Source organism: Kosakonia sp. SOY2 (assembly GCF_027109175.1).
In the GTDB taxonomy this organism is placed as follows: Bacteria; Pseudomonadota; Gammaproteobacteria; order Enterobacterales; family Enterobacteriaceae; genus Kosakonia.
In genome coordinates, this window is the sequence record NZ_JAPVXH010000004.1 from 230541 (window position 1) to 286636 (window position 56096).

58 protein-coding genes and 3 tRNA genes (2 of these 61 cut by a window edge) are annotated in these 56096 nt (G+C 53.9%); 38 read left to right on the forward strand and 23 right to left on the reverse strand.

Annotated elements, in window-relative coordinates:
• The 4 genes from rsmC to O3S68_RS19750 form a co-directional block, all read left to right on the forward strand.
• A protein-coding gene (gene rsmC, locus O3S68_RS19735) for a 16S rRNA (guanine(1207)-N(2))-methyltransferase RsmC (RefSeq protein ID WP_097406935.1) crosses the window boundary here: on the forward strand, positions 1-29 show its 3' portion. Its footprint begins 1000 nt before the window's first position; only the last 29 of its 1029 coding nucleotides appear in the window; its start codon lies beyond the left edge, outside the window; it ends in the stop codon at positions 27-29.
• Between the two features lie 168 nt (positions 30-197).
• A tRNA-Leu gene (locus O3S68_RS19740) sits at positions 198-284 on the forward strand.
• 28 nt (positions 285-312) lie between these two features.
• Positions 313-399 (forward strand) — tRNA-Leu (locus O3S68_RS19745).
• A 31-nt stretch (positions 400-430) separates the two neighbouring features.
• A tRNA-Leu gene (locus O3S68_RS19750) sits at positions 431-517 on the forward strand.
• A 33-nt stretch (positions 518-550) separates the two neighbouring features.
• Here the strand turns inward: O3S68_RS19750 and O3S68_RS19755 are convergent.
• On the reverse strand, positions 551-826 hold the full coding sequence (locus tag O3S68_RS19755) for a DUF1435 domain-containing protein (protein ID WP_269232273.1): 276 nt from the start codon (positions 824-826) through the stop codon (positions 551-553).
• Positions 827-1043: 217 nt separating this feature from the next.
• On the opposite strand from O3S68_RS19755, the gene O3S68_RS19760 reads away from it, so the two are divergent.
• The gene (locus O3S68_RS19760) at positions 1044-2108 is read left to right on the forward strand and encodes a GGDEF domain-containing protein (protein WP_269232274.1); all 1065 of its coding nucleotides are present in this window, start codon (positions 1044-1046) and stop codon (positions 2106-2108) included.
• A 102-nt stretch (positions 2109-2210) separates the two neighbouring features.
• Positions 2211-2999 carry a siderophore-iron reductase FhuF gene (fhuF, locus tag O3S68_RS19765; protein ID WP_269232275.1) on the forward strand — a complete coding sequence of 263 codons (789 nt, stop codon included), beginning with the start codon at positions 2211-2213 and terminating at the stop codon, positions 2997-2999.
• 43 nt (positions 3000-3042) lie between these two features.
• Here fhuF and O3S68_RS19770 read toward each other — a convergent pair whose 3' ends face one another.
• A complete protein-coding gene (locus O3S68_RS19770) occupies positions 3043-4383 on the reverse strand; it encodes a PTS sugar transporter subunit IIC (RefSeq protein WP_269232276.1) in 1341 nt (446 codons plus the stop codon).
• Between the two features lie 339 nt (positions 4384-4722).
• Here O3S68_RS19770 and O3S68_RS19775 point away from each other — a divergent pair, with 339 nt between their 5' ends.
• Positions 4723-5181: a YbaK/EbsC family protein gene (locus tag O3S68_RS19775; protein WP_020456452.1), complete on the forward strand. Its 459-nt coding sequence runs from the start codon at positions 4723-4725 to the stop codon at positions 5179-5181.
• A gap of 50 nt (positions 5182-5231) precedes the next feature.
• Here O3S68_RS19775 and bglJ read toward each other — a convergent pair whose 3' ends face one another.
• Positions 5232-5852 carry a DNA-binding transcriptional activator BglJ gene (gene bglJ, locus O3S68_RS19780; protein WP_097407451.1) on the reverse strand — a complete coding sequence of 207 codons (621 nt, stop codon included), beginning with the start codon at positions 5850-5852 and terminating at the stop codon, positions 5232-5234.
• An 11-nt stretch (positions 5853-5863) separates the two neighbouring features.
• Positions 5864-6586 carry a response regulator transcription factor gene (locus O3S68_RS19785; protein WP_269232277.1) on the reverse strand — a complete coding sequence of 241 codons (723 nt, stop codon included), beginning with the start codon at positions 6584-6586 and terminating at the stop codon, positions 5864-5866.
• Positions 6587-7119: 533 nt separating this feature from the next.
• On the opposite strand from O3S68_RS19785, the gene O3S68_RS19790 reads away from it, so the two are divergent.
• The 8 genes from O3S68_RS19790 to opgB all read left to right on the forward strand — a co-directional run bounded on the left by O3S68_RS19790 (position 7120) and on the right by opgB (position 14170).
• The gene (locus tag O3S68_RS19790; RefSeq protein ID WP_020456448.1) at positions 7120-7896 is read left to right on the forward strand and encodes a threonine/serine ThrE exporter family protein; all 777 of its coding nucleotides are present in this window, start codon (positions 7120-7122) and stop codon (positions 7894-7896) included.
• Entirely contained in the window at positions 7887-8360 is a 474-nt protein-coding gene (locus O3S68_RS19795; protein WP_017457822.1) for a threonine/serine exporter, read from the forward strand. Before O3S68_RS19790 ends, O3S68_RS19795 begins: the two co-directional genes overlap by 10 nt.
• Positions 8361-8678: 318 nt before the next feature.
• Complete coding sequence (locus O3S68_RS19800) at positions 8679-9134, forward strand: MarR family winged helix-turn-helix transcriptional regulator (protein ID WP_097407450.1); 456 nt, start codon at positions 8679-8681, stop codon at positions 9132-9134.
• Between the two features lie 82 nt (positions 9135-9216).
• Positions 9217-9645 carry an organic hydroperoxide resistance protein gene (locus tag O3S68_RS19805; RefSeq protein WP_020456446.1) on the forward strand — a complete coding sequence of 143 codons (429 nt, stop codon included), beginning with the start codon at positions 9217-9219 and terminating at the stop codon, positions 9643-9645.
• Between the two features lie 160 nt (positions 9646-9805).
• Positions 9806-10345 carry a primosomal protein DnaT gene (gene dnaT, locus O3S68_RS19810; protein ID WP_097407449.1) on the forward strand — a complete coding sequence of 180 codons (540 nt, stop codon included), beginning with the start codon at positions 9806-9808 and terminating at the stop codon, positions 10343-10345.
• A gap of 2 nt (positions 10346-10347) precedes the next feature.
• Entirely contained in the window at positions 10348-11085 is a 738-nt protein-coding gene (gene dnaC / locus O3S68_RS19815; protein WP_020456444.1) for a DNA replication protein DnaC, read from the forward strand.
• Positions 11086-11160: 75 nt separating this feature from the next.
• A complete protein-coding gene (locus O3S68_RS19820) occupies positions 11161-11658 on the forward strand; it encodes a DUF2501 domain-containing protein (protein WP_269232278.1) in 498 nt (165 codons plus the stop codon).
• A 223-nt stretch (positions 11659-11881) separates the two neighbouring features.
• Entirely contained in the window at positions 11882-14170 is a 2289-nt protein-coding gene (gene opgB / locus O3S68_RS19825; RefSeq protein ID WP_160271218.1) for a phosphatidylglycerol--membrane-oligosaccharide glycerophosphotransferase, read from the forward strand.
• A gap of 3 nt (positions 14171-14173) precedes the next feature.
• On the opposite strand, the gene O3S68_RS19830 is transcribed toward opgB, so the two are convergent.
• Positions 14174-14986, reverse strand: coding sequence for a GNAT family N-acetyltransferase (locus tag O3S68_RS19830; RefSeq protein WP_269232279.1), 813 nt, complete (start codon positions 14984-14986; stop codon positions 14174-14176).
• A gap of 85 nt (positions 14987-15071) precedes the next feature.
• Positions 15072-16742: a methyl-accepting chemotaxis protein gene (gene tsr, locus O3S68_RS19835; RefSeq protein WP_269232280.1), complete on the reverse strand. Its 1671-nt coding sequence runs from the start codon at positions 16740-16742 to the stop codon at positions 15072-15074.
• A gap of 349 nt (positions 16743-17091) precedes the next feature.
• Between tsr and btsT the strand changes: the two genes are divergently transcribed.
• The 3 genes from btsT (at position 17092) to yjiA (ending at position 20595) form a co-directional block, all read left to right on the forward strand.
• Positions 17092-19245 carry a pyruvate/proton symporter BtsT gene (gene btsT / locus O3S68_RS19840; RefSeq protein ID WP_020456439.1) on the forward strand — a complete coding sequence of 718 codons (2154 nt, stop codon included), beginning with the start codon at positions 17092-17094 and terminating at the stop codon, positions 19243-19245.
• Positions 19246-19424: 179 nt separating this feature from the next.
• Complete coding sequence (locus O3S68_RS19845; RefSeq protein WP_020456438.1) at positions 19425-19628, forward strand: YbdD/YjiX family protein; 204 nt, start codon at positions 19425-19427, stop codon at positions 19626-19628.
• Positions 19629-19638: 10 nt separating this feature from the next.
• Complete coding sequence (gene yjiA, locus O3S68_RS19850) at positions 19639-20595, forward strand: GTPase (protein WP_269232281.1); 957 nt, start codon at positions 19639-19641, stop codon at positions 20593-20595.
• 45 nt (positions 20596-20640) lie between these two features.
• Here the strand turns inward: yjiA and O3S68_RS19855 are convergent, their stop codons facing one another.
• Entirely contained in the window at positions 20641-22011 is a 1371-nt protein-coding gene (locus O3S68_RS19855; protein WP_269232282.1) for an NAD-dependent succinate-semialdehyde dehydrogenase, read from the reverse strand.
• Positions 22012-22463: 452 nt separating this feature from the next.
• Here O3S68_RS19855 and O3S68_RS24320 point away from each other — a divergent pair, with 452 nt between their 5' ends.
• Together O3S68_RS24320 and O3S68_RS19860 are read left to right on the forward strand one after the other, a co-directional pair.
• Positions 22464-22565, forward strand: a complete 102-nt coding sequence (locus O3S68_RS24320) for a SymE family type I addiction module toxin (protein WP_160271541.1) — start codon at positions 22464-22466, stop codon at positions 22563-22565.
• 221 nt (positions 22566-22786) lie between these two features.
• Entirely contained in the window at positions 22787-23302 is a 516-nt protein-coding gene (locus O3S68_RS19860) for a VOC family protein (protein ID WP_269232283.1), read from the forward strand.
• 2 nt (positions 23303-23304) lie between these two features.
• Here O3S68_RS19860 and O3S68_RS19865 read toward each other — a convergent pair whose 3' ends face one another.
• Genes O3S68_RS19865 through O3S68_RS19875 form a run of 3 tightly spaced genes read right to left on the reverse strand, consistent with a single transcriptional unit; the run spans position 23305 to position 25569 of the window.
• Entirely contained in the window at positions 23305-24408 is a 1104-nt protein-coding gene (locus tag O3S68_RS19865; protein WP_269232284.1) for a M20 peptidase aminoacylase family protein, read from the reverse strand.
• Positions 24409-24425: 17 nt separating this feature from the next.
• Positions 24426-24893, reverse strand: coding sequence for a YjiG family protein (locus tag O3S68_RS19870; protein ID WP_020456432.1), 468 nt, complete (start codon positions 24891-24893; stop codon positions 24426-24428).
• Positions 24886-25569, reverse strand: a complete 684-nt coding sequence (locus tag O3S68_RS19875; RefSeq protein WP_269232285.1) for a nucleoside recognition domain-containing protein — start codon at positions 25567-25569, stop codon at positions 24886-24888. Before O3S68_RS19875 ends, O3S68_RS19870 begins: the two co-directional genes overlap by 8 nt.
• Positions 25570-25946: 377 nt before the next feature.
• Here O3S68_RS19875 and O3S68_RS19880 point away from each other — a divergent pair, with 377 nt between their 5' ends.
• From O3S68_RS19880 to O3S68_RS19915, 8 genes are all read left to right on the forward strand, one after another.
• Positions 25947-26843, forward strand: a complete 897-nt coding sequence (locus O3S68_RS19880; RefSeq protein ID WP_020456430.1) for a LysR family transcriptional regulator — start codon at positions 25947-25949, stop codon at positions 26841-26843.
• A gap of 42 nt (positions 26844-26885) precedes the next feature.
• The gene (locus O3S68_RS19885; RefSeq protein ID WP_269232286.1) at positions 26886-27656 is read left to right on the forward strand and encodes a helix-turn-helix transcriptional regulator; all 771 of its coding nucleotides are present in this window, start codon (positions 26886-26888) and stop codon (positions 27654-27656) included.
• Between the two features lie 47 nt (positions 27657-27703).
• Positions 27704-28345, forward strand: coding sequence for a LysE family translocator (locus tag O3S68_RS19890; RefSeq protein WP_269232287.1), 642 nt, complete (start codon positions 27704-27706; stop codon positions 28343-28345).
• Between the two features lie 40 nt (positions 28346-28385).
• Positions 28386-29666: a DUF445 domain-containing protein gene (locus O3S68_RS19895; RefSeq protein WP_269232288.1), complete on the forward strand. Its 1281-nt coding sequence runs from the start codon at positions 28386-28388 to the stop codon at positions 29664-29666.
• A 16-nt stretch (positions 29667-29682) separates the two neighbouring features.
• Positions 29683-29922 carry a DUF2164 domain-containing protein gene (locus tag O3S68_RS19900; protein WP_020456426.1) on the forward strand — a complete coding sequence of 80 codons (240 nt, stop codon included), beginning with the start codon at positions 29683-29685 and terminating at the stop codon, positions 29920-29922.
• Positions 29923-30040: 118 nt separating this feature from the next.
• On the forward strand, positions 30041-31192 hold the full coding sequence (locus tag O3S68_RS19905) for a double-cubane-cluster-containing anaerobic reductase (RefSeq protein WP_269232289.1): 1152 nt from the start codon (positions 30041-30043) through the stop codon (positions 31190-31192).
• Positions 31193-31201: 9 nt separating this feature from the next.
• Positions 31202-31966, forward strand: a complete 765-nt coding sequence (gene yjiL / locus O3S68_RS19910; RefSeq protein WP_269232290.1) for a putative 2-hydroxyacyl-CoA dehydratase activator YjiL — start codon at positions 31202-31204, stop codon at positions 31964-31966.
• Positions 31966-32202, forward strand: a complete 237-nt coding sequence (locus tag O3S68_RS19915) for a DUF3343 domain-containing protein (RefSeq protein ID WP_045510128.1) — start codon at positions 31966-31968, stop codon at positions 32200-32202. Before yjiL ends, O3S68_RS19915 begins: the two co-directional genes overlap by 1 nt.
• An 87-nt stretch (positions 32203-32289) precedes the next feature.
• On the opposite strand, the gene O3S68_RS19920 is transcribed toward O3S68_RS19915, so the two are convergent.
• The 7 genes from O3S68_RS19920 to O3S68_RS19950 form a co-directional block, all read right to left on the reverse strand.
• Positions 32290-33357, reverse strand: a complete 1068-nt coding sequence (locus O3S68_RS19920) for a DUF2955 domain-containing protein (RefSeq protein WP_269232291.1) — start codon at positions 33355-33357, stop codon at positions 32290-32292.
• Positions 33347-34414 (reverse strand): HlyD family secretion protein, encoded by a 1068-nt coding sequence (locus O3S68_RS19925; RefSeq protein ID WP_269232333.1) that lies wholly within the window; start codon positions 34412-34414, stop codon positions 33347-33349. The genes O3S68_RS19920 and O3S68_RS19925 overlap by 11 nt, the downstream gene beginning before the upstream one ends.
• A 4-nt stretch (positions 34415-34418) precedes the next feature.
• A complete protein-coding gene (locus O3S68_RS19930) occupies positions 34419-34886 on the reverse strand; it encodes a MarR family transcriptional regulator (RefSeq protein ID WP_269232292.1) in 468 nt (155 codons plus the stop codon).
• A gap of 93 nt (positions 34887-34979) precedes the next feature.
• A complete protein-coding gene (locus O3S68_RS19935; RefSeq protein ID WP_269232293.1) occupies positions 34980-35396 on the reverse strand; it encodes a FosA family fosfomycin resistance glutathione transferase in 417 nt (138 codons plus the stop codon).
• Positions 35397-35473: 77 nt separating this feature from the next.
• Positions 35474-36523, reverse strand: coding sequence for a DUF1176 domain-containing protein (locus O3S68_RS19940; protein WP_045510137.1), 1050 nt, complete (start codon positions 36521-36523; stop codon positions 35474-35476).
• A gap of 126 nt (positions 36524-36649) precedes the next feature.
• Positions 36650-37243, reverse strand: a complete 594-nt coding sequence (locus tag O3S68_RS19945) for an ATP-dependent Clp protease proteolytic subunit (RefSeq protein ID WP_370447804.1) — start codon at positions 37241-37243, stop codon at positions 36650-36652.
• Between the two features lie 103 nt (positions 37244-37346).
• Positions 37347-37508 carry a DUF1127 domain-containing protein gene (locus O3S68_RS19950; RefSeq protein WP_020456415.1) on the reverse strand — a complete coding sequence of 54 codons (162 nt, stop codon included), beginning with the start codon at positions 37506-37508 and terminating at the stop codon, positions 37347-37349.
• 175 nt (positions 37509-37683) lie between these two features.
• On the opposite strand from O3S68_RS19950, the gene O3S68_RS19955 reads away from it, so the two are divergent.
• Positions 37684-39099, forward strand: coding sequence for an aminotransferase-like domain-containing protein (locus O3S68_RS19955; protein WP_269232294.1), 1416 nt, complete (start codon positions 37684-37686; stop codon positions 39097-39099).
• Positions 39100-39101: 2 nt separating this feature from the next.
• Here the strand turns inward: O3S68_RS19955 and O3S68_RS19960 are convergent, their stop codons facing one another.
• Entirely contained in the window at positions 39102-39560 is a 459-nt protein-coding gene (locus tag O3S68_RS19960; protein ID WP_020456413.1) for a C40 family peptidase, read from the reverse strand.
• Between the two features lie 223 nt (positions 39561-39783).
• The gene (locus tag O3S68_RS19965; RefSeq protein ID WP_020456412.1) at positions 39784-40467 is read right to left on the reverse strand and encodes a FliA/WhiG family RNA polymerase sigma factor; all 684 of its coding nucleotides are present in this window, start codon (positions 40465-40467) and stop codon (positions 39784-39786) included.
• Positions 40468-40869: 402 nt separating this feature from the next.
• On the opposite strand from O3S68_RS19965, the gene O3S68_RS19970 reads away from it, so the two are divergent.
• Positions 40870-41754, forward strand: coding sequence for a winged helix-turn-helix domain-containing protein (locus O3S68_RS19970; protein ID WP_269232295.1), 885 nt, complete (start codon positions 40870-40872; stop codon positions 41752-41754).
• Positions 41726-42196 carry a hypothetical protein gene (locus O3S68_RS19975; protein ID WP_269232296.1) on the forward strand — a complete coding sequence of 157 codons (471 nt, stop codon included), beginning with the start codon at positions 41726-41728 and terminating at the stop codon, positions 42194-42196. The genes O3S68_RS19970 and O3S68_RS19975 overlap by 29 nt, the downstream gene beginning before the upstream one ends.
• On the opposite strand, the gene O3S68_RS19980 is transcribed toward O3S68_RS19975, so the two are convergent.
• Complete coding sequence (locus O3S68_RS19980) at positions 42150-42839, reverse strand: hypothetical protein (RefSeq protein ID WP_269232297.1); 690 nt, start codon at positions 42837-42839, stop codon at positions 42150-42152. The two genes, O3S68_RS19975 and O3S68_RS19980, sit on opposite strands and share 47 nt — an antisense overlap.
• Positions 42840-43165: 326 nt before the next feature.
• Between O3S68_RS19980 and murQ the strand changes: the two genes are divergently transcribed.
• Both murQ and murP read left to right on the forward strand, forming a co-directional pair.
• Positions 43166-44077: an N-acetylmuramic acid 6-phosphate etherase gene (gene murQ / locus O3S68_RS19985; RefSeq protein ID WP_269232334.1), complete on the forward strand. Its 912-nt coding sequence runs from the start codon at positions 43166-43168 to the stop codon at positions 44075-44077.
• Positions 44077-45516 (forward strand): PTS N-acetylmuramic acid transporter subunit IIBC, encoded by a 1440-nt coding sequence (gene murP / locus O3S68_RS19990; protein WP_269232298.1) that lies wholly within the window; start codon positions 44077-44079, stop codon positions 45514-45516. Before murQ ends, murP begins: the two co-directional genes overlap by 1 nt.
• A gap of 42 nt (positions 45517-45558) precedes the next feature.
• Here the strand turns inward: murP and foxA are convergent, their stop codons facing one another.
• From foxA to O3S68_RS20005, 3 genes are all read right to left on the reverse strand, one after another.
• Positions 45559-47652 (reverse strand): ferrioxamine B receptor FoxA, encoded by a 2094-nt coding sequence (foxA, locus tag O3S68_RS19995; RefSeq protein ID WP_269232299.1) that lies wholly within the window; start codon positions 47650-47652, stop codon positions 45559-45561.
• Between the two features lie 143 nt (positions 47653-47795).
• Entirely contained in the window at positions 47796-48746 is a 951-nt protein-coding gene (locus tag O3S68_RS20000) for an AraC family transcriptional regulator (protein ID WP_269232300.1), read from the reverse strand.
• 117 nt (positions 48747-48863) lie between these two features.
• Entirely contained in the window at positions 48864-49784 is a 921-nt protein-coding gene (locus tag O3S68_RS20005; protein ID WP_269232301.1) for a LysR family transcriptional regulator, read from the reverse strand.
• 87 nt (positions 49785-49871) lie between these two features.
• Here O3S68_RS20005 and O3S68_RS20010 point away from each other — a divergent pair, with 87 nt between their 5' ends.
• From O3S68_RS20010 to O3S68_RS20030, 5 genes are all read left to right on the forward strand, one after another.
• On the forward strand, positions 49872-50657 hold the full coding sequence (locus O3S68_RS20010; protein WP_269232302.1) for an NAD(P)H-dependent oxidoreductase: 786 nt from the start codon (positions 49872-49874) through the stop codon (positions 50655-50657).
• 266 nt (positions 50658-50923) lie between these two features.
• Complete coding sequence (locus O3S68_RS20015; protein WP_269232303.1) at positions 50924-51502, forward strand: TetR/AcrR family transcriptional regulator; 579 nt, start codon at positions 50924-50926, stop codon at positions 51500-51502.
• A 115-nt stretch (positions 51503-51617) separates the two neighbouring features.
• The gene (locus O3S68_RS20020; RefSeq protein ID WP_269232304.1) at positions 51618-52739 is read left to right on the forward strand and encodes an efflux RND transporter periplasmic adaptor subunit; all 1122 of its coding nucleotides are present in this window, start codon (positions 51618-51620) and stop codon (positions 52737-52739) included.
• Positions 52739-55846 (forward strand): efflux RND transporter permease subunit, encoded by a 3108-nt coding sequence (locus O3S68_RS20025; RefSeq protein WP_269232305.1) that lies wholly within the window; start codon positions 52739-52741, stop codon positions 55844-55846. Before O3S68_RS20020 ends, O3S68_RS20025 begins: the two co-directional genes overlap by 1 nt.
• A 2-nt stretch (positions 55847-55848) precedes the next feature.
• Positions 55849-56096: the 5' portion of an efflux transporter outer membrane subunit gene (locus O3S68_RS20030; RefSeq protein ID WP_269232306.1), read on the forward strand. The gene runs 1117 nt beyond the window's last position; only the first 248 of its 1365 coding nucleotides appear in the window; its start codon is at positions 55849-55851; its stop codon lies off the right edge, out of view.

Consider the following 56096-nt stretch of genomic DNA (forward strand, 5'->3'; position numbering starts at 1 on the left):
CGGTAATGACGCGCCAGGCGTTAAAATAACCCGCAGGCCCGGTGGAATCCTTCATCGGGCAAATTTCACCACCTCGTCACGACGCGCCCATTTTTACAGCGATCAGCCTCAGTCTGTGCAATTAACTATTGACGAAAAGTTGAAAACATCTAGAATGCGCCTCCGTGGTAACGATACTTCAAGAGTATCGATGGTATGCGAAGGTGGCGGAATTGGTAGACGCGCTAGCTTCAGGTGTTAGTGTCCTTACGGACGTGGGGGTTCAAGTCCCCCCCCTCGCACCATAAACCACGTTGATATCGCTCGCACTGTGCGAAGGTGGCGGAATTGGTAGACGCGCTAGCTTCAGGTGTTAGTGTTCTTACGGACGTGGGGGTTCAAGTCCCCCCCCTCGCACCAACGAGGCGATATCAAAAAGTAAGATGACTGTGCGAAGGTGGCGGAATTGGTAGACGCGCTAGCTTCAGGTGTTAGTGTCCTTACGGACGTGGGGGTTCAAGTCCCCCCCCTCGCACCAGATATCTTATTCTCTCCCTGTATTACTCCCCTGTTACATCATCTTTAGATTCAACAGCATCAGCATCATTGCGCCAACCAGAGCAACGCCTGAAGGCAATAAAATAAAATGGCGTAAACGCTTATGGTAAAGCATGGCGGGTGTCAGTAGTAAGCCCAGAACAATCACCATTCGCCACGCATTGGCTGATAAATCCGCCAGCATCAGCACCGCAACAATCACTCCAGGCACCACAATTCCCCAGCCACTTCCCAGCGCTCGCTGCAACATGGTTTCATCTCTCAAACCGATAATGATAACCAATATCATATGATATCTTTTCTCAATTGTCAGCCTGCGGTCATACGGTCGTATGAAGATTACTCATCATCTAATGACAGTCATTCAGGAAGGTGATAAATTAAGCGCTGCTTAAATCTAAATCCAAATCACTAATTTTTCGCAATGACAGTTTCATTGCGTTACTTCTTTTTTCCTTTGACTCATAGCGCAGTAGTATATTGCGGATAAATAACGATTTTTAGGTATGACATTACAAACCTGGCAATCTCTATGTAATAAGAGATATCGATTGTCCCTACGACTCTTTTTACTGCTCAACGCAATCTCAGCTTTGTTCTCTATTGCTCTGCCGCTCTATAATCAGCGCGCGTTCACGTTTCCCGTGTGCGCTATCTTTGCGGCGAGCATTGTGCTGCCCGTCTGGCAAAAGTGTTATCCAAAAACAAAAATCACTATCACATTCATCTCACTTATATTTGGCTGCCTGTGGGCATGGCATGTGATAACCAAAGTCAGGTTACTTAATGACAACGCCTCTACCTACCTGCTTATAGCCTTGCTAAGCGTGCTTTTTATCGGCTCGATCGCTTTTTCAAATAACATTGTCGCCTTTTTGCTGCACTCTTTGCCGGTCTTCGTGACATGTCTGTGGTTTAGCGAAGGGGAAAGCGCAATCAGGCTTATTTACACCTTTGCGCTGCCAGTGTTGGGGATCTCTATCCAGCATGCGATCCAAAAACGTAACGATAGTTTTGCCCTTGCGCTGATGAACCGCCTGATGCAGGAGCGTAAAACGCTAAACGATCTGAGCATGCTTGACCCACTAACCGGCCTGTACAACCGTCGTGGTTTGCAACACAAACTTGATAACTTGCTGGCCGTTGATGAGAGTTCGCGTTTCGTACTGCTGCTCGATATTGACCACTTCAAAGCCTACAACGACCACTACGGACACATGATGGGCGATCAGGCGCTTATCCGTGTTTCCGCTGCTTTACGCGACGCCGTGCGCTCCCGTGATATCGTCGCGCGCTTTGGCGGTGAAGAGTTTATGATCCTGCTGAATAACGTTGATGTTGAGCAGGCTCGCCTTACCGGAGAGCGCATCCGCCAGAAAGTGTACGATTTAAAAATCCCGCATATGTTTAACGAAAGCGTCGCCACAAACGTCACGATCAGTATCGGGATCGCGCCACTTGTCGATCACGATATTGATGCGGCGCTTTCGCTCGCCGATAAAGCGTTATATGAAGCCAAACATTTAGGTCGTAATAACATTCTGGTGAGTGGCGAGCTGCGGGTCGCCTGAGGCGCGCTCAGCGCTAACTTTTCGATAAAAATGTTGCTATCGATTTTACCTCTAGCTAGGATTAGCAATCATTATCATTTAGATTTGCTATCGGCTGGCGCTATGACCTATCGCACCGCATCGATCACCGAAAACATTATCTGGCGAAGCCGACTCACCGATGAGCGTGATTCGCTGGCAAATGCCATGCGGGAAACCATCGCCAGCACCCGTGAGTATTTGCTCGATTTTATTCGTCTGAATGAACCCGCGCCGTACCAAGCAATGACACTGGCTGAGTGGGCGCAGCCTGCCGCATTACAGTCACTTATCGCCACCTACTCCGATCATATTTACCGCAACCAGTTGACGCAGCAACGTGAAAATAAACCGTTGCTGTCGTTATGGGCACAGTGGTATCTCGGGCTGCTGGTACCGCCACTATTATTGACGTTGCTGACGCAAAAAAGCGCCCCTAGTCTCTCCCCGGAACATTTTCATGCCGAGTTCCATGAAACCGGCCGCGCCGCGTGTTTCTGGATTGATGTGCAACGGGATAATAAGTTGTCGTCATGCAACGACGCGCAGCGTATATGCGCATTAACGACGCAGGCGATCCTCCCGGTAGTTCAGGCGCTGGAAGCCACCGGCGATATCAACGGTAAACTTATCTGGAGCAATACCGGCTATCTGATTAACTGGAGCCTGGGGGAACTCATCCCAAAACTAGGTGAAACGCGTGTTGCCGCACTTCGCCAGCTTTGCTTTTTCGAAAAGCAGCTCGCTGACGGCAGTGATAACCCTTTGTGGCGCACAGTTGTTCTGCGCGACGGCGCTCTGGTGCGTCGCACTTGCTGCCAGCGCTATCGCCTGCCCGATGTTCAGCAGTGCGGTGACTGTACGCTGAAATAAGCAGAGGGCGATAAATCGCCCTCTTCGTTTTTATTCGACACCATCACGCAACCTGCTTATCTTCCTCTGCGCGTTGTGCCTCTTCAGCTTCCTGTTCCAGCAACTGTTTCTCATACACTTTGAAGAACGGGTAGTAAATTATCGCAGACACACAGGCCAGCAGAACGACAAGGATCGCCGCGCGGAAATCCCAACCTAACGCCCATGCACCGCCAATCGGCGCTGGCGCTGTCCAGGGTACGACCGAGATGACGCGGCCAATCAGATCCAGTTTCATTGCCGCCCAGGCAATAATTGCATTAAGAGTCGGAGCCAGCAGGAATGGGATAAAGAACACAGGGTTCATGACGATGGGGGTACCGAAAATAACCGGCTCGTTGATGTTGAACAAACTCGGTACCACGCTCAAACGCCCGATCGAACGCAAATGCACCGAGCGGCTACGCAAGTAGCAGAACACCAGCCCCATGGTCGCCCCGGATCCGCCAATCACAATAAAGAATGTCCAGAACGCTTCCATAAAGATATGCGGTAACGGTGCACCTTGCGCCAGCGCACTCTGGTTAAGCCCGAGGTTCGTTAACCAGAACATCTGCAGCATCCCGGAAACAATCGCCGCACCATGAATACCCGCAAACCACAATAAATGGCCGATGATCACCGCCAGCAAAATCGCAGGTAGCGAGTCCGCCGCCGCCACCAGTGGTTTGAATAGCGCCATAATGGCTTGCGGAATTAACATGTTGAACTGCGTCTGGATAAGCAGGCTCAGCGGATAAAGGGTAAGCACCACGACCAAAACCGGGATCAGCAAATCAAAAGAGTTTTTGATCATTGGCGGCACCTGGTCTGGCAAACGGATGCCTATATTGTGCGCTTTCAGAAAACGCATCATTTCAACGCAGTAAACAGCCACCAGGATCGCGGTAAAAATACCGGTACCGCCCAGACTATCAACTGGCAATGTGCCGTTGGTTTTCGGTGCTGCGACCAGTAAAAAAGCCATCAGGGACAACATCGCGCACATAAACGGATCCAGCTGATGCGACTTCACATAATGTTTACCGAGATTGTAAGCAATCGCCGCACAGATATAGATAGACATAATGCCCATCGTCATATCAAAAGGCGTAAGGATCCGCCCTTCATAATGCTTCGCCAGGTCCAGCCATGTCCGGGCAAAACCCCAGGTCGTATCTGGCGAAAATGGAGGGTATGCAAATACCAGCAAGAATGAGCCCACTATCATAAACGGCATCGCGGAGATAAAACCGTCGCGAATCGCCATAACATGACGCTGGGAAGAGATGCGTCCGGCTACCGGACTGACATAATTTTCTATAAACCGGAAAATAAGATTAAACGCAGCATGGTTGGCAGACATAATAGATCTCCTATCAGGCTAACAAAGTAAGCGCATCAGCAACCGTTCTGCCGTGCAGCGATCCATGTTTTTGACGTGAAACCATGCAGGTTTTCGAACCAGCATTACAGCAAAGTTGAGTAGGTTTCATAGACGGCTCTTTTTTAATTTTATGAACAGAGGGAAATGACAAAATGAGTATTAACCCGGCTTGTTAACACTGCAACCGGTTACTGTAACCGGTTTCCGCGATTGTGAAGAGGATCGAGAATCTGGCAGTAAGATGTTTGTTATGCCCGGTTATTTACACGCATAACAGGCTTGTGACAGATTAATGGCGGTCATTTGCTGGAGAACATCATGAGTTTGCAGTCCGTACGGCAGTTCTTTGCCGATAACGCCCCCGACATCGATATTATTGAACTTAACCAAAGTACAGCGACCGTGGCACTCGCCGCCGCCGCGCATAATGTCGAACCAGGGCAAATCGCAAAGACACTGTCGTTAAAAGTGAAAAACGAAGTGATATTGGTCGTCGCGAAAGGTGATGCACGCCTTGATAATAAAAAACTAAAAAATACCTTTGGCGCGAAAGCCCGAATGCTAAGCAGTGATGAGGTCGTCACCATTACCGGACATCCAGTCGGTGGTGTCTGCCCGTTTGGGCTGGAAAACCCGTTGCAGGTATATTGTGACGTGTCGTTAAAACGCTATCAGGAAGTGTTACCGGCCGCGGGAGCAATTCACAGCGCGATTCGTATTTCTCCCGACAGAATGGCGCAATTAACACACGCGAAATGGATTGATGTGTGTCTGTAGTTGCCTAACAAAGCGCCAGGGATAGCCTGGCGCAGTTCCCAAAAAAACGTTTACATTAACTCCGATGCGGCCCGCGCGCAGGGCGGCTTCCATGTCAGAATATCCGCCGCATCAAGCAAACCGACATCTGATGTGACCCCCAGCTTTGCCATTGCGTTGAATTTATGCGCCCGAATAGTTTTCACATTACGATCCAGCTGCGATGCAATTTCGGCAACAGAAAACCCCCGCGTCATGTAGTCCAGAATTTCCCTTTCTGTCGGGCTGAGCATACGACACTGGCTCACATACCAATGGTTAATCATGTTTTCGTTAATGCGCCGCGTCTCCCCAAACAACGTGACCAACTCCTCCAGTAGCACAGCAAGGGGGGATGATTTACTTAATATCCCGTGTAACCGTGAGGGTGAGAGATGCCCAACCAGCCGCGCTTCACGGTTATCTCCCGCTAATACAATGCGTTGCATTCCTGGATGAGAAAGGGAGAGTAAATGCAGACACATCAGGCATTCCAGCCGTTCTTTCCGTTGACCAAAAAGGGAATAGATGACGGAAAAAAACGAAGTCTGTTTCAGCGCCTGCCGAAACGCCGAATGATCTTTAAAAAAATAAAATTGATAGTGATTAATAGCAGATTCATCAAATAAATGTCGTAGGCCCTCCCCGCTCATTATGCATTTTTCTATGATGGCAACATTTCCCTTCTTCCTGGTATTTTCCATTCATTATGCTCTCCGTCCGCCGTACCAAAATCCAGCTGTTTCATTCCCTGACTGCTATTAATCCATGTATACAAATCTGCATTACTACGTAGTGATAACCGCCGCATTGCGCTATTTTTCTGCGCACTGACTGTTTTATTACTTTTTTTAAGCAGCGTGGCAATTTGATTAATCCCCCATCCTTTTCCAAGGAGGCGTAACACTTTGCGCTCAGACAACGTTAACATTGCGTTCGAAAAAGAATTGTCGGTGTGTTTATGCCATCCTGAAGTCAATAAGGTTTTGCTTATATTCTCAACATTCTTATGCCCATTACGAATGGCGTCAATTACGCCCTCTATCGGTTCGACATCTGCCAGCAAGGTCGTTTGGGGCTGCATAAGAAGCTCAGCGGCCACCGGGTAGAGGCTGCGCGAAACGAAGAATAGCCAGCGTGCGTTATCGCATTGAGGAAACAGTGAATAATATTGCTGACAGCTTTTTCTTGCATAACGCTGCTCCCCTGATAAGTCAGTGATTATCAATCTGGCGCATTTTAATTTAAGCAGTGCAACCTCTTCCACTGATGAATAATAATTGAGTGCATATTCCGGGAAATGTCGCTCAAGAATGCCGCCAATCCCGACCCTAAGTATCGGCGTTTTGCTGATGATAATCCCCTGATTGCCGTCTCTCGATAGCATAAAGCCTCCGCTTCCATTTGCGCGTTCTATCAACCTTATTTATAAGTATTTACTCAGTTAATACTCATATTGCGTAAAGTAGCAGCACCGTTTTGATGGAGCCGCCATAAAATTGGCACAGTTTATGAATGGAAATAAATATAATGTACTGAATTATAATATCCACAAGTAGCGTGTCAACATTACACAATGCGCATTAAAACATCCGATACATTATTAATAATAAAATAAGAAATTTAAAACAGTCGGCACATATTGAGATAAGATAAAAGCAATCATCTTAAATAATATATAAGATCTTATTAACGCTAACTTCATCATTATTCTCAGCTAAACAGAAAAAAATCTGCTGTTTCTTTTCTGTTATTACTTCATTCTTAACATGCGATAAGCTCTCCTTTTGAACATGAACAAGCGTGATTTAATGCACAATTCTTGATCTTTCTTAGCGCCATCCAGCCGGTGTCCTGTGCTAAAAATAGGCTTTCCGCTCCACCCTTCGTGAGCGCCAGTGCAACAATACCAGGGTAATCATGCAAACAGACCAGTCATCACAGCGTGCCATTACGCGGCTGTGCATTCAGTGTGGCCTTTTTTTGTTACAGCACGGCGCAGAGAGCGCGCTGGTTGAGGAGCTTTCAACGCGTCTGGGACTGGCGCTGGGTATGGACAGTGTTGAAAGCTCGATTTCTTCCAATGCCATTGTTCTTACCACGATTAAAGACGGAATGTGCCTGACATCAACCCGTAAAAATAGCGATCGCGGCATTAATATGCACGTGGTGACGGAAGTTCAGCATATTGTCATTCTCACTGAACATAAGTTATTGGATTGCAAAGACGTCGAGAAGCGCTTCGCTCAGGTCAAACCCTTACGCTACCCGCGCTGGCTGGTCACTCTGATGGTGGGTCTCTCTTGTGCCTGCTTTTGCAAGCTCAATAACGGCGGCTGGGATGGTGCTTTTATCACTTTCTGCGCCAGTAGTGTCGCGATGTATGTCCGCCTTGTGCTGGCAGGCCGCCACTTACACCCGCAAATCAACTTTTGTATCACCGCTTTTGTTGCCACTACGGTTTCCGGCTTGATGCTGACGCTGCCCGTTTTTCTGCAATCATCCACCGTTGCCATGGCCGCCAGCGTTTTACTTCTGGTACCGGGGTTTCCGCTGATTAATTCGGTTGCCGATATGTTTAAAGGACATATCAATACGGGCCTTGCACGCTGGGCTATCGCCAGCTTATTAACGCTTGCCACCTGTATTGGTGTGGTAATGGCAATGACATTGTGGGGATTACGCGGATGGATGTGATTTTGTTCATCCTGGCGCTGGCGCAGGATATGTTACTGGCGGCCATCCCTGCCGTTGGCTTTGCCATGGTATTTAACGTGCCGCACCGCGCTCTACCGTGGTGCGCGCTGCTTGGCGCGATTGGCCATGGTTCGCGCTTCGCTATGGTGCACTGGGGATTCAATATCGAATGGTCGACTTTTGCCGCCTCAATGCTGGTCGGCTCGATTGGCATCCACTGGTCACGCTGGTATCTGGCGCACCCGAAAGTCTTTACCGTGGCGGCAGTGATCCCTATGTTTCCGGGCATTTCCGCCTATACTGCAATGATTTCGGCGGTCAAGATCGGCCATTTTGGCTACAGCGAAGAACTGATGATTTTGCTGTTAACGAACTTCCTGAAAGCATCATCGATTGTCGGCGCACTCTCTATTGGCCTGTCGATTCCTGGGCTGTGGATTTATCGCAAACGCCCCCGCGTATAAGGTCGGTTCTCTGTCGCCGCGGAATTACCGCCGCCCTTACGGGTGGAATTGCGCGGCGGCAAATTTTGGGGCAGAGAAACTTACTGCCATTGCGCAACGTGCGGAATAACTTTTTGATTAAAATGTAATTTTTCAAGGCAGCGATTTACCAAACACGCAGTGAGCAATGATCCAGGCTCCTTCGCAACCCTTTTGCAAAGTCCCGATTCTGGTCGCGAAGCGACATTATCATGCTGAAACAGCAGACAAATTTTTGTGCGCATACTTTTTCGAAAAAATAACTTGCAATAAAATCGCGTGCTATCTATATTCAATCTCATGAAGAAGACATCGACTCCAACCACGAATGCGCAGCTCGCGTTAGATAACCAGTTTTGTTTTGCACTGTACTCAACAAATCTGGCGCTGCATAAGCTCTACCGGCAGCTCCTCGCGCCGATGAATCTCACCTACCCGCAATATCTGGTGATGCTGGTGCTGTGGGAGAAAGATGACATCACGGTGTCGGAAATTGGCGAGCGCCTGTTTCTCGACTCCGCCACGCTGACGCCGTTGCTGAAGCGTCTGGAAAGCGCCGGGCTGATTCGTCGTCAACGTTCGCGCCAGGACGAACGCCAGGTGGTGATCACCCTAAGCGAAAGCGGGCGTGACTTGCAGCAACAAGCGACGTCGATTCCGGAAGCAATCGGCTGTGCAATGGCTTGTGATAGCGCAACGCTTGCCGATATCAAGCAGCAACTGGAACGGCTTCGCCAACAATTTCAACGGGCATAATCTCCCTTTATAGGGAGTTTATTCTCAGTAAAAAATAGCACGCTATTTTATAGCAAACACCTCAGATAATAAGGAACCTGCCATGTCTTTAGAAAAAGTTGTTTACACCGCCAAAGCCAAAGCAACTGGAGGCCGTGATGGTCGCGCAACCTCTTCCGACGGCGTACTGGATGTCAAACTGGGCGTGCCGAAAGAGATGGGTGGCGCTGGCGGCGAAGTTACTAACCCGGAACAGCTGTTTGCTGCGGGTTACTCTGCCTGCTTCCTCGGTGCGATGAAATTTGTCGCCGGTCGCGACAAAATCGCCATGCCGAAAGATGCGTTTATCGAAGGCGAAGTGGGTATCGGCCCTTTGCCGACCGGCTTTGGTATTGAAGCAAAACTGAATATCCACCTGCCGGGGATGGATGCCGCTGAAGCCAAAAAACTGGTCGATGCAGCACACATTGTTTGCCCCTATTCCAACGCCACGCGTGGCAACATCGACGTTACGCTGAATATCATTGCGTAACGCAAAAAAGCCAACGTTTTGGGAAAATCACAAGCCGGGGAACCCCGGCTTTTTCACGCTGTTCTGCCCTTTGCGCTCCCTGTGTTACTATGTGTGATTATGCCTGTGTGAAAAAAACACAGTGCGCCGTATCCGTAGTAATCCTGTTTGAGAACGCGTTATGTCTTCCAGAATCCTGACGCCGAATGTCATTGGTATTGATGAATTTGTGCGCGATCCTGCCTGCGTGCTGGCACGCACGGAAGGCGGCGCCATCGCCGTTTTTGCCAATAATAGCCCCGCGTTTTACGCTATTACGCCGCAGCGCCTTGAACAGCTTCTGGCGCTCGAAGCACAGCTTGCGCGCCCGATGAGCGACATTTCGCTCGATGCACAATTCTATGAAGAACCAGCCGCCGCGCCGGTAAATGTGCCAATGGGCAAATTCGCCATGTATGCGGGCTGGCAGCCGGATGCTGACTTTCAGCGCCTGGCGGCGATGTGGGGCATTGCGCTGGCGCATCCCGCCACGCCGGAAGAGCTGGCCTCGTTCGTGGCTTACTGGCAGGCCGAAGGCAAAGTTTTCCATCACGTCCAGTGGCAGCAAAAACTGGCGCGCAGCCTGCAAATAGGCCGTAGCAACCAGAACGGCGCGGCAAAGCGGGATATTAACGCCCTGTCCGAACCGGATAATCAAATCCCACCAGGTTTTAGAGGATAACGATGAAAAACGTCGGCGAATTGATGAAGCGACTGCAAAAAATGATGCCAGCCAACACCAAGCCTGCTTTTAAAACCGGCGAAGAGTTGATGGCGTGGCAGAAGCAACAAGGCGAAATCCGTTCGGCGGCGCTGGAGCGCGAAAACCGCGCCATGAAAATGCAGCGCACCTTCAACCGTTCCGGCATTCGTCCCCTGCACCAGAACTGCTCTTTCGATAACTATCGTGTTGAGACGGAAGGCCAAATGCGGGCGCTGAGCCAGGCACGGCAATATGTAGAAGAGTTCGACGGTAACATCGCCAGTTTTATCTTTTCAGGCAAACCCGGAACCGGCAAAAACCATCTGGCAGCAGCTATCTGTAATGAACTGCTGTTGCGGGGGAAATCGGTGCTGATTATTACCGTTGCCGACATTATGTCGGCCATGAAAGAGACTTTTGGCAACAAGGAAAACAGCGAAGAGCAGTTGCTCAATGACTTAAGCAGCGTTGACCTGCTGGTGATTGATGAAATCGGTATGCAGACGGAATCCCGCTACGAAAAAGTGATTATCAACCAGATTGTCGATCGCCGCTCTTCGTCCAAACGCCCGACAGGCATGCTGACCAACAGCAACCTGGAAGAGATGAATAAGCTGTTGGGCGAACGCGTGATGGACAGGATGCGTCTCGGCAACAGCCTGTGGGTGATCTTCAACTGGGAAAGTTACCGCAGCCGCGTCACCGGTAAAGAGTATTGAGAGTTTTCCCATCCGTGGCGCGACCGCGCCCGGGTGTATACTGGCCGCCTTTGTTGATACCAGGATCTGCTCTCGATGAAATTCCTCCAACACCTCCTTTGCAGCGCCGCACTCGGTAGCGCGCTGCTTACCGGTTTCGCACAAGCCGCCTCCTGGCAGGACACGCTTTCCAGCGCCGCCAGCGAACTCAGCCAGAAATCGACTACATCTCAATCCCAGCAAGGGGGTCTTTCACTCTCCTCCCTGACGGGTCTGCTTAATGGCGGTAACCAGGCGCTCAGCGCTGACACCATGAACAATGCGGCGGGCGTGATGAGCTGGTGTGTGAAAAATAAGCTCTCCAGCCTGACCAACACCGAAAATGTGAAAAACCAGGTGCTGGATAAACTGGGTCTGGGTGCCGCTCAGCAAAAACAGGACACCAATTATCTGGAAGGGATCCAGGGCATGCTGAACACCAAAAACGGGGAACAGCTGAATCTGAGCAACATCGGTAGTACGCCACTGGCGGAAAAAGTGAAATCCAAAGCCTGCGATATCGTCCTCAAGCAGGGCGTTAACTTCCTCTCCTGATATCCCGCCGCGTTCAGTCAGAGCGCGGCGTTATCCTTCCCCGCTTTACCGAAACGCCGCCAATGCGACGGCTATCACTATTACGCCTTTCTAAACCAATTCTGAATAAGTACGCCACAGAGTGACACTACAATTGCAGATATGTGACATCAACATTAAATTATACGCCCTGTTACAAAAATTAATGGCCAGCAATATGCCTGGCGTTGATGAGGAATAACGGTTGTCCGAGTTGCTCTCTATCGCGCTGTTTCTTGCCTCTGTGGCTATCTATGCCTGGAAAGCGGGCCGTAATACCTGGTGGTTTAGCGCCACCCTGCTGGTGCTGGGTCTTTTTGTCATTCTGAATATCACCCTTTACGCCAGCAATTATTTTACCGGCGACGGCATCAACGACGCGGTGTTATACACCCTGACCAACAGCCTGACAGGCGCGGGGGTCGGCAAATATATGCTTCCCGGCGCGGGGTTAGTATTAGCGCTGGTAGCGGTGTTTTGCGCGCTCGGCTGGGTGCTGCGCCGTCGTCGCCATCTGCCACACCATTTCGGCTATAGCTTACTGGCGCTCGCACTGGCGCTCGGTTCGGTGGACGCCAGCCCGGCGTTCCGCCAGATAACCGAGCTGGTAAAATCCCAGACGCGTGAAGGCGATCCTGACTTCGCCACTTTTTATAAAGTACCGGCAAAGCAGATCCCCAACCCCAAACTGAACCTCGTCTACATCTACGGTGAAAGTCTTGAGCGCACCTATTTTAACGAGGAGGCGTTTCCCGGCCTGACGCCGGAATTGGGCGCGCTAAAAGAAGAAGGCATTGATTTTAGCCATACCGAACAGCTACCCGGCACCGATTACACCATCGCCGGCATGGTCTCTTCGCAGTGCGGCATCCCGCTATTTGCACCGTTCGAAGGCAACGCGTCGGCCTCCGTTTCCAGCTTCTTTCCGCAGAATCTTTGCCTTGGCGACATCCTGAAAAATTCCGGCTACGAAAACCACTTTATTCAGGGCGCTAACCTGCGTTTCGCCGGGAAAGATGTGTTTTTAAAATCCCACGGCTTTGATTACCTGACCGGTGCAGAAGAGCTGAAAAACGAGGTCGCGGACCCGCATTACCGTAACGACTGGGGTTTTTATGACGATACGGTGCTGGATACCGTGTGGAAACAGTACGAGGAACTCTCCCGTTCCGGTAAACGCTTTTCGCTGTTTGCGCTGACGGTGGATACCCACCACCCGGACGGTTTTATCTCGCGCGGCTGCGAACGTAAAAGTTATGCCTACGATGGCAAGCCGAACCAGTCATTTAGCGCGGTAACCTGCAGCCAGCAAAATATCGCCGCGCTTATCAACAAAATCAAAGCGTCGCCGTGGTTTAAAGACACGGTGATCGTGGTGTCATCGGATCATCTGGCGATGAATAACACCGCGTGGAAATACCTCAACAAGCACGATCGCAGCAACCTGTTCTTTGTGCTGCGCGGCGATGAACCGCAGCAGGATATCTCCGGTATTAAGCGCAGCACCCTCGATAACGGCGCAACCGTGCTGGATATTCTCGGCGGCGATAATTTCCTCGGCCTTGGCCGCAGCAGCCTCTCCGGGCAGTCGCTGTCGGGTATTTTCCTCAATATGAAAGCGAAAATGCTGGCGTGGAAACCGGACATTATCCGGCTGTGGAATTTCCCGAAAGAGATGAAAGACTTCACCATCGATACAGATAAACAGATGGTGGCGTTCTCTGGCAGCCAGTTCCGTTTGCCGTTGCTGGTGCGGGTATCGGATAAAGTTGAACCGCTGCCGGAAAGTGAGTATTCCGCACCGCTGCGCTTCCAGCTGGCGGATTTCGCCCCGCGCGATAACTTCGTCTGGATCGACCAATGCTACAAAATGGCGCGTTTATGGTCGCCGGAACTGGCGCTTTCTACCGACTGGTGCGTCTCGCAGGGGCAACTGGGCGGCGAACAACAGGTCCAGCGTGTCGACAACGCGCAGTGGAAAGGGAAAACCGCGTTTAAACAAACGGTGATCAGTAGCGATCGCTACCAGAAAAACGTCGATACCCTGAAGATCCTCGACGATAGCATTCGCTACAAAGCCGACAGTTTTGTCTTTAACGTGGCGGGCGCGCCGGAGGAGATAAAACAGTTCAGTGGCCTCTCTCGTCCGGAAAGCTGGGGGCGCTGGTCGAATGCCAATCTGGGCGAAGAAGTGGCGATCGAATATAACCAACCGCTACCGGAACAGTTCGAGCTGGTGATCACCGCCAAAGCCTTTGGCCCGAATGCTAACCGGCCGATTCCAGTGCGTGTTGGCGATCAACAACAAACGCTGACGCTGGGTAATGAGCTCAGCACCACCACGCTGCACTTTAGCAATCCGTCTCACAGCAACCGGCTGGTCATTGTGCCGCCGGAACCGCAATCGACCAATGAAGGCAATATTCTTGGTCATTCGCCGCGTAAACTGGGTATTGGTCTGGTGGAAATCAAAGTGGTGAACCGTGAAGGCTGACCGCTACAGTTCCGCTTTCATCTCGTACTGGCTGATGGCCATAGTGGCGTAGCCCGCGCGCTGAAACAGGGATGAAAAACGCTCTGGCACCGCCACGGTGGTGCCAAGCGCCGGAAAGTGCTGGTTCAACGCCTGCAGCAACTCGCAGGCAAACCCTTTGCGCCGGTACTCTGACTCCACATACATAAACCGCAGCAGGGGTTTACCACCGAGGGTGGAAACCAGCGCATAAGCATGTTTGCGGTACTCGAACGCCCGCGCCGGCAGCGATACCGCAGTGAGCGGATCCACCTGCCACGGCAGCCGGTCATGGCATTCACTTATCGCGCTGCGCACCACTTCCAGCGGATCGCGCGCCTGTAACGTACCATTATCTTCAGCTACATCCTCATGTCCCTGGTAGCCAAACAGCGGCTGAACGGTGGCAAATCCCAGCGCGTGATAAAGGGCGATACCGGCATGATTATCGCTCATGACTTCCAGCCACATCTGGCGAACACCTTTCGCACGCAGCCCCGCCATCAACGGCGGCAATATTTGTCTGCCCACACCCTGGCCGCGAAATGGCGGGCAAATCGCAAAGGCCGCCAATCGGGCGCAATCGCCACGCCGGGCAATCAAAGCCACAGCGGCAGGCGTGTCGCCCGCCAGCCAGACGCAGGAATCGACGAGGCTTAAACCTTCGGCAAGAAAGCGTTGTGCAAAAACATCGGGCGGCAGAGAAAACGGAACGCGATAGCCTTCAAAACAGGCACCGGTGATAGTGGTCAGCGCTTCGCAACTATAGTGGATGGCAGGAACAGCGACGAGGTTCATAAGGCTTCTCCGCGACATGATGCAATGAGCATAGCACGGTGACGCGGGAGAAAATGCGCCCTGTGTGACAGGGCGCGAATAACGATTAGAAGGTTTCCCAGTTCTCGCCCGCGTCGGTCGCGGCTTTACGCGGCAGCGCGGTTGCAGGTTCCGCTTTCACAAAACTGGTTGGCGTTGCACCAGCGTTTTTACGCTGGTCTTGCATGATGCGGAACACAGAAACGGCCTGCGTCAGGCGGCTGGCTTGTTCTTCCAGCGCTGCCGCAGCAGCGGCAGACTCTTCCACCAGCGAGGCGTTCTGCTGGGTAACGCGATCCATTTCAGCAACGGCCAGACCAACCTGGTCAATGCCGCGGCTCTGCTCATCGGAGGCAGAGGCAATTTCGCCCATGATGTCGGTAACACGCGTAACGGCGTTAACGATCTCATCCATGGTTTCACCGGCGCTTTCCACCAGCGTGGACCCCACTTCAACGCGGCCCACAGAGTCCTCAATCAGGCTCTTAATTTCGCGGGCTGCCTGGGCGCTGCGCTGTGCAAGGTTACGTACTTCACCCGCAACTACCGCAAAGCCGCGACCCTGTTCACCCGCACGCGCCGCTTCGACCGCAGCGTTAAGCGCCAGAATGTTAGTCTGGAAAGCAATGCCGTCGATCACGCTGATAATGTCAGCGATTTTCTGCGAACTGGCGGTAATATCGCGCATTGTCTGCACTACGTTATCCACCACTTTACCGCCTTTCTGCGCGGTTTCAGACGCGCTCAGCGCCAGGTGGCTTGCCTGGCGGGCGTTTTCGGCGTTCTGTTTCACCGTGGCGGTCAGCTCTTCCATGCTGGCGGCAGTCTCTTCCAGAGAAGCGGCCTGCTGTTCCGTACGGGAAGAAAGGTCGTTGTTACCTACGGAAATTTCGCTGGCACCGCTGTAAATGGCGTTGGCGCCGTTACGAACATCGCTAACAGTACGCACCAGTTCACTTTGCATATGGCGCAGACTCTCAGCCAGCACGCCCATTTCATTGGAACCCTGCACTTCAATGCGCTGCACCAGATCGCCACCAGCAATATGGCGAATGTTGTCGATCAAATGGTTGAGCGGCTTAATCAGCGCCCCTTTGATCCCTACCCAGACACAGACGATCACCGCCAGTACCACGATCAATACGGTGATAATCACCCACACCGCAGAACCGTAGGAGCTTTCGCTGTCGCGAACCGCTTGTTCATACAGGCTATCGTTCTGCTTCAAGTAGTTAACATATTGCTTCTCAAACCCATCCTGATAGCTCTGAGTCGGCTGGTCAAAGAAGTCATTAATTTTGCCAGCGCCCAGCAACTGGATCAGCTCCGCCAGCGCGTTGTGGTAGATATCGTAGTTACGTTTGATCTCTGCTGCGGCTTCTTCGCTCTGGCGCGGATCGCGCGGCAGCGCCTGGTAAGCGTTCCAGTTCGCTTCCGCCTGTTTCAGCGAGGTGCTGGCAATCTGCATCAGATCCGACACGGTCGCGCCGCTGCCGATATTGCTCTGATCCATCATGTAGCGGATACCCGCGCGGTTAAGGGTGTTACGGGTTTGCAGCAGCGCAACCCAGCTACCGTTCAGCGTGGATTGCTGCTGGCGAATGGTTTGTAAGACGGTGAAGTTTTCTTTGTCCTGTTTCAGCGCGTTGAAGAACAAGCCGCCGGAAGTGAGTTGTAACAAGCCAAATAATGCCAATACCAGCAACAAACTGGTCACAAGTTTAATACGAGTCAACATGTTTTCTCTTTCCCTATAAACAGATACCAGGTTTTCGGCCTGGCATAGGAAAACTTTATGGTTTAACGTGCTATTTTTTCGCCAGTTATACATGGATTACAACCCGGCAGAATTCGCTCCCTTCCTTGCAAGACAACGACTTAGCGTGACATACATCACAGTTCAGCCAGCGTTTTCCTGCCCTCAAAACCGCTTATGACGCATCCGTTACCGCTCACCGCCTTTTTCTAACCACTCAGTCAAATCGCTGCCGATTCGCGCGCGTAATTTGCCATCATGAATGCCAGCATTTCAGCCAATTCAACATTTCAAATCCCATTCACTGTTTCTGTTAAAAACCAGGTCTGATATGGATACTAAAAAACTACTCAAGCACATACCCTGGGTCATCCTCGGGATAATCGGTGCTTTTTGTTTATCCGTTGTCGCATTACGCCGTGGCGAGCATGTCAGCGCGCTGTGGATCGTGGTTGCGTCCGTTTCCGTTTACCTTGTGGCCTACCGCTACTACAGCCTTTACATCGCCCAGAAGGTGATGAAACTCGATCCAACCCGTTCCACGCCGGCGGTAATCAATAACGACGGCCTCAACTATGTGCCAACCAACCGCTACGTGCTGTTTGGTCACCACTTTGCCGCTATCGCCGGCGCAGGCCCGCTGGTAGGTCCGGTACTGGCCGCGCAAATGGGCTACCTGCCGGGTACGTTGTGGCTGCTGGCGGGCGTGGTGCTGGCCGGTGCGGTGCAGGACTTTATGGTGCTGTTTATCTCTTCACGCCGTAACGGCGCCTCTCTTGGTGAGATGGTGAAAGAAGAGATGGGCCGCGTGCCGGGGACCATCGCGCTGTTTGGCTGCTTCCTGATTATGATCATCATCCTCGCGGTGCTGGCGCTGATTGTGGTGAAAGCGCTGGCGGAAAGCCCGTGGGGTGTCTTCACTGTCTGCTCAACCGTGCCGATTGCCCTGTTTATGGGTATTTATATGCGCTTCCTGCGCCCGGGACGCGTTGGTGAAGTCTCGGTTATCGGTATTGTGCTGCTGGTGGCCTCCATCTGGTTTGGCGGCGTTATCGCGCACGATCCTTACTGGGGCCCGGCGCTGACCTTTAAAGACACCACCATCACCTTTGCGCTGGTGGGTTACGCCTTTGTCTCCGCACTTTTACCGGTGTGGCTGATCCTCGCCCCGCGCGACTACCTGGCGACCTTCCTGAAAATCGGCGTGATCGTCGGTCTGGCGCTGGGCATCGTGATCCTCAACCCGGAACTGAAAATGCCTGCGGTGACGCAGTACATCGACGGTACTGGGCCACTGTGGAAAGGTGCGCTGTTCCCGTTCCTGTTTATTACCATCGCCTGCGGCGCGGTATCTGGCTTCCATGCCCTGATCGCGTCCGGTACCACGCCGAAACTGCTGGCTAACGAAACCGACGCACGCTTTATCGGTTACGGCGCAATGCTGATGGAATCCTTTGTTGCAGTGATGGCGCTGGTTGCCGCCTCCATTATCGAACCAGGTCTCTACTTCGCCATGAACACACCGCCAGCAGGGCTGGGCATTACTATGCCGAACCTGCATGAGCTGGGTGGTGATAACGCGCCGATGATTCTGGCGCAGCTGAAAGATGTCACCGCGCACGCAGCGGCGACCGTCAGTTCCTGGGGCTTTGTGATTTCGCCGGAGCAGATCCTGCAAACCGCAAAAGATATCGGCGAGCCGTCCGTACTGAACCGTGCTGGTGGCGCACCGACGCTGGCCGTTGGTATCGCGCACGTGTTCCACAAAATCATCCCGATGGCGGACATGGGCTTCTGGTACCACTTCGGTATTCTGTTTGAAGCGCTGTTCATCCTCACCGCACTGGATGCCGGTACGCGTGCGGGCCGCTTTATGCTGCAGGATCTGCTGGGTAACTTCGTGCCGTTCCTGAAGAAAACCGACTCGCTGGTAGCCGGCGTCATTGGTACTGCGGGCTGCGTGGGTCTGTGGGGTTATCTGTTGTACCAGGGCGTGGTTGATCCGCTGGGCGGCGTGAAAAGCCTGTGGCCGCTGTTCGGTATCTCTAACCAGATGCTCGCGGCCGTCGCGCTGATGCTGGGCACCGTGGTGCTGGTGAAAATGCAGCGTACCAAATACATCTGGGTCACCGTGGTTCCTGCCATGTGGCTGCTGCTGTGCACCACCTGGGCGCTGGGTCTGAAACTGTTTAGCACCAACCCACAACTGGAAGGCTTCCTGTATATGGCTAACCAGTACAAAGAGAAGATTGCCGCCGGTGGCGGAGATCTGACCGCGCAGCAGATTGCCAACATGAACCATATCGTGGTGAACAACTACACCAACGCCGGGTTGAGTATTCTGTTCCTGGTGGTGGTGTACAGCATCATCTTCTATGGCATCAAAACCTGGTTGCAGGTGCGTAACAACACCGTGCGTACCGACAAAGAAACGCCGTACGTGCCGGTGCCGGAAGGCGGTGTGAAAACCTCTTCACACCACTAAACCAGTTGCCGGATGACGCTACGCATCCGGCATATAACGCGTGATGATGTAACCACCGTTGAGGGTGGTTACATCTGTTTCGCAGGCGTCATTGGCGCAGCCAGGTTGAACACTGCCCGTTCAAAATAGCAAGCAAAATAGCCTGCCTCTGCGGGCTTCACATATATCTGAGAAGAATGATGTTTGGTAACTTAGGCGAAGCCAAAAAATACCTCGGTCAGGCGGCAAAGATGCTGATTGGCATCCCGGACTATGACAACTACGTTGATCATATGAAAACCAACCATCCGGATAAGCCGTACATGACTTACGAAGCGTTCTTCCGCGAACGCCAGCAGGCGCGTTACGGCGGAGACGGCAAGGGCGGTGTCCGCTGTTGCTAAAGGAGAATCTATGACCCCGATTGCAGTAACCTTGTTGACCGGTTTTCTCGGCGCCGGCAAAACCACCCTCTTACGCCATATCCTCAATGAGCAACACGGCTACAAAATTGCCGTTATCGAAAATGAATTCGGCGAAGTGTCTGTTGATGATCAACTGATTGGCGATCGCGCCACGCAAATAAAAACCCTGACCAATGGATGTATCTGCTGTAGCCGATCCAATGAGCTGGAAGATGCGCTGCTGGATCTGCTCGACAGCCTCGATCGTGGCGATATCGCCTTTGATCGGCTGGTAATTGAGTGCACCGGCATGGCCGATCCGGGGCCGATCATTCAAACCTTTTTCGCTCATGAGATCCTTTGCCAGCGCTATCTGCTGGATGGCGTCATTGCGCTGGTCGATGCGGTACATGCCGATGAGCAGATGAATCAGTTCACGCTGGCACAGTCACAAGTGGGTTATGCCGACCGTATTCTGCTGACCAAAACGGATGTCGCAGGCGAGTGTGAAAAACTGCGCGAACGCTTAAGCCGCATCAACGCCCGCGCCCCGATTTATACCGTGACGCATGGCGATATCGAGCTGGCGCAACTGTTTAATACCAATGGTTTTATGCTGGAAGAGAACGTGGTGGCGGCAAAACCGCGCTTCCATTTTATCGGCGACAAGCAAAACGACATCAACTCAATAGTGGTCGAGCTGGATTACCCGGTGGATATCAGCGACGTCTCCCGCGTAATGGAAAACCTGTTACTGAGCTTTGCCGAAAAATTGCTGCGCTATAAAGGCATGTTATGGATCGACGGCGAGCCAAACCGCTTACTGTTCCAGGGCGTACAGCGCCTTTACAGCGCAGACTGGGATCGCCCGTGGGGCGACGAAGCGCCGCACAGCACGCTGGTATTTATTGGCGTACAGCTTCCGGAAGACGAGATCAGAGCAGCATTTGCAGGTTTGAAGAAATAACGCCTGCGGCTTCCCCCTCCGGCGAGGGGGAAGAAAGATTAAACATTACTGGCGTACCACCACCAGCTTCTGATTCACAAACTCTTTGATACCTAAATCAGACAGCTCGCGACCAAACCCGGAGCGTTTCACCCCGCCGAATGGTAACTCTGCAGCGGTATCCGTCAGCCAGTTGATATAGACCATGCCGGTTTCAATGCGTGACGCCATCTGTTTGGCACGCTGAATGTTGCGGCTGAAGATGGCTCCGCCAAGGCCATAGTGTGAATCGTTAGCCAGGCGTACCGCTTCTTCATCATTATTCACCACATAAATTTGCGCCACCGGGCCAAAGAACTCGTCAAAATAGGCAGGGTTGTCGCGTGTAATGTGCGTCAAAATGGTGGGTTCGAAGAAGTTGCCTTCGCTGTTCGCTGGTTTGCCGCCGAAGTGCAGTTTTGCCCCGTTTTGTACCGCTTCACTCACCTGTTTGCTCAATGTATTGAGCGCCTCTTTCGAGGAGAGCGGACCAAGTGTGGTGCTTTCATCCAGCGGGTCGCCCATTTTCACCTGCTGGAAAGCCTCGGTGAACTTACGCAGGAACTGATCGGCAATATCCTGATGAATAATAAAGCGTTTCGCGGCGGTACAGACCTGCCCGGCGTTCGCCAGACGCGCTTGCACACCAGTCTCAACCGCTTTTTCCAGATCCGCATCGTCCAGCACGATAAATACATCGTTACCGCCAAGCTCCAGCGTCGATTTCTTGATGTGTTTCGCCGCCTGAGCCGCCACCGCGCTACCGGCTTTTTCCGATCCGGTCAACGCTGCACCTTGCACACGCGGATCGGCAATGATTGCCGAAACCTGATCGGACGAGATAAACAGGTTCGTCCACGCACCTTCCGGTGCGCCCGCTTCGCGCACCAGCTGCGCAAAGGTTTCTGCGCACTGCGGCACGATGCTGGCATGTTTACAGATAACCGGGTTACCGGCAGCAAGATTTGGTGCCAATACACGCATCAACTGATAGTAAGGGAAGTTCCACGGTTCCACCGCCATGATCACGCCGATCGGATGATGCTCCACCCACGCCTCTCCCAGCGCCGTTTCATACTTAACGGGCGCCAGGAATTGTTTCGCGTTATCCGCGTAGTAACGGGCTATCTGCGCGCAAATCTTCACTTCGCTGCGACTCTGCTCAATTAACTTGCCCATCTCCCGGCTGGCGATTTTCGCCAGGTCTTCCTGCTGGTTTTCCAACAGATCGGCAAGTTTATGCAGTATCGGCAACCGCTGTTCAATATTTCCCCTGGACCAGGACGAGTGATACAGCGCATCGGCCTGACGTAACGCCACTTCGATATCGGCGTCGCTATGATTGGGATACTCTTTAATGAGCTGGTTGTTAAAAGGATTCACTGTCTGGTAAGCCATATTTGTCTCCTTATTTACCGCTTAGGGTAATAAGGGTAGTAAAAACGACCGGGCCTGAAAGTAAAGTTGGGTATATACAGACGTTTCTGATACAGAAAATAAAAAGTAAATAGTGCTTTTATAAATGGCACTAACATTAAAGCTGCAGAAACATTAGTTATAATAAAAAATGAACATCCTCAATTTATTTTTTCGGACTTCATTGCATTACTTTTCAGTCTATTTACATGTGGATTTTGACTTTATTTCCTGGTGTTTGGTACCTGTTTTGAGTGTGAATGCGTTGGCGCACATCCGCACCGCTAATCACAATCTCTATTGACAAGGAATAGTGGTCATGACTGTTTTGCAGTCTCTATGGTTTATGTTAAATCAGCCCTCCTTTAAAAAAAAATAAATTTAACAGTTAGTTAAGTGACAACTCATCCAAAAAAACATTGTAATCTCCGGCAATTCGTTTAGTGGGTGACTGGCTGGAGAAAGCGGGTTTTAAAATCGATGCGAAGGTAGGTATTAAGGTTACGAACGGCTGTATTACTATCGCCGCAAAATAATTCCCCCGGAGCATCTAATCGGGGCCCTGATTATATTGAGCAATATTATTCAAACAATCCAGTATCAGTGCCGATATCGGTAAATACCGCGACTCTCTATCTTTATTGATGCAATAAATTAAAAAAAATAACTACCACCGAAATGTTTTTCACGACTAACCAGCAAAAACACTCCACGCATCTGTTCTATGCTTTAAAAAGAGCCATTAACAGGAGGGAACATGAGCATTCGCGGCATCGATCATATTGGTATCACCGTCCCGGATATTGAAGAGGCGACCCGTTTTCTGATTGACGCGCTGGGCGCGCAGCTGATTTATCAATCCGTCGCGCCAGAAGATAAGAATCTTGATAACGAGGCGCAGCAAAAAACGTTACGCCTGGTGCCGGGTACGACGATCACATCCATACGCATGCTCAAACTTCAGCATGGCCCCGGCATCGAACTCTTCGAAATGCACGGGCCAGACCAGCGCGAGCCGCTGCGGGCCAGCGATTTTGGTCTACAACATTTTGCGGTCTACAGCGATAATATCGACGCTGCGCTGCAACGCTTTAATACAGCGGGCGGCGAGGTATTTACCACGCCGCAGCCGCTAGGTTTTCCCATGGAGGAAGGTGCAGGCAATTGTTTTTGCTATGGCCGTACGCCCTGGGGCAGCATCGTCGAGTTTATTACCTGGCCCACGCCGATGCCCTATGAACAGGAGACCACGCTGCGCCGCTGGAAGCCATAAAATCAGCCCAGCACATCCTGCACGCAGGCTTTAAACACTTTTACACCGAGCGCCAGCGCGTCGCGGTCAAAGTGCATCTCCGGGTGATGCAGACCCGGCATCAGGTTGGCACCGAGCCCCCAGAAACCGCCTTTCACCTGTGGGCGCAGGCGCAGGTAGTGGAAAAAGTCTTCGCTGCCAGGTGTGGATTTTGGCGCGGTCAGCCCCGCATCGCCAAACACGCTGCGAATCGCGCGGGAAACCACCTCAGTTGCCTCGTCATCAATGATCGCCGCAGGCATCTCTTTCAGAATGCGGATCTCAGCCCGTGCGCCGTATGCCGCCGCACTGCTTTCAATCGCGCGCAATACCTGCGGTTTTAGCGCAGCCATGGCGTCGTTTTCCGCCGCACGCAAATCCCAGCACACCAGTGCTTTATCAGGAATTGAGTTGGTCACCCCGGCGTCACAGAGAAAGCGCGTCGCTTTCGCGCTCCAGGTGAGCGATGGCGCAAGATGAATGCCGTTTACCGCCTGCACTGCGTGGGCGGCCGCGTCCAGCGCGTTCACACCTAAGTGGGGCCGCGCCGCATGTGCCGCTTTGCCGTGGAATACTACTTCCACCGTGGCAGACGCTGAGTAATACATGGCTGGCACCGCCTGGCCCATCGGGCACTCTTCCAGCGGACGCAGGTGGAAACCAAGCAGCATGTCGACATCGTCCAGCACGCCAGCCTCCGTCAGCGCAATCGCCCCGGTACCCAGTTCCTCCGCGGGCTGGAAGATGAACTTCAGCTTGCCTTTTTTTACTACTCCTTCGGCGATCACTTCCTGCGCGGTGGTCAACACCACCGTGGAGTGCCCATCGTGCCCACAGGTGTGGCGCGCGACATGCTCACCGTCAATGATATGCCCGAGCGCATCCATATCGGCGCGCAGCGCCAGCACTGGCCCCGGTTTACCGCTGTCCAGCACCGCGACAATGCCGGTCGTGTTATTGACCTGGCGCGTGACCTGATAGCCCGCCGCCTCCAGTACCCCGGCGATATAAGCGGAGGTTTTATACTCTTCGAACCCGAGTTCCGGGATCTGATGCAGGTAATTAAAATGCTCAAGTGTGCGTGACACGTCTTACTCCTTGGTACTCAGGCAATAACGCGCATAATCAGCATGGCGATTACGGCATTGAGAATGCTGACCGCCATCAGTAACGGCCAGTACTTCTTCGGCACATCGGCAACGCCCAACAGGCGGCCCATATACTGTAGCTGCGAACCCATTAAAAAGATGGCGGGCGCGAGAATGGTGATTTGCCCCATATCAAGCTGGCCTTTGCTCAGCAGGCTCACCGCCACGCCGGTTCCCGCAGAAGACGAAAGCCAGGCGGTGAGCAACACGGTAATCGCTTCCCCCGGCAGGCCGAACAGCCCCATTAACGGCGCGCAAAGATGGCCAATAATCTGCATCACGCCGAGTAAATTGAGCATTTCGGCGATTACGTAGGCCATTAATACATTCGGCATCAGATTATTAATGGCGATATTAAAACCTTTACGCGCACCAATAACGAAAATATCGAACGGATTACCAGAGACTTTTGCGGAATTATTCATTGTCGAAATCTCGCTTATAAACAGTATTTAATGCCAGACGAACCACGGCTGCGCCCACGAATTTAAGGACAAACATTAAAACCAGCGGAACAATAATCGGGATGGTTAATGACGCGAACATCGCTGAGCCAATCGAAAAATAGTTATTGATTAAGCCCGCGCCGGAATATTGCCACGCCCCCATAATCACCACGTCTTTACGGGTAATTTTATCGCTGTCGTATAACTCTTTGGTTAAAGCCGCCCCGGCATCGGTACTTTGCAGGTCGGTAATCAGCGCCAGCCCCGTATAACCCGGAATACCCAGCAGCGGTTTAAGCAAGGGGGTCAGCAATTTATGCGCCGCGCGGATCGCGCCGTAATGGGTAAAAATCTCCAGCAACCCCAGCGCCAGCATGACCGTTGGCACCAGCGACAGCGCAAACAGGAAACCGGCCTTCGCGCTGATGCCGCCACTGCCGATAAAGGTGTTGGTTTCCGGTGTCTTCATCGTGCCGAACGTGCCGCCCAGCGTGGTGAAGTCAAACGCGCCCAGCCACGCCATCCCCTCGACTTTGAAAAAGAAGCCGGAAAAAACCAGCAGAACAATCACTAACGAAATCCAGGCGCCAGGCCCGACCTTCCACTCTTCCGCGTGCTCTTTCGCGGGTTGCTCCAGCGTTTTCGATTCACTCATAACATCTCTCTTTGAAATAATCAGATGACAATGACTTATTACTAAGCAGGATCCGTGCCTGAATAGCCAGACGCTAAAATAAAAACCTTTTATCGCGAATTATTACGCAACAAAAAACCTTCCCGTGAAATACCGAGAATTAAAAGCAAAGTAACTAAAAAATTATTTAATTAAGCATTAAGAACATCCTAATAAAATAATTTCTCACCGTTATCGGGCACCCTTTTGGTGCAGAAATGCAGATTCAGTTTTTCATTTTCTTTCACTCACAAAACAGGGCGGTTAATTTGATTATCACTATTCAATCTGGATGATAAATATCCGCTTATTGATGTTATTGTTGCTTTCAGGTCAACAGTTGAGAAGGAATGTGGCGAATGTTCCAGGACAAGCAGGTGGGTTATTTATATGAAGTGGGTAACCAGGGCGGGATCCGTCGCGCGGCAGATATCCTGGGAGTTAACCCGTCCGTGGTCAGCCGCCAGATCGCGCAACTGGAGCGTGCGCTACAACTTCCGTTGCTGGAGCGGCGCGGGCGTAACGTGGTATTAACCGAAGCGGGACGCCTGCTGGCGGAAGACTATTTTGCCAGCCGCCAGCGACGCGAAAAGCTGGAAAGCCAGTTAAAAGATCTGCGCCATATGCGCGGCGGCACCATCTCGGTGCGCATTGGCGGTGGGCTGATCACCGCCTTTATCGAAGGGGTGATGCGTGAATTTGCCAAGTCGTACCCGCAGGTTTTTGTCGATATTGTGGTGGGCAGCATGCAGGAGATGCTCAATGACATCGTCAGCGGCGAAGCGGATATGGCGCTGGCCTTTGGCCCAATCGGTTCGCCGGAACTCAAGCGCCACAGCTTTCAGTGGGGGCCGATTTGCGCCGTGGTCTCGCCACAGCACCCTATCGCGCAGCGGCAAAGCATCACCATTGAAGAGCTGGTCGACTATCCATTAATAGCCCTGACGGAAAATTTCGGCCTGCAACGCCATATGAATGCCATGTTCAAAAGCCAGGGTTTGCAATTTCATCCGGCATATCGTTGTAACCAGTTCTCCACCGCGATGGGGCTAAGCCAGGCGGGGCTGGGCATCTCGTTTATGACCGCTTATGCCGCCGCCGATCCCATTCGCCTTGGTGCGCTGGTCGCTGTACCGCTCGATCATCCTGTCGCCAGTAGCGCTCAGTGCCACCTGTTGCGCAGCTCCGATCGGCGTTTTACGCCAGCCGCCCACCATATGTGGCGGCTATTGCATAATGCCTTTCGCGATAAATAAAGGGGTGTGGTATACCAGAAAGCCGACCAGACGAGGCAAAACATGTCGATGACGCGCGATATACAGCAATCATTTTGCCGCCCGCAGGCATTACCCGGCGTTGAGCTGCGCAGCACCTGGCGTAGCCGGCAAGCCTATAAGCGCCATCGCCATGCTGAGCTTTCAATCGGAGCAATTGTTGAGGGGCAAACCCGCTGCCTCTGCAACGGGCAGGAATACCTGCTCCAGCCGGGCGATCTGATGGTCATTCCACCGCACGCGCCTCACAGTTGTAACCCCTTCGCCGGGCAACCACGCAGCTACCATATGCTCTACCTGCCGCATGAAAACAGCCAGCAGCAGGTCATTCGCGACCCTGTGTTATTCAAGTTGTACATGCGTATCGTGACGTTAATTGAGCGTGACGACTCGCCGCCATTACCCGCCGCACTCGATGCCCTGCTCAGCGCCTTACCTCGCGGTTCGCATCACTGTGCGCCGCTGCGGCCCGTAAGCCAGCAGGTGCTGGCGGCGTTAACCCACGATTTGCAGCAACCGCCCACGCTTGATGCGCTGGCCAGCGCTTTTTCCCTGCGCAAAGAGACGCTCATCCGCACCTTCAGGCAGGACACCGGCCTGACGCCGGGCAGCTTTTTGAATATCGCGCGCGTTGAGTTTGCCAAAAGCCGCCTGCGCGCGGGCGATCCCCTGGCGGATGTCGGCTACCAGAGCGGATTTGCCGATCAGAGCCATTTCCACCGAACCTTTGTGAACTACACCGCTGCCACACCGCGCCAGTACGCGTTTGGCCGATCAATATCCGACAATAAATAGCGCCGACGCGCCGCTAAGGTGAACTTCATTTTTTTGTGGAGGTCACTATGGCGTTGTTTCCCACCGCGTTTCCGGCACTGGCGCTGGCGCACTTTGTCGCCCTGCTTAGCCCCGGCCCGGATTTCTTTCTGTTAATGGGGTTTGCGATCCGCTATCGCCTGCGCGGCAGCGCCGGGCTGTGCGCGGGCATCGCCGCAGGTAATGCGTTTTATATCCTGATAGTGATTATCGGGGCGAGCGCGCTGCGCCAGTTCACGGTGCTCTTTAGCGCCATTGAACTGCTGGGCGCGATCTATTTGCTGTGGATTGGCTGGCACCTGCTGCACAGCCGCGCGCAGACGCTTAGCGTCAATGAAACCCGTCAGCCGTGCCCGAGCCTGCGGAAACAGTTTTTACTCGGGCTTGGCTCCGCACTGCTCAATCCCAAAAACGCGCTGTTTTACCTTGCGCTGATGACCGCCCTGCTCGGCCCGGACGTCACGCTGCTCCAGCAGTCGGTGAGCGGCGTGTGGATGGTGATGGTCGTATTAGTGTGGGATCTGGCCGTGGTATCGCTGATTGGCCAGCCCGCCGTGCAAAAGCGGCTGAGGCAAAGTGTGTGGTGGATAGAGCGCGTCGCAGGCGCGGTGTTAATGGTGTTCGGGATGTCGATTTTGTGGAGCATGCTGCGTAATCTGCTTAGGATTTAACCTTTTGCAAGAACCCGGCGTTGGGTTATATGCTTAAACCATGAATAAATTCGCAGAACTTAAGCGCGCCAAGCGTCTGGCGCTGTCGTTGTTGCTGGTTGCGGCCGCGACGTTTATCACCACACTGTTCCTGCCGCCCAACTTCTGGGTAAGCGGGGTGAAAGCCATTGCCGAAGCGGCGATGGTCGGCGCGCTGGCGGACTGGTTCGCGGTGGTCGCGCTGTTTCACCGCGTGCCGTTCCCGTTTATTGCCCGCCATACGGCGATTATCCCGCGTAATAAAGAGCGGATCGGCGACAATCTCGGCCAGTTCGTCCAGGAAAAGTTTCTTGATACCCAATCGCTTGTCGCGTTAATTCATCGCCACCAGCCTGCGCAGATGATTGGCGTCTGGTTCAGCCAGCCCGAAAACGCCCAGCGCGTGGGCGTGCATCTGTTGCAGGTGATGAGCGGCTTTCTGGAGATGGCTGACGACAGCCGCATCCAGCGTCTGTTACGCCGCGCGGTGCACAAAGCCATCGACAAAGTGGATCTCACCGAAACCAGCGCGCTGCTACTGGAAAGCCTGACCCGCAATAATCGTCACCAGAAATTGCTGGATACCGTCATTGCGCAATTGATCGCCCTGCTGCAACGGCAAAGTAGCCGCGATTTTATTGCCCGCCAGATTGTGCGCTGGCTGAAAACCGATCACCCGATGAAAGCGAAGATCCTGCCTACTGAATGGCTGGGCGAGCAGAGTGCCGACTGGGTTTCCGAGGCGGTCAATTCGCTGCTTGATGATGTCAATGCCGACAGCACGCATCAGATCCGCCAGGCTTTCGATCGCGCGACGATGAAGCTGATCGCCAGTCTGAAAAGCGATCCGGAAATGGCCGAGCGCGCAGAAAACATCAAAGAGTATTTGAAAAACGATGAGACGTTTAACCACTATGTCGGCGAAATGTGGGCGGATCTGCGTAACTGGATGAAAGCGGATATGCAGTCTGACGATTCGCGTATGCAAAAACGCATCACCGACGCGGGCCTGTGGTTCGGCGAAACGCTGCTGGCGGATGGCGCGCTGCGCGCCTCGTTAAATGAACATCTGGAACAAGCCGCGCACCGCGTGGCGCCGGAGTTCGCCGCGTTTCTCACCCGCCATATCAGCGACACGGTGAAAAGCTGGGACGCGCGGGATATGTCGCAGCAAATCGAGCTGAATATCGGCAAAGATCTGCAATTTATCCGCATCAACGGCACGCTCGTCGGCGGAACGATCGGCCTTATTCTCTATTTACTGTCGCAGTTGCCCGCGCTGCTGCACGTTAGCGCTTTCTAATTTGCCAGGAGAAACGATGGCCGACATTACCCTCACCACCAGCGAACGCGAGCAGTTACGCAAAAAATTGCAGACCTACTGTGAGCAGAATTTTGAGCTGGAACTGGAGCAGTTTGACGCCGAGTTCTTTATCGACTTCATTGCCGAACAGATTGGCCCTGCTTTTTATAACGCAGGCATCGACGAAGCGATTCGCACACACGCGCTCTACAGCGAGCGTATTCAGGAAGAGATGGATCTCAAAAAAATAATCTGACCTTGCTGAAAAGAGTTTTTCCCCTTTTCATCCGCCGGAGATCAATATCTCCACACTTTTTGCATGCCTATAATGCGGCCTCTTTTCAAACTCTCCCGTGTTACGGGGAAGGAAAATCATGTCGCTTATCACCGCCCTGCCAGATGTTTTTGAACAGTTTTCTGAAGCCCGCCAGAAAGGTTTTCTCACCGTGATGGATCTCAAAGAGCAAGGGATCCCGCTGGTTGGCACCTACTGCACCTTTATGCCACAAGAGATTGCCATGGCCGCCGGCGCGGTAGTGGTTTCCCTCTGTTCCACCAATGATGAAACCATTGAAGAGGCGGAAAAAGACCTGCCGCGCAACCTCTGTCCGCTGATCAAAAGCAGCTACGGCTTTGGCAAAACCGACAAATGCCCCTACTTCTACTTTTCCGATCTGGTGGTGGGTGAAACCACCTGCGACGGCAAAAAGAAAATGTATGAATACATGGCGGAATTCAAAGCCGTCCATGTCATGCAGTTGCCGAACAGCGCAGCAGACGCCGCTTCCCGCGCGTTGTGGAAAGCCGAGATCCTGCGCTTACAGCAGGCGATTGAGCAACGTTTTGGTCAGCCGATTAGCGAAGCAGCGCTGCGCGAGGCTATCGCGCTGAAAAACCGCGAGCGCCAGGCGCTGGCGAATTTCTACCGCGTCGGGCAGCTCAATCCACCAGCGATCAGCGGCGCGGATATTCTGAAAGTGGTGTATGGCGCGACCTTCCGCTTTGATAAATCGGCGCTGATCGATGAACTGAACACCACAGCGGCGCGGATCCGCGAGGAGTGGCAAGCAGGTAAACGGCTGGATCCTCGCCCGCGTATTTTAATCACCGGTTGCCCGATTGGCGGCGCGGCGGAAAAAGTGGTGCGCGCCATTGAAGAGAACGGCGGCTGGGTGGTGGGCTACGAAAACTGTACCGGCGCAAAAGCCACCGAGCGCTGCGTCGAGGAGAGCGGCGATGTTTACGACGCGCTGACCGACAAATATCTGGCAATCGGCTGCTCCTGTATCTCCCCTAATGATGAGCGCCTGAAACTGCTCAGCCAGATGGTCGACGAATACCAGGCCGATGGCGTTATCGATGTGATTTTGCAGGCCTGCCATACCTACGCGGTGGAGTCGCTGGCGATCAAACGCCATGTCCGCCAGCAGCACAACATTCCCTATATGGCCATTGAAACGGATTATTCGACAGCGGATATCGGGCAGCTCAGCACCCGCGTCGCCGCGTTTATCGAGATGTTATAAGGAGCGGGCGTGACGTTTACCGTTGGTATTGATTCCGGCTCGACCACCACCAAAGGCATTTTGCTCCAGGGCGAGACGATTGTGCGGCGCTTCCTGTGCCCGACCTCGTTTCGCCCGGCGACATCAATTGTCGAGGCATGGGAAACCCTGTGCGAAGGGCTGGGTGAAAAACCCTTTCTGACGCTGACCGGTTACGGGCGGCAACTGGTCGATTTCGCCGATAAACAGGTTACCGAAATCTCCTGCCACGGCCTCGGCGCACGTTTGTTGCTCGCGCAAACACGTACGGTGATCGACATCGGCGGGCAGGACAGCAAAGTGATCGCGCTGGATGAACAGGGCAATCTCACCGATTTTCTGATGAATGACAAATGCGCCGCCGGAACCGGGCGTTTTCTGGACGTTATCTCGCGCACGCTGGGTACGCAGGTGGAGCACCTGGAAGCCATCACCGACGGCGTGGAGCCGCATCCGCTAACCAGCATGTGTACGGTGTTTGCCGAATCCGAAGTGATCAGCCTGCGTTCGGCAGGTATCGCACCGGAAGCGATTCTCGCCGGGGTGATCAACGCCATGGCGCGCCGCAGTGCGCATTTCATCTCGCGGCTTTCCACGCAAGGGCCATTGCTGTTTACCGGTGGCGTCAGCCACTGCGCCACTTTCCGCCGCATGCTGGCCGGGCATCTGGCCAGCGATGTTTTTACGCATAACGACGCCCAGTACGCGGGCGCGCTGGGCGCGGCGTTAATCGGCCAGCGGCAGAGGAAACGCTAATGGCGGAATACCTATTGCTGTTCCACACCACACCCGGCGTGCTGCAAACGCGCAAAGCGATGCAGTCGGCGGGGATCGCTTTTCGCGTGCAGGATATTCCGCGCCAGCTAAAAGGTGGCTGCGGATTATGCATCCGTTTTCACAGCGAAGCGGATGTGGTCAATCAGTGGCTGATACCCAATGTCACCGAGGCGGTTTACCGCTGTGACGGTGACGAATTCACGCGAGTGGGATAACGAGCGGGCGCTGCAGACGACCTGTAAAACCGAGTCTGCACAGTGCCTTAGGCCCGATAACCACCGCATTTTTGGGCGCATTCCCGCTTACTGTTCCTCAATCACAAACCGTGTGGCGTCGAAGCGATTCAGGATCAGGTGTACCAGATAGATCATCGTTAGCGTCGCCAGCAGCGCCACCGTCACGGAAACGATGCGATAGAGATCGCTGAACACTAAATCCGTGTCCGGGTGCAAGTTCTGCCCAAACATGATGCCGATAGTAGTTACACTGGCAAAACCGACGCCCGCGCCAACTTTCTCCATCACATGCAGCCGCGCGCTGAACGCCAGCCCGAGGCCAATCAACGGCATCATCAGCAGCATATGGCTACTGTGGTTGTAGAGGATCAACTGCATCAGCAGGATATAGAGACAGGCGAGCACCACACCGACCACGCGCCACACAGAACTCATTACCGCGCCGCGATAATGCATCGGGAACAGGATCAAGATCCCGGCCATCAGCGCGGATAACGAATCGCTGAGATCGCTCAGTTGAAAAACCACAAAGATCATCGTCGCCACAGTGCCGGAGAGCAGCGATTCGTGGCGCACGCGCGCGGCGTTTTTCTCGATCATCGGCGGACGGGTGCGCGGCTCGACATCCGGGATCAAATAGTTCATCAGCGCACTCAGCGCCACCGCCATGATGCTGGCTTCAATATTGGAAAACAGCAGTGTGTGCCAGTCGCTTGAGGGGTAGCTCATAAAGTTGAGCATCGTACTCTGACAAACCACGCCCGCCGAGCCAAACAGAAACAGCGCACCTTTGCTCATAAAGCGAAAACGCATCACGTACAGCGCAAACACCACCAGTGTCATGATCACCGGCCAACGTGACAAATAGCCGATGATAAACACCATTTCGATACAATTAATCACTGCGCTGAAGATGAACTGTTTCGCCACATGCCGATTAAATACGGGCACCAGTGACAGCAACATCACCGGATAGACGACATAAAACACACCGTACTGGGTGTTATAAAAACTCGATACGCTGAGCGCTATCATCCCGGCAAAAACGATGCGCAGCGTCTGGCGAAAGTCATTCGCCGTGTAAACGATATTGCCGTGGGGCGTGAAAACCCGCGCCAGCGTATTAATAGACATAGTGCAACAGGCTCACGAGATGGATTTGCAGGCCCGAGAAGAAGCGCGCAAACACCCCTTCGCTGTTATACAACTGCACCGTGGCGCGCGCACCGGTCGGGAGTTCTTTTGGCAACGGTTCATCCAGTGCGACGTGGATGCGCATACGCTGTGCGTCACGCACCCAGCGGTTAGAGGTTTGCGGCTCTGAAAGCTCGCCGTTCACCGCCTGTTGTCCGGCCAGTACCCCGGCATCGCTGCTGGTGACATGCGCTTTGAATACATGGCCCGGCAGCGCATCAAACACCACCGCCGCATCGGTGCCAACGCGCGTATGACGCAGGCTCTTCTCACGAAAATCCGCCACGATATCGGTTTTATCATGCACCAGTGCCAGTGCGGCATTTCCGGTCGCGGCATAAAATCCGGGGCTTAATTGCAGGTTACTTACGGTGCCATCGGCTTCGGCGCGAACCTGCGTCCAGCCCTGATTCAGTTGTGCCTGTTGCAGGGCATTGCGGTATTTTTGCAGCGTCACGTTGCGGGCGTCATCGCGATCGCCGCGTTGAATATTCAGTGCATTAATCGAGGCATTCAGATTGTTCACCGACTGAACGCTGCTCTGCCAGGTGGTGCGCACTTTATCAAGGTCAGACTGCGAAACATTGTGAGTAGCACTCAGGTTCTGATAGCGCTCAAAGGTCATCCGATCGTTTTGCGCGGTAAGCTGCGCCGTCTTCAGGCTGGCCTGCGCGGCAACGATTTGCGCATCCAGTTGTTGATTGGTGAGCTTTGCTTGGACCAGCGCGATTTGCGCGGCTTCCACCTGGTTGTTAAACGGCGTGGCATCCAGTTCGAACAGCAGATCGCCCTTCTTCACCTGGCTGTTATTTTGTACATACACTTGCGCGACATAACCGGAAACGCGGGCGGAAACCGGCGTGACCACGCGCATCACGGTGGAGTCCGGGGTCAGCGGGATCCAGATATCGGCAACGATAAAATAGACAAACATCAGCAGGAAAGAGGCAATACTCACCCTTACCCAGCGGGCAAACTTTTGTTCTGGCGTCATGATTTTCTTATTCGGTTTGGTTGTCTTCTTCGCGCATCGTACGCAAATTACAGGCGATTTGATTCAATGTGTCGCTAAAGGCGAGCAGCTCTGCTGGCGGAATATTTTCCGCAGCCCGCAACTGGCAGGCTTCGATCACTTGCGTGATTTTACCCAGCATATGCGTCCCCCCGGCGGTGAGCGCCAGCAGGCGAATGCGCTTGTCGTACGGCGATGTCGTACGCACAATCAGCCCCTGTTTTTCCAGCTGTGTCAGCGTGCGCATCAGCGGCGGCAGCTCAATGCCCTGCACTTCCGCCAGTTCGCTGACGGAGACGTTATCCCCTAACTGGTGAAGCTGCATCAGTACCGTCCAGCCCGACTGTGTGATGCCCGTGTCGCTCAATGCGTGATCGATAGTGGCACGCCACTGACGCACAACCATCGCCATGCGCATACCCAGCGGTCGGCGGGCGAACAGTTCATCTTTAGTCATCGCGATCCCCTCGTTTCACAGGCGGGGTACGATAATAGTTATCAGGGTAAGTATCAAGAAACGAGGATGGCAAAGAGCATAGATTGCGAAAGCCTAATCAAAAAACACCATCCCCTTGTACGGTTTCTCACGGCACGCCTTCAACCGCCGGGCAAGGTTGCCGACATGTGCTTCGAGCTTGTGCCCGTCGGGGTCGAGGAAATACCAGGAGTCTCCTTCGCTTTTGTTCACTTTCCAGCTCACCACGCCAGCCTGCTCAAGGCGGGTGACAAAGCGGGCGAAATCGCGCTCATCAACGCTGAACGCATAATGGGTGTAGTCACTTTGTGTTGGCGGTACATACTGACGCTGCGCGTCAACAGATAAGCAAAGCCACAACTCGTCACAGGTGAGATAAGCGCCATTATCCCAGCGCGCATGGAGTTTCAGACCAAGAAGTTGATGATAAAAATCGACGCTGCGGGCAAGGTCGCTAACCGCCAGGGTCAGGTGGTTAAGGCTGTTTAACATGCTTTGCACTCCGGCCTGAAAAAGAAAAACGCTGCACCTGGCAAAAATGCTGAATGCAGCGTTTATCGGGCTGCGAATTACTTCGCCTCTTTCACTTCCGAAACGAATTCCGGCAGATCCCATGTGCCGCCCGCACGCACATAGCGGCACATGCCGGAGGTGGATTCGCTGCTCTTGCGGAAGGTTTCACCGTCCCAGACCCACTCTGCCGAAGCCCAGCAGTCGCCAATGCCGCGACCACGCTGGCCCAACGAGATCACGCCATCGCTGTAGTCAGACGCGGAGTTAGTTATAAATTGCGGCGTTCCCTTCAGCGCTTTATCCACCACCCAGTAGCCATAACCTTCGTTGTACGCCCCGCGCCAGCAAAGAGTGGAGATCAGCACCTGTTTGCCATCCAGCGGTGTCAGGGTAATGTCGTTATCACCGTCGATAACCGGTTCCTGCGGGGAGACAAGGCGGTCACACTCGTTACCGCTGGTGAGTGCCGCCAGCAAACGCGGTTTCAGCGCTGCGGTTTCGGCTTTGGTGAGCGTGCGATCTTCGCCGCCTTTCACTTCCACCGCCTGGATCACCGGTGCAGCAACCGCAGGCGTCACCGAACTCTCCGCTTTATCGCCCTTTTTACTCAGCGCGCCAGGTGTGCCCACGCGCCCTTGTACGTCATCAAATTTCAGCAACACGGCGTATGCGCCGTCGCCGGAGAGCACAAACGGTTTCGCGCCGCCTTTGAATTCAACTTTACCGCTACCTTTCACGGCATCGATCATGCTGCGCGCCTGCGCATCAGATAAACGCCAGCTATCGTTATCCTCGGTAGCGATCTCGCCCTGTGATTTACCATCGATCCACAGGCTGAGCGCTGCCTGTTGCGTGGTTTCATCGGCGTCCATTTCTGCCAGCACCACATCAACGGTCACCGGCGTGTCAGGACCGGCTTTTCGCGTAATCAACACCGAACCGCTTGACTCTTCTTCCGCGCTGTAACCTGCGGCACGGCAGGTCAGAGTGTTATCGCACACCACTTCCCAGTCTTTATGGTCAAACGAGACGCCGCTTTGCTCCGCCAGCACGGGCGCACTTAGCGTTGCTGTCATCACCAGCGCCGCTTTGATACTGCTTTTCATGCCATCACTCCGTAATGAGAAATGCGCACAGTGTGCAGAAATTATGTGTCAGGGAGAAGTGTATTTTGGCGGGCGTGAAGAGAAAAAAGGCGAGAAAAAATTCTCGCCTCAAGGTCGCTAACAAACTTAATCCAGATTCAGTTCGCCGTAGGATTTCACCACGCGAGAAACGATTCCGTAATCAATGGCTTCTTTGGTGTTCATCCAGTAGTTACGGTCGGTATCCTGCTTCACTTTGTCTACCGGCTGGCCGGTCGCTTCAGCGATCATGCGGTTAACGCGCTCCAGCGTGCGGATGATCTCTTTCGCTTCGATTTCAATGTCGCTTGCCTGACCGCGAACGCCGCCCAGCGGTTGATGGATCATAAAGCGGGTGTTCGGCAGCGAATAACGGTGCTCTTTTTTCGCCGCCAGCAGGATGGTGATCCCGGCGCTTGCCACCCAACCGGTGCCGATGATGTGCACTTCCGGGGTGATGAATTTAATCATGTCATGAATGGTATCTGCCGCTTCAACATGACCGCCCTGGCTGTTGAGATAGATCTTAATCGGCGCATCGCTGATACCCTGCAACAGCAGTAACTGAGTGACTACTTTTTCTGTCAGCGCCTGGTTGATCTCGCCAGAGATAATGATCGAGCGGGCATCCAGCAGTTTTTGCTGCATCAGCTGCGAGACGTTACCAGTCTCTTTCTCTTTTTTCTCGTCGTCTTCGTTCATAAAGTGCATGCGCTTTCTCCCCTTCAGGTTGTGGAGCTAAGCATAGCCCAACGCCGGTTGGGCGGAAATAACAAGATGTTATCTCCGCGCGTTATCGCGCTTATCACAGTTCACTGCGGCGTAACCCCAAGTCTTTTAGCTGCTCGTCGCTTAATGCGCGCAGCAGCCGCCGCGTTTTTACGCGCTCACGCAGCCGTTGCAGTTTGCGCCAGAGTAAAACAAACCCTAAAAACGGGCGGTTGGGTCGATTTTCAAAAAATTCCATGATGCTCTCCTCGCCTGAAAAGAGCTCTATCTTCGCCGTTCTCGCCCATTACAATACAGATTCAGAAATCACTTTTCTTTAACATACAGATCGCTTAAAACAAGGTCTGAATCGCGAATTTCACCCAAATCTGTACTGGTTCTTAAATCTGTATGGTGAATTTTAAGGATACAGCATGACACGCTACCAACATCTGGCCACGCTGCTGGCAGAACGCATTGAACAGGGATTGTATCGTCACGGCGAAAAACTGCCGTCAGTGCGCAGCCTGAGTCAGGAGCACGGCGTGAGTATCAGCACCGTGCAGCAGGCTTACCAGGTGCTGGAAAGCCTGCAACTGATAACGCCTCAGCCGCGTTCCGGCTACTTTGTGGCGCCACGGAAGGCAAAACCGCCGGTGCCCGCGATGTCGCGCCCGGTACAACGGCCGGTGGAAGTCACGCAGTGGGATGAAGTGCTGACGCTGCTCGACGCGCGCACCGATAAAGCGATTGCTGCGTTTGGCGGCGGCGCACCGGATATCACCCAGCTCACGCTTAAACCGCTGTGGCGCGAGATGAGCCGTATCGCCCAGCACCAGGTGATGGAGGCGTTAAGCTACGACACGCTGCCGGGTCGCCTTGAACTGCGTGAACAAATCGCCCGGCTGATGCTGGACGGCGGCGCATCGGTCAGCGCCGACGATATTGTCATCGCCAGCGGTTGCCATCCGGCGCTGGCGCTCGCCTTGCTGGCGGTGTGTCAGCCGGGGGATATTGTCGCCGTTGAATCCCCCTCGTATTACGGCACGATGCAGTTGCTGCGTGGTTTGGATATTAAAGCTATTGAAATTCCGACCGACCCCGAAACCGGCATCAGCGTGGAAGCCCTGGAGCTGGCGCTGGAACAGTGGCCCATTAAGGGCGTGATTCTGGTGCCGAACTGCAATAACCCGCTCGGCTTTATCATGCCGGACGCGCGGAAAAAGGCCGTGCTGGCGCTGGCGCAGCGCCACGACATCGTGATTTTTGAAGACGATATTTACGGCGAGCTGGCAGCCGAATACCCGCGTCCCAGCACGATAAAATCCTATGATATTGATGGCCGCGTGCTGCTGTGCAGCTCTATCACCAAAACCGTGGCGCCGGGACTGCGCGTCGGCTGGATTGCGCCAGGGCGTTATCTGGATCGGGTGCTGCATAAAAAATATGCCGCCATCGGCACCAATGTGCCGGGAACACAACTGGCGGTTGCGGCGTTTATTCGCGACGGTCATTACCATCGGCATGTGCGGCGTATGCGCCAGGTTTATCAGCAGCAACTGGAAACTTACACCTGCTGGGTGCGCCAGTATTTTCCCTGCGGTATCTGCGTGACACGCCCGCAAGGCGGTTATTTACTGTGGGTCGAGTTGCCGGAAACCGTCGATATGGTCTGTGTTTCCCGCGCGCTGTGCCGCCTGAAAATCCAGATTGCGCCCGGCTCGTTATTTTCCGCGTCTGGCAAGTACCGTAACTGCCTGCGTCTGAATTGCGCCCTGCCGCTGACCGACGCCAATCGCGAGGTGATCAAACAGTTGGGCGAGGCAATTCATAACGCGCTGGAGGCGTGAATTCAGAGCACGCGTTTGCCTGTCAGGATACGGCGTGCGCCGAGGTAGTGATCCTGCCAGTAGTCATCAAGAAAATGGCTGATACGGATATTCAACCCGCGGCGCGGCGCTTCGATAAAGCGGTTATGCCCCAGATAGACACCGACATGATCGACCGGACCGCGTAATTTGCTGCGAAAGAATAGCAAATCGCCCTGGCGCAAGTTCGCGGTTTTTACCCGCATTAAGCGCTTGTCATGGAACATGGCTTTGGTGGTGCGGGGTAATTTATTACTCAGCACTTTGTTGTAGGCATAGAACACCAGCCCACTACAGTCGAAACCGCGCGCTGGCGAGACGCCGCCATAGACATAAGGTTTACCCAACTGTTTTTTAAGGTGCTGCACAACCTTGTCAACTTTAGACTTACGCGTCGCCGCCAGTGTCTCTTCATGGGTGATCTTGCGCTGTTCGGCAAGCATTGTTGGCCCCTGTGTACGGCTAACCGGTTTAGACTGCGCGCAACCTGTCAGGAACACAGAAAGCAAAATAAGAAAAAAAAGCCCCAAAAACCCGCGGAGCACGCTCTGCCTGGGGGCAACGATGGATGATACAGTTAAATATTTCACAATATTAATACTAATAAAAACAAAGGGTTAAAATCTTAAATACATTTTTCATTCCTTAGCGGAAGGAGAAACGTACTTATTCGTCAAAAAACGCCCGTAACTTTTGCACTATTACTTTATTAAGCTGACAAATACGGGCTTCTGTCAGTCCAAGCATTGAGGCAATCTCTTTCAGACTTAATTCATGGTGGTAATACAACCCCAGAATCGTCTGTTCACGCCGGGTCAGGCTTGCTATCGCGCTTTTTAGTGCACGGCTATTCACGACTTCCGCTTCAAGCGGGCGGCTTTCCAGCGCGTGGGAATGGAGATCGTTATCCAGGCTCTCCAGCTCACTGGCGGAGTCGAGTAATAAATAGTGCTGATACTCCTCTGGTGTAATAGAAAGCCGTTCGCTTAATTCATTAAAATTCGGCACATAGCCAAGTTCACGCGCCAGCTCACGAATGGCGTCGTTGAGCTTGTACATCTTTTGGCGCAGCCGCCGTGGACGCCAGTCCTGCTGGCGTAGCTCGTCAAGAATTGCCCCACGAATGCGCTGGATGGCGTAACCGGCAAATTGCGCATCAGGTTGTCCATAACGACGCAATGAAAAGAGCAACCCCGTCAGGGCGACTTGCCGCATATCGTCTTTATCCATGACGCTGCTGGTCTGCCAGGCGAATTGTTTCACCACTTTATGCACCAGCGGCAAATAATCGCGGACATAGCGCGCTTCATCGGGAAACGTTACCGTTTCAGAGGAAATTACACTCATCATTATTAAATGGCGCAGACTAGATTTATTACATAAAAACAGACGGATGCTGCTTTTGCATTCTTTAGGCTGACGTTTCTCATTAGTTCAATGGGTAAAAAGATTAATTAAATAAACAACAATAAATTAACATCACATAATCACAATAAGCGGGACTGCACGGCTTCCCACCTTAACTGGTGTAAAAAGATACATCACATCCCCTATTCTTAATTCCCCGAAAAGCGGCAATTAATGAATTTGCGTGTAATTCATCTATCGCACAGTAGTATTATTAATATCTCATATGGAATGATTACTGGGGCCAGAAGATTTGCTCACGCGCCTTCACGTTAATTAATTCTCAATTACAGTACATAACCTTAATAATCACTTGTTCCATGATGGAGCTACTTGAAATTCGTTATGAAAAAACATTGTTGTGCCATTAACAATTGGATAATTGATTTGCCTTCCGGCTCAATTATTCATTTAGTCACCGGAGAACATAAGCGGCTGGGCGCGTATCAGCTCAAACTGCTGGATCTGTTGCAACAGAACCCGGGTAAGGTTTTTACACGGGAAGAGCTGACCAACCAGGTCTGGGAGGGGCGGGTTATCGGTAATAACAGCCTGCCAAACGCAATTCACGCCCTGCGCGCGGCGCTGGAAGATGACGGCAAACAGCAACGCATTATTCGCACCGTGCCTAAACGGGGCTATGTACTGGATGCAGAATATTGCCAGCAGGTTGAAAGCCCACAAGAAGATATTTCATTAAATAATGAGAAATCTCTCACAGAAGTGAGCACCGCCAATACGCAGCCGCTCTCTTCTGACGTGGTTTATGAAATGCCTGAGCAATCAACACGCTATCCCCGGGGAGCCTTCGTATCGCTATTGCTGGTGGCAGTACTTTTTATCGCCTTTATCGGTTATTTGACAATCGATCGCGGTCAGACGATGAAAGCTGAAGAACTGGCAAAAAACGCGTATAGCAATATTCGTCTGTATACGCTTGTTGAACCCGGCGAGCGTCTGCAGGATCAAGCCACAGTCTACAACCGGCTCAAAGACACCTATCACCTTTTAAATGAGCAGATAAAAAAGAAATCCATCAACCTGAGCATCTATTCACGAAGTAATAACCAAACGCTGAACTTTACCCTGCGCTTACACAGCACCTGTGGGCAGAATATTCTGGCGATGCAGATCTACCAGTGGCGGGCCAATTTAGCTTCGCTTAATGAATTGATACTTGAAGAAACGCGGAGAAAACTCGATGAAATGGTGCCTTGCAAGACCGCATAAGTACGGCGTAATGCTGTTGCTCACGACGCTGATTGTCGCTGCCTGTGGCTATTTTTGGCATCGTTCGCAGCCGGCATTAAAACCGGGCAGCAACATAACGCAGCAATTCGGTTTTTACGATTTGCCGCAGCAGCAAAAAGAGCTCTATGACGTCCAGTTGTCCACCGTTGGAGAGACGATCGTAAGCCATGTCAGCAGTCCGAATAACCCTCAGTTCAGGCTCAAAGGGAGTTTCGTGCAGAAAAAACAGGCGGGTGAGAAACGCTTTTTTACCTACACACCTGTTCATTTCGTCCCCTCTCCGGACACCCCGTTGCTTGCCAGCAACATTGATTTACTGATGCATTCGCAAGTGCGTATGCAGCAACTTTGGCCAGATGGCGTGCCGCTGGTCACTATGCAAAACGGAATGATCTTTCTCTACCCGCTGGACGACAAGTAGGGAACGGCTTAGGGCTGTTATCACGCCAGCTTACCAGACCAGGATTCACCGCCAGCCAGCAATGTTTTCCCATTAGTAATGGCCAAATATCATTAAGGCTGGCGGCATGCTCTATCGCACGATGGTAAGCATTTAATAACACAGGGTAATAGCTGGCGTTAACCGCATAGGCTGCAGCGCTCACGGCGTGATGTACACGAGCGATACCAGGTAGCGTCAGCAACGGCGATGAATGCTGGTAATGCCCCCCCAACAGCAACGCATGCCAGTCCAGTCGATTAAGGCTCGCAAAGATACGATTCGCCTGCGCGAACACCCTTTCATCCTGCACCAGTTGAAAGCCGGCATCGAACAGCAGGACATTGTTCCACCCTTGCCGTTGCGCTTCGCTCAATACCATGCACTGTGTCTGTAATTCAGCCAGTCTGCCATCCCTGCCCGACGCTCTGGCAACGGGCCAGAGTTGTTCCGCGCTTATACCTGCCTGGCTTAACGCTGCACATTGCGCACCGAGCAATGCCTTATCCTGCGCATTAAAGAGCACCGCTACCTTTGCAAAACTGCGCCACTGTAAATTGCAACGCAACGACAGTTGCGGGCTCTGCCAGAGAGGGAAATTAGCGGCGTAATTCACTTTATGCATAGCATCATCCTTGCAGATAACAGGCGTCATAATGGTATTTGTGACTGACCACAGATTGATAAAGCCGGAGGGTCTTTTAACGCAGACAGGTTGAAAAGTCCCATCAATCAATGACATTAAATAATTAAGTCTTAAAAAACATACCAGTAAGTAAAATCTGTCTGCACTATTGCCGTATGAACGGCGTCACATTTCTGGCGTAATAAGCAAATGAGAATAAATTATTCTTATTAAACATTTTATGAGTAATATATTATTCCTTAACAGGTGCCTGAGCCACCGTGCAGCAGGCAAATAACAGCAAAACCGAGTTGAGCGAAACGTTGATGAACATTGATCTCTCCAGACTGACTACCGAAGGCCGCAATACCGCCAGCGCTGACATTGACATGCTTGATACCGAAGCGATGTTGAGGGTTATCAACCGTGAAGATCAAAAAGTGGCGTTGGCGGTGGAAAAAACGATCCCGGCGATCGCCCAGGCGGTGGACGCGATTGTGGCGGCTTTCAAGAAAGGTGGACGCTTGATTTACTGCGGTGCCGGCACCTCCGGGCGCCTTGGGATCCTTGATGCCAGCGAATGCCCGCCGACCTATGGCACCCCGCGCGAGCAGGTGGTTGGTCTGATAGCAGGCGGCCATCGCGCCATTTTGCAGGCGGTAGAAAACGCCGAAGACAGCCTGACGCTTGGCGTCGAGGACCTTAAAGCGCTTAATTTTAACGCTAACGACATCCTGGTCGGCATCGCCGCCAGTGGCCGTACGCCATATGTCATTGCGGCGATGCAGTATGCACAAAAACTCGGTGCGACCACCGTGGCGCTGACCTGTAATGCAGGCAGTGAGATGGCGCAAATCGCCGATATCGCCATCGTTCCGGTGGTGGGTGCAGAAGTCGTTACCGGCTCGTCGCGAATGAAAGCCGGAACAGCGCAGAAACTGGTGCTGAATATGCTAACGACCGGCGCGATGATCCGCAGCGGCAAAGTCTACGGCAACTTAATGGTCGATGTGGAAGCCACCAACCAGAAGCTGGTGCAGCGGCAAATCAATATCGTGATGGAAGCGACTGATTGCGACAGCGAAACCGCAACTCAGGCGCTGAAAGCCTGCGACGGGCACTGTAAAACCGCCATCGTCATGGTGTTAGGCGGGCTGAGCGCTGATCAGGCAGCACGCCTGTTAGCCGACAACGGTGGGTTTATTCGCCAGGCGCTGGCTCACGCGGGAGTCAACTAATGGCCAAAATCAGCGAGCAGTTTATTGCCACAGTCCTGCAATTGGTGGGTGGCAAAGAGAATATTAAAACCTGCGGCAACTGCATGACGCGGCTGCGTCTGACGTTAAACAACGATGCTCTGGTTGATAACGCCGGACTTAAAGCGCTGCCTGGCGTTCTTGGCGTGGTCAATAGTGAGGATCAGTTGCAAATCATCGTTGGCCCCGGCAAAGCGCAAACGGCGGCAGAAATGATGAGCGCGATGACAGGCGGTGCCAGCGTGCCTGTGGAAGCGGCGTCGCTGAAAAGTATCGCCAGCGATACCAAACAACAGATGAAAGCGAAACAGACCAGCGGCGTGCATCAGTTTCTGGCGAAGTTTTCGACCATTTTCACCCCGTTAATCCCTGGCTTTATCGCCGCCGGGATGCTGCTCGGCTTCGCTACCCTGATTGAGCAAAGCCTGATTATCAATGCCGCCGAAAAAAATGCCACGCTTGTCCATGTCGTTGGTTATATGAAAGTTTTCGGCAAAGGACTGTTCACCTTCCTGCCGATTTTGATTGGCTACAACGCGCAGAAAGCCTTTGGCGGCAGCGGCGTGAATGGCGCAATTATCGCCGCGCTCTTTGTGCTCGGTTACGATCCGAAAGCGACAGTGGGCTATTTTTCCGGCATCGATAACTTTTTCGGTATGGGTATTGATCCGCGCGGCAACATTATTGGCGTGCTGATCGCAGCGATCATGGGTGCCTGGATCGAGCGGCAGATCCGTAAATTCATGCCGGATAACCTCGACATGATCCTCACCTCGTTGCTCACGCTCCTGATTACCGGCGCGTTAACCTTCACGGTGATCATGCCGATCGGCGTTGAGCTGTTTAAAGGCATGTCGTGGCTATTCCTGCACCTTAACGGCAACCCGTTCGGCTGCGCGGTGCTGGCCGGGCTGTTCCTGATTGCCGTCGTGTTTGGCGTGCATCAGGGTTTTATTCCGGTCTATTTCGCGCTGATGGATGCGCAGGGCTTTAACTCGCTGTTCCCGATCCTGGCGATGGCGGGCGGCGGCCAGGTGGGCGCGGCGCTGGCGCTTTATTGCCGCTCGGCGCGCGAGTCGATTCTGCGTAATCAGATCCGTGGCGCGATCATTCCCGGCCTGCTCGGGGTGGGCGAACCATTGATTTACGCCGTCACGCTGCCGCGCGTAAAACCGTTTGTCACGGCCTGTATCGGCGGGGCCTGCGGCGGTTTCTTTATTGGCACTTTTGCCTGGTTCGGTTTGCCGGTTGGGCTCAACACCGTGTTTGGCCCTTCAGGCCTGGTGGCGCTGCCGTTGATGACCTCCGGACAGGGGATCTACACGGGAATGGCGGTCTATGCAGCAGGTGTGGTCGTCGCTTACGTGTGCGGTTTTCTCGCGACCTGGTTCTTTGGTCACAAAAACGTGGATTTGAGCTAACATCCGTTTTCACCCGGCGTAAAGCCGGGTGAAATCAGGACATCAGAAGCGGTAGGAGAGGCTGCCGACGATGCTGCGTTCCGCACCGAAGTAGCAGTAAGAGAGGGAGTTACACGCTGCGACATAGCGTTTGTCGGTCAGGTTGTTAACGTTAACCTGCGCACTCAGCCCTTTCAAACCCACATGGCTCAGGTCATAACCCACCGCCAGATCGACCAGCGAGTAAGACGGCAGCGTGTGCGTGTTCTGGCGATCGGAGGTGATGCCATTAACATAACGCACGCCGGAACCGACGGTCAGCCCGTTCAGTACACCGTCTTTCACGTCATAGCTCAGCCACGCACTGGCCTGATTACGCGGCGCGTACACCGCGCGGTTGCCCTGCTCCTGCGCACTGCTCTTCTTGTAGCGGATGTCGTTGTAGGTGTAGGCCGCCTGCAAACGCAGGTTGTCCGTCAGTTGCCCCACCGCTTCCAGTTCCACACCTTCGGATTCGATCTCGCCAATGGAACGGTAGGGATCGGTCGGCTCCACTTTAGTGGCGATGTTCTCCTGGTTGATGCGATACACCGACGCGCTGTACATGGTTTGCGAGCCTTCCGGCTGGAACTTCAGCCCCGCTTCCCACTGCTTGCCTTTCATCGGTTGCAGGATCTTGCCGTACTCGTCGGTGAAGCTGGTCGGCGTGAACGCGGTCGAGTAGCTGACATACGGCGCAAAACCGCTATCAAACAGATACATCAGCGCCGCGCGGCTGCTGAAATGGTTCTGATCCAGCGTATCGCTGGTGTCGTTGATCTTATTGACGTTCGTGATCTTCACCTGATCGTGACGACCGCCCAACGTCAGACGCCATCTGTCCAGTGACATCTGATCCTGGGCGTAGATCCCGGTCTGCTCCAGTTTGTGTTTTTCACGGCTATATACGCTGATTGACAGCGGATCGGCACCATAAACCGGGTGGAAAGCGTCGATCGCCGGGAAGCTGCCATAAGAGGCGGTGACGTTATTGCTGCGCCGCTGATAATCCACGCCAAACAACAAGCGATGGTTGATAATGCCGGTATCGATGCTGCCATCGATCTGGTTATCCAGCGTCACCGCCGAAAGCGATTCATCCGAGCCGGAGTACCCCCGGTTCAGTTCGGTATCATTCAGCCATCCGGCAGCGTACACCTGGTTAAGATCGACGGTGGTGTGCAGATAGCGCAGTTTCTGGCGCACCGACCAGCCGCTGTCAAAGGCGTGTTCAACGTTATAACCGACCATATTTTCGCGGCGATCATAGTTGTCGTAATCGTCTTCGCCTTCAAAGAAAGTGTTGGAAATTTTCTTGCCCGCGTGCGGCACCACGGTGCCTTCATACGGCAAACCGGAGTGGCTGCCACCTTCGGGATCGCGATGCAGGTAAGCCATCAGCTCCAGGCGCGTGTGATCGGTAATACGCCAGGTCAGGCTCGGCGCAATGGCGTAACGCTGCTCTTTCAGGTGGTCAAACTGCGAATCGGCATAGCGCGTCATACCAGTTAAACGCACCGCCACCCGGTCGTTATCATCCACCGGGCCGGTGACATCAAACGCCGCGCCGCGCTGGTTGTTATTTCCGGCAAACAGCTTCACTTCGCCGCCGGGATCAAACGATGGTTTGCGCGAATTCAGCGCCACAATACCGCCTGGCGATGAGCGCCCGTACAGCACCGATGCCGGGCCGCGCACCACTTCCACGCTATCCAGGAACCACGGATCGATAACTAACGAGCTGTGAGAGTTGGTGTCACCCATCATTTTCAGCCCGTCGAGATAGACGTTATCCAGGCTACCGTCAGAAAAACCACGCAGCACGATATAGTCAAAACGGTTGGATGCGCCAATCTGGTTGCTGTAGACACCGGGCGTATAGCTCACCGCCTGACGCACGCTGATTGCCCCCTGCTCTTCATACTGCTGGCGGGTGACAATCGATACCGCCTGCGGTGTTTCGATATCCGGCGTCTCCAGCTTGGTCGCGCCACTTTGCATTTGTGAAGTCACTACCACGGTATCGTTGCCGGGGGTTGTCTCTTGTGCCAGCACCGTTACGCTCATCCCGCCGGTTATGCAGCCAATCATCAGTGCCAGTCGCGTTTTTGCGAACATGAAAATCTCCAGAAGCCATTATTATTGTAAATAAGAATTATTACCCTTTTGAATTCGCCAATAGCTATGCGCAGTGATGATTCACGTATGCGCGATGATAAAATCGCGCACGCATCGGCAACGCTGGTCTACACAGGAGAAAATCAGGAGGCGCGGATTTCGCTGGGTGCCATACCGTAGCGGCGGCGAAACGCGGTGGAAAAGTTGGTGGCGTGCTGATAACCGGACATCCACGCGGCCTGCTGTACGCTGTAGCCTTCCGCCAGATAGCGACGCGCCAGTTCAAGACGGCAGTCGCGCAGATAATCAAACACAGAGTGGCCGTACGCCTGGCGGAACTTCACGCGCAGGCTGCTGGCGCTCATCGCCGCCAGCTGCGCCAGTGCTGCCAGGGTGTACTCTTTTTCGGGGTGCTGTTCCAGCAAACGGCGTACGTTTTCCAGCCGCTGCTGTGCACCACACTGAACCGGGCGGCGTCTCTCCTGCCCCTGCATGCGCTGCGACAGCGCGTTGCCCAGCAGTTGCAGCATCACGCCTTCCAGCATCAGTTGGCGGGAGAGCGCAGGCAGTGAGGCTTGCTGCGTTTGCTGTAAACCAGACAATAAAAAGCCCGGCACCTGCCATAAAAAGGTCGGGGCACCATGCGCTTCCCACTGTTGTAAAAGTGCGCTGAGGAGCGGTGATTGCCAGCAGCTTGCCGGATTGACGCCAAGTGATAATGTGCGCAGATGGCAATCCGCCAGATGGCTGGCGTTCATCACCTGGTGCTCGCTCAGGCGCGAGGTGAACGCCATGCCGGCGCGCACGACAAACTCTTCCCCGTTCAGGCGCAGCATCACGCTGCCTTCCAGCACCACCAGCATGTAGAGCGGGCAACTGTGCAGCGAGGTCGTTTCATAAGGTTGCAGAACGCGAATGTCAGAACGGGTAAGGTTGATACCAGAAGAGAGCGTCATCTCTTCAACGTCGCCCTGAATCACAATGCGCTGCGCCTGACTGAAAAGACCGGTTGTCAGTGACGGGAAGCGGTAATCAATCCCATAACGCTCGCCAAAACCGATAAAGTCTTCTACTGAAAAGTGTCTTTTTTGCATAGACGGCAGCCATCGCTATCTGTCGAACCCTCAACCCACGCGCGGGCGAAACGGCCTACACCTTACCATTCGCCCTGATGCGCTTCAATAATGTTGAGAATTATTCTCACATACACATTAACGAGGGTTAATACTGTCGGCGTTTGCCAACGCAGCGAGAACCTGCTGGCGCAACCATTTATGTCCGGGATCGCGGTGCAGCCGCTCATGCCAGAGCATCAGCATGTCGAAGCCCGGCAGATCAAGAGGTGGATCAACCACCTGCAACGCGCCAGTGGTGGCGACAAGCCGCTCCGGCAGCACGGCGACCAAATCCGTGCGCGCCAGCGCATCCAGCATAAACAGGAAGTGCGGCACCGAAAGCACCACATTGCGCGTTAACCCGCGAGCCGCCAGCGCGTCGTCCGTTGCCGCCTGAAAACCACCGCCCTCCGGCGAGACAATCACATGCTCCAGCTTGCAGAACTGTTTGAGCGACGGGCGGCGTTTTAGCGCCGGATGACCTAAACGGCCGGCCAGCACATAGCGCTCAGTGAACAATAACCGCTGGTGCAGCGACGCCGGCGCACCTTCACGCAAATGGAAGAACAGATCGATATCGCCCTGCTCGGCCTGGCGCTTAATCTGGCCGGGGTTAAGCTCAAACACCGCGAGGCGGCTGGCGGGCGCGTCGCGACGCAAAGTGCCAAGCAGCGGCAGCAGCACCGCCGATTCAGTGTAATCCGTCGCCGCAATACGCCAGGTCACACTGGCGCGGGCGGGGTCAAACGCGTTGACTGGCGACACCGCGCGCTCCAGCGCTTCCAGCGCCTGGCGTAACGGTTCGCGCAACTCGTCCGCCCGTACTGTCGGCTGCATACCGCGCGGGCCGGGCAGCAACAGCGGATCGTCAAAGATCTCACGCAACCGCGCCAGTTGCACACTCACCGAAGGCTGGGAAAGATTCAGCCGCTGCGCCGCGCGCGTGACATTATGTTCACGGAGCAGGACATCAAGCGTCAGCAGCAGGTTCAGATCCAGGCGGTTGAGATTAATCATGACTATACCTGTGATATCAGCAATTAATTTCTACTATATCTGTGCTTCACCTACCCTGCAGCTTCAATCTTATTGCCGGGAGTTGTTATGAATGTCTTGATTGTTTATGCCCATCCGCAGCCGCATTCCTTGAATGGTGCGCTGAAAGAATTCGCCGTGCAGCATCTTGAAAAAGCAGGTCACCACGTCGAGGTTTCCGACCTGTACGCCATGCAGTGGAAAGCACCGCTCGACGCAAACGACAGCCTCGATGCGCCCGTTGGCGACGTTTTCAATCCGTCGGTAGATTCGAAACACGCCTTCGAACAGGGCCGACAATCTGCGGATATCGCCGCCGAACAGGCCAAACTGCTGTGGGCCGACGCAGTGATTTTCCAGTTTCCACTGTGGTGGTTTTCCATGCCCGCCATCATGAAAGGCTGGTTCGACCGCGTTTACGCCTGCGGTTTTGCCTACGGCGTCGGCGAGCACAGCGACACGCACTGGGGCGATCGCTACGGTGAAGGCAGCCTGGCCGGTAAGCGCGCCATGCTGCTGGTTACCGCTGGCGGTTGGGAATCGCACTACAGCCCGCGCGGCATCAACGGTCCTATCGACGACATTCTGTTTCCGATCCAGCACGGCATGCTGTTTTATCCGGGCTTCGCGGTGTTGCCGCCGCTGGTGATTTATCGCACCAGCCGCGTTGATGACGCGCGATTCGCCGCCCACCGTGAAGAACTGGCACAGCGGCTGGATACGTTATGGCAGACGCCACCGCTGCCGTTCCGTCAGCAAAACGGCGGGGATTACACCATTCCGGCGTTAACCTTGCGCCCGGAGATTGCGCCGGGCGAAAGTGGGCTGGTCATTCATCAGCAAAGAAAAGAATAAATGCATAAAAATAACCGGCGTCGATAAATGGCGCCGGTTTTCTCTATTTGCAATCCATCACAATCTCTTCAAATTAATAGCAACGTTCTTCGCTATTATTTTCTGGCACATTTCTCCATTGTTTTTCATTATTTCTTCATAATATCAAGTTTTGTAAATTCCAATAATTTGCGCAGGAAATGTTTACGCGAAAAATATAACTTCGTTTAATCTATTTGATAGTTGAGAACGATCACTCTCAAAAATCAATCAATCGAGGGTTCCCGATGCCGCCGAAAACCACGCAGGAACAACGCCATCAGCAGCGTAAAGATGAGATTATCGCCGCCGCCCGTCGGCGTTTTCGCGTGAGCGGCTTTCACGCCGCCAGCATGTCGCAAATCGCCCTTGAAGCCCAGCTGAGCGTCGGGCAGATCTACCGCTATTTCAGCAGTAAAGACGCCATTATTGAGGAGATTGTTCGCCGAATCATCGACTACCGCATCGCCGAAATGGAAAACAAAGCCGAAACCACGCACCTGCCGGAGGTGCTGGCCTGGCGGCAAACGCTTAGCCCGGATGACGACGCGTTAATGCTGGAGATGTCTGCCGAAGCGACGCGTAATCCGCAGGTTCAGGCGATGATGGTCGAAGCCGACGCCCGCATGTTTAACAATGCCTGCAACCATATGCAGAGCCGACATCCGCAGTTAAGCGCCGAACAGGTGCGCTGCTGCGTTGAGCTGCTGGCTGGCCTGATGGAAGGTGCGACATTGCGTCGTTTAACGCCGCAAAAATGCGACCCGGCGCAGTTAAAAGAGCTGTATCAGGAAATTATCACCATGATATTTCTGCTAAAGAAATAATCCGACAAATATAAATCCGCGCTTATTTCCAGACCGTCGGAAATAAGCGCCAACTCGCCTGCTTATTATCCCGTTTTAATAACGGGCAGGCTTCGCTTATGCCAGGAAAATAGTCATGAAGTTAATAACTACAACGTTGATGGCCGCATTCGCGCTGGTTGGATGCGATAACGCCACACCACCTGCACAACACCCCACTCAGGAAGTCGGCGTCGTCACCCTGAAAAGCCAGCCGCTCGCCGTGACCAGCCTGTTAACCGGGCGTACCACCGCGTCACTCTCCGCAGAAGTACGGCCACAAGTTGGCGGCATTATTCAAAAACGCCTGTTTACAGAAGGCGATACGGTAAAGGCCGGGCAGGCGCTTTACCAGATCGATCCTTCCAGTTACCGCGCCACGTTTGATGAAGCCGACGCCGCGCTGAAACAGGCGCAGGCGCTGGTGACGTCCGATTGCCAGAAAGCCACCCGCTACGCACAACTGGTGAAAGAGGATGGCGTCTCGCGCCAGGACGCTGACGATGCGCAGTCCACCTGCGCGCAGGACAAAGCCAGCGTGAGCGCGAAGAAAGCGGCACTGGAAAGCGCGCGCATCAATCTGAACTGGACCACCGTCGCTTCGCCGATCAGCGGGCGCATTGGCATCTCGTCCGTCACACCTGGCGCGCTGGTCACGGCGGAACAAACCACGGCTTTGGCGACCGTGCGCGGGCTCGACACCATGTATGTCGATCTCACCCGCTCAAGCGTCGATCTGCTGCGCCTGCGCCAGCAAGCGCTGGCCAGCGACAGCAACACGCTCGCCGTCACGCTGACGCTGGAAGATGGCAGCAACTACAGCGAAAAAGGCCGCCTGGCGCTGACCGAAGTCGCCGTCGATGAATCCACCGGCTCCGTCACGCTGCGCGCGGTGTTCCCGAACCCACATCAGCAACTGCTGCCGGGGATGTTTGTGCGCGCCCGTGTGGAAGAAGGGGTGATGGCAAACGCGATCCTCGCGCCGCAGCAAGGCGTCACGCGTGATGCGAAAGGCAATGCCACTGCGCTGGTGGTCAATGCGCAGAATCAGGTTGAGCAGCGCAACATCGAAACCGGCGATACCTATGGCGATAAATGGTTAGTCCTGAAAGGTCTGGAAAATGGCGACAAGCTGATCGTCGAAGGCACCGATAAAGTCGCTGCGGGATCGACTGTGAAAGCCGTTGAGATCCCGCAAGACAATGGAGGAAAAGCCTGATGTTCTCCAGCTTCTTTGTGCGCCGCCCGGTTTTCGCCTGGGTGATCGCCATCCTTATCATGATGGCCGGTATTCTGGCGATCCGCTCCTTGCCTATCGCGCAGTACCCGGATGTTGCGCCGCCTGCAATCAAAATTAGCGCCACCTATACCGGCGCATCGGCACAGACGCTGGAAAACAGCGTCACCCAGGTTATCGAACAACAGCTTACCGGGCTGGATAACCTGCTCTATTTCACCTCTACCAGCAGCTCCGATGGCCAGGTGGATATTACCGTCACCTTTGAGCAGGGCACCGACCCGGATACCGCGCAGGTGCAGGTGCAAAACAAAGTGCAGCAGGCGGAATCCCGCTTACCAACGGAAGTCACCCAATCCGGCGTGACGGTAGTGAAATCCCAGAGCAACTTCCTGTTGATCATGGGGCTGTACGATAAAACCGACCGCGCCACCAGCTCCGACATCGCCGACTGGCTGGTGAGTAACATGCAGGATCCGCTGGCGCGCGTGAACGGTGTCGGTAGCTTACAGGTGTTCGGCGCGGAATACGCGATGCGAATCTGGTTGGATCCTGACAAACTCGCCTCGTACTCGCTGATGCCATCCGATGTACAGAGCGCGATTGAAGCGCAAAACGTACAGGTTTCTGCCGGTAAAATCGGTGCGCTACCCTCTTCCGGTCAGCAGCAGCTCACCGCCACGGTGCGCGCCCAGTCGCGCCTGCAAACTGTGGTGCAGTTCCAGGACATTATCATCAAAAGCGAGAGCAGCGGCGCTGTCGTGCGGGTGAAAGATGTCGCGCGTGTTGAAATGGGCAGCGAAGATTATGTCGCTTCAGCGAAGCTGAACGGCCACCCGGCTGCTGGTCTGGCGGTGATGCTGGCGCCCGGCGCGAACGCGCTGGATACCGCGACACGCGTGAAAGATAAAATCGCCGAATACCGCCACAGCATGCCGCAGGGTTACGATGTGGCGTACCCGAAAGACAGCACCGAATTTATTAAGATCTCGATTGAAGACGTGGTGCAAACGCTGATTGAAGCCATCATTCTGGTGGTCTGCGTGATGTACCTGTTTTTGCAAAATATCCGCGCCACGCTTATTCCGGCGCTGGCAGTGCCGGTGGTGTTATTGGGGACGTTTGGCGTGCTGGCGCTGTTTGGCTACTCGATCAACACCCTGACGCTGTTCGCTATGGTGCTGGCAATCGGCCTGCTGGTGGATGACGCCATTGTGGTGGTGGAGAACGTCGAGCGCATCATGCGCGACGAAGGCCTGCCCGCCCGCGAAGCCACCATCAAATCGATGGGTGAAATCTCCGGGGCGCTGATCGCGATTGCGCTGGTGCTCTCCGCCGTCTTCCTGCCGATGGCTTTCTTTGGGGGTTCCACCGGGGTGATTTACCGCCAGTTCTCCGTCACCATTATCTCGGCAATGACGCTGTCGGTCGTCGTTGCGCTGACCTTAACGCCAGCGCTCTGCGGCTCGATAATGCAACACAGCACGCCGCATAAAAAAGGGTTCTTCGGCGCGTTTAACCGCTTCTACAACAACACTGAGCGCAAGTATCAACACGGTGTGTTACGCGTGCTGCGCCGCACGGTTACCGTGGTCGGCACGTACGCCGTGCTTTGCGCAGCCATGGCCTTCGTGATGTGGCGTCTGCCTGGTAGCTTCCTGCCAACAGAAGACCAGGGCGAAATCATGGTGCAGTTCACCCTTCCCGCCGGGGCGACTGCCACGCGTACCGACGCGGTGGCCAGCAAAGTGACCGACTGGTTCCTCAACACGGAGAAAGCCAACACCGAAGCCATCTTCACCGTGACCGGTTTTAGCTTTAGCGGCAGCGGGCAAAATGCCGGGATGGCCTTCGTTTCACTGAAAAACTGGTCGCAACGTAAAGGGGCGGAAAATACCGCACAGGCGGTTGCCCAACGCGCCAGCCGCGAGTTAAGCAGCATCCGCGACGCCAGAATCTTCGCCATGACGCCGCCTTCGGTGGACGGCCTCGGTCAAAGCAACGGTTTCACCTTTGAATTGCTCGCCAGCGGCAGCACCGATCGCGACCAGTTGCTGAAACTGCGCAATCAGTTGCTGGCGAACGCTAATCAGAACAGCGAACTTACCGCCGTGCGCGCCAACGCGCTGCCGGAAACGCCGCAGTTACAAGTCGATATCGACAGCAACAAAGCGGTGGCGCTGGGACTGTCACTGAGCGATGTCAGCAACACACTCTCCAGCGCCTGGGGTGGCACCTATGTGAATGACTTTATCGATCGCGGACGCGTGAAAAAGGTCTATATCCAGGGGGAAAGCGATTCCCGCGCCTCACCTTCGGATTTGGATAAATGGTTTGTGCGCGGCAGCAATAGCGACATGACCCCATTTTCAGCCTTCGCCACCACGCACTGGGAATACGGCCCGGAAACGCTGGTGCGTTACAACGGTTCCGCCGCGTATGAGATTCAGGGCGAGAATGCCAGTGGCTTCAGCTCCGGCGTGGCGATGACCAAAATGGAAAACCTCGCTAATGCCTTACCCGCCGGGACAACCTGGGCATGGAGCGGCTTGTCATTGCAGGAAAAACTCGCCAGCGGCCAGGCCATGAGCCTGTACGCCATCTCAATTATGGTGGTGTTCCTGTGCCTTGCGGCGCTGTATGAGAGCTGGTCCGTACCGCTTTCGGTGATCCTCGTTATCCCGCTGGGCTTGCTGGGCGCGGCGCTGGCGGCGTGGATGCGCGGGTTAAGTAATGACGTTTACTTCCAGGTCGCACTGCTGACCACTATTGGCCTGTCGTCGAAAAACGCCATCCTGATTGTTGAATTCGCCGAAGCGGCAGTACACCAGGGCAACTCTTTGTCACGCGCGGCGCTGCGTGCCGCGCGAACTCGCCTGCGCCCGATCATGATGACGTCACTGGCGTTTATCGCCGGGGTCACACCGTTGGCCATCGCCACCGGGGCAGGCGCGAACAGCCGCATCGCTATTGGCACCGGCATCATCGGCGGGACGCTCACCGCGACGCTGCTGGCTGTCTTCTTTGTCCCTCTGTTCTTTGTACTGGTGAAAAAATTGTTCACCGGTAAACGCGCACGTCAGGAGTAATCATGTTGCGTATCAGTGTTCTTTTCTTCGCCCTGCTGAGTGCCGGTTGTGTCTCTCTCGACCCGACTTATCAGCGCCCGCAGGCCCCCGTTCCCGCGACGTTACCGGGCGCGCAAGGCCAGGCAAAAGCCGTGGCCGCCGACTGGCAGCAGATCGTTAACGACAGCCGACTGAAACAGGTCGTCAGCAATGCGCTGACCCATAACCGCGATGTGCAAAAAGCGATTGCCGACATCGATGCCGCGCGCGC

Bases quoted from the DNA above. Each gene is read 5' to 3' on its own strand.
- O3S68_RS19770 (WP_269232276.1), bottom strand. From the start codon at position 4,383: ATGTCTGCCAACCATGCTGCGTTTAATCTTATTTTCCGGTTTATAGAA.
- O3S68_RS19795 (WP_017457822.1), top strand. From the start codon at position 7,887: ATGGATGTGATTTTGTTCATCCTGGCGCTGGCGCAGGATATGTTACTG.
- O3S68_RS19945 (WP_370447804.1), bottom strand. From the start codon at position 37,243: ATGAACGAAGACGACGAGAAAAAAGAGAAAGAGACTGGTAACGTCTCG.
- O3S68_RS19800 (WP_097407450.1), top strand. From the start codon at position 8,679: ATGAAGAAGACATCGACTCCAACCACGAATGCGCAGCTCGCGTTAGAT.
- O3S68_RS20020 (WP_269232304.1), top strand. From the start codon at position 51,618: ATGAAGTTAATAACTACAACGTTGATGGCCGCATTCGCGCTGGTTGGA.
- O3S68_RS19760 (WP_269232274.1), top strand. From the start codon at position 1,044: ATGACATTACAAACCTGGCAATCTCTATGTAATAAGAGATATCGATTG.
- O3S68_RS19920 (WP_269232291.1), bottom strand. From the start codon at position 33,357: ATGTCTATTAATACGCTGGCGCGGGTTTTCACGCCCCACGGCAATATC.
- dnaT (WP_097407449.1), top strand. From the start codon at position 9,806: ATGTCTTCCAGAATCCTGACGCCGAATGTCATTGGTATTGATGAATTT.
- dnaC (WP_020456444.1), top strand. From the start codon at position 10,348: ATGAAAAACGTCGGCGAATTGATGAAGCGACTGCAAAAAATGATGCCA.
- O3S68_RS20010 (WP_269232302.1), top strand. From the start codon at position 49,872: ATGAATGTCTTGATTGTTTATGCCCATCCGCAGCCGCATTCCTTGAAT.
- O3S68_RS19905 (WP_269232289.1), top strand. From the start codon at position 30,041: ATGTCGCTTATCACCGCCCTGCCAGATGTTTTTGAACAGTTTTCTGAA.
- O3S68_RS19965 (WP_020456412.1), bottom strand. From the start codon at position 40,467: ATGATGAGTGTAATTTCCTCTGAAACGGTAACGTTTCCCGATGAAGCG.
- O3S68_RS20005 (WP_269232301.1), bottom strand. From the start codon at position 49,784: ATGATTAATCTCAACCGCCTGGATCTGAACCTGCTGCTGACGCTTGAT.
- bglJ (WP_097407451.1), bottom strand. From the start codon at position 5,852: ATGAGCGGGGAGGGCCTACGACATTTATTTGATGAATCTGCTATTAAT.
- O3S68_RS19980 (WP_269232297.1), bottom strand. From the start codon at position 42,839: ATGCATAAAGTGAATTACGCCGCTAATTTCCCTCTCTGGCAGAGCCCG.
- O3S68_RS19935 (WP_269232293.1), bottom strand. From the start codon at position 35,396: ATGTTAAACAGCCTTAACCACCTGACCCTGGCGGTTAGCGACCTTGCC.
- btsT (WP_020456439.1), top strand. From the start codon at position 17,092: ATGGATACTAAAAAACTACTCAAGCACATACCCTGGGTCATCCTCGGG.
- fhuF (WP_269232275.1), top strand. From the start codon at position 2,211: ATGACCTATCGCACCGCATCGATCACCGAAAACATTATCTGGCGAAGC.
- O3S68_RS19805 (WP_020456446.1), top strand. From the start codon at position 9,217: ATGTCTTTAGAAAAAGTTGTTTACACCGCCAAAGCCAAAGCAACTGGA.
- O3S68_RS19820 (WP_269232278.1), top strand. From the start codon at position 11,161: ATGAAATTCCTCCAACACCTCCTTTGCAGCGCCGCACTCGGTAGCGCG.
- O3S68_RS19885 (WP_269232286.1), top strand. From the start codon at position 26,886: ATGTCGATGACGCGCGATATACAGCAATCATTTTGCCGCCCGCAGGCA.
- O3S68_RS19790 (WP_020456448.1), top strand. From the start codon at position 7,120: ATGCAAACAGACCAGTCATCACAGCGTGCCATTACGCGGCTGTGCATT.
- O3S68_RS19940 (WP_045510137.1), bottom strand. From the start codon at position 36,523: ATGAAAAGCAGTATCAAAGCGGCGCTGGTGATGACAGCAACGCTAAGT.
- yjiA (WP_269232281.1), top strand. From the start codon at position 19,639: ATGACCCCGATTGCAGTAACCTTGTTGACCGGTTTTCTCGGCGCCGGC.
- O3S68_RS19830 (WP_269232279.1), bottom strand. From the start codon at position 14,986: ATGAACCTCGTCGCTGTTCCTGCCATCCACTATAGTTGCGAAGCGCTG.
- O3S68_RS19950 (WP_020456415.1), bottom strand. From the start codon at position 37,508: ATGGAATTTTTTGAAAATCGACCCAACCGCCCGTTTTTAGGGTTTGTT.
- O3S68_RS19870 (WP_020456432.1), bottom strand. From the start codon at position 24,893: ATGAATAATTCCGCAAAAGTCTCTGGTAATCCGTTCGATATTTTCGTT.
- O3S68_RS19960 (WP_020456413.1), bottom strand. From the start codon at position 39,560: ATGCTTGCCGAACAGCGCAAGATCACCCATGAAGAGACACTGGCGGCG.
- O3S68_RS19855 (WP_269232282.1), bottom strand. From the start codon at position 22,011: ATGGCTTACCAGACAGTGAATCCTTTTAACAACCAGCTCATTAAAGAG.
- O3S68_RS19955 (WP_269232294.1), top strand. From the start codon at position 37,684: ATGACACGCTACCAACATCTGGCCACGCTGCTGGCAGAACGCATTGAA.
- O3S68_RS19890 (WP_269232287.1), top strand. From the start codon at position 27,704: ATGGCGTTGTTTCCCACCGCGTTTCCGGCACTGGCGCTGGCGCACTTT.
- O3S68_RS20015 (WP_269232303.1), top strand. From the start codon at position 50,924: ATGCCGCCGAAAACCACGCAGGAACAACGCCATCAGCAGCGTAAAGAT.
- O3S68_RS19900 (WP_020456426.1), top strand. From the start codon at position 29,683: ATGGCCGACATTACCCTCACCACCAGCGAACGCGAGCAGTTACGCAAA.
- O3S68_RS19930 (WP_269232292.1), bottom strand. From the start codon at position 34,886: ATGACTAAAGATGAACTGTTCGCCCGCCGACCGCTGGGTATGCGCATG.
- tsr (WP_269232280.1), bottom strand. From the start codon at position 16,742: ATGTTGACTCGTATTAAACTTGTGACCAGTTTGTTGCTGGTATTGGCA.
- O3S68_RS19895 (WP_269232288.1), top strand. From the start codon at position 28,386: ATGAATAAATTCGCAGAACTTAAGCGCGCCAAGCGTCTGGCGCTGTCG.
- O3S68_RS20025 (WP_269232305.1), top strand. From the start codon at position 52,739: ATGTTCTCCAGCTTCTTTGTGCGCCGCCCGGTTTTCGCCTGGGTGATC.
- foxA (WP_269232299.1), bottom strand. From the start codon at position 47,652: ATGTTCGCAAAAACGCGACTGGCACTGATGATTGGCTGCATAACCGGC.
- murQ (WP_269232334.1), top strand. From the start codon at position 43,166: ATGAACATTGATCTCTCCAGACTGACTACCGAAGGCCGCAATACCGCC.
- O3S68_RS19975 (WP_269232296.1), top strand. From the start codon at position 41,726: ATGAAATGGTGCCTTGCAAGACCGCATAAGTACGGCGTAATGCTGTTG.
- O3S68_RS19775 (WP_020456452.1), top strand. From the start codon at position 4,723: ATGAGTTTGCAGTCCGTACGGCAGTTCTTTGCCGATAACGCCCCCGAC.
- O3S68_RS19860 (WP_269232283.1), top strand. From the start codon at position 22,787: ATGAGCATTCGCGGCATCGATCATATTGGTATCACCGTCCCGGATATT.
- O3S68_RS19755 (WP_269232273.1), bottom strand. From the start codon at position 826: ATGATATTGGTTATCATTATCGGTTTGAGAGATGAAACCATGTTGCAG.
- O3S68_RS19880 (WP_020456430.1), top strand. From the start codon at position 25,947: ATGTTCCAGGACAAGCAGGTGGGTTATTTATATGAAGTGGGTAACCAG.
- murP (WP_269232298.1), top strand. From the start codon at position 44,077: ATGGCCAAAATCAGCGAGCAGTTTATTGCCACAGTCCTGCAATTGGTG.
- O3S68_RS19845 (WP_020456438.1), top strand. From the start codon at position 19,425: ATGTTTGGTAACTTAGGCGAAGCCAAAAAATACCTCGGTCAGGCGGCA.
- O3S68_RS19875 (WP_269232285.1), bottom strand. From the start codon at position 25,569: ATGAGTGAATCGAAAACGCTGGAGCAACCCGCGAAAGAGCACGCGGAA.
- O3S68_RS19915 (WP_045510128.1), top strand. From the start codon at position 31,966: ATGGCGGAATACCTATTGCTGTTCCACACCACACCCGGCGTGCTGCAA.
- O3S68_RS19970 (WP_269232295.1), top strand. From the start codon at position 40,870: ATGAAAAAACATTGTTGTGCCATTAACAATTGGATAATTGATTTGCCT.
- O3S68_RS20000 (WP_269232300.1), bottom strand. From the start codon at position 48,746: ATGCAAAAAAGACACTTTTCAGTAGAAGACTTTATCGGTTTTGGCGAG.
- O3S68_RS19785 (WP_269232277.1), bottom strand. From the start codon at position 6,586: ATGCTATCGAGAGACGGCAATCAGGGGATTATCATCAGCAAAACGCCG.